This window comes from Ruegeria sp. HKCCD8929, assembly GCF_013031405.1.
GTDB lineage: Bacteria > Pseudomonadota > Alphaproteobacteria > Rhodobacterales > Rhodobacteraceae > Ruegeria.
In genome coordinates this window covers 56,659-113,822 of record NZ_WPZY01000002.1, presented here as the reverse complement: position 1 = coordinate 113,822, position 57,164 = coordinate 56,659, and the positions used below count along the sequence as shown (strand labels likewise).

Here is a 57,164-nt window from a genome sequence, read left to right as displayed (position 1 = left end):
TGACACTTGCCACAATGATGCTGACGGTGCCGCCGCTGCTGCTCATTCTCGTTGGGCCTTCGGCAAAGGGCATCATGGATCTGGGCAACATGAGTAACTGACATATGTCCAAGCCGGGTAAGAGCAGACCCGCACGATTGAAAAAGATCGCCCAGGCCATCGCTGTTGTTGCAGCGGTGGCCTCTTGCACAACTGGACAGTTGCCCGACAACCCGGATGCGCCCGGCGTCAATCTTCGCGGCAAGGGCGTGGACCCGGCCGAGGTGGGTCACCGCCTTGTGGCCGCTGGCGAATATGAAGTCGCGCTCGACGCATTTACCCGCGCCGCTTTGGATCAGGGGATGACCGCGGAAATCATGACCGGGATCGGCACCGCCAACCTGGGTCTGGGGCGTCTGGGGCAGGCCGAGGAGATGCTGCGCCGCGCTGTCGAAGCGGACCCGGAATGGCCAGAAGCCTGGAACAATCTGGGCGTTCTGCTGGTCGAGCAAAACGAGATCTCCGAGGCGGCGCAGGTGTTCCGCAGGGCCTATGCGCTGGACAATGGCGAAAGTGACGCAATTCGCGACAATTTACGGTTTGCACTCGCAAAAATGGAAAATCCTGCTAATAATACTGTTCAAGAAGAAGACTATAAGTTGGTGCAACGCGGACAAGGCGAATACGTCATCCGCAAGACACCATGATCGAGGCAGAGCAGTAAAGGACGCACAAAATGCGCCATCCTATCCTGATTCCGGCTATGCTTACAGGCGGGCTGATCTTGTCGGCTTGTGGACAGAACGGGGACGAAACCGTCGAACGCGCGTTCCAGGATGTGAACGTCATCGACGAAACCAACCTCAACGACGTGATGCTGACCGTGGCCGACCCGAACGAAGGGGTGGCCTATTTCCAGCGCACCGCAGCCCAGCACCCCGAACGGGCCGATTTGCAACGTGGCCTTGCCATCTCGCTGACCCGCGCCAAACGCAATACCGAGGCCGTGGCAGCCTGGTCGAAACTGACCAAAATGAAGGACGCCACCACCGAGGATCGGGTTGATCTGGCCAGCGCCCTGATCCGCAACAATGAATGGGATCGCGCCGAAGAGGTGCTGGACAGTATTCCCCCGACGCATGAGACGTTCAAACGTTATCGGCTAGAAGCGATGGTGGCGGATTCCAACAAACAGTGGAAACGCGCCGACTCGTTTTACGAAACGGCCGTGGGCCTGACCACGCGGCCGGCCAGCGTGATGAACAACTGGGGTTATTCCAAGCTGACTCGCGGCAACTATTCCGAAGCCGAGCGGCTGTTCACCGAGGCCATCCGGCAGGACAAATCCTTGTTCACCGCCAAGAACAATCTGGTGCTGGCCCGCAGCGCGCAGAACAACTACGCCCTCCCGGTGATCCCGATGAGTCAGGCCGAGCGGGCGCAATTGTTGCACACGATGGCGTTGTCGGCGATCAAGCAAGGGGACGTCTCTACCGGCAAGACGCTGCTGCGCGAGGCGATCGCGACCCATCCGCAGCATTTCGAAGAAGCATCCCGCTCGCTTCAGGCGCTGGAGAACGCGTAACCCATGGCAATACCTGCGGCGGCAGCACAGTGGTTCCTGCCATTCGTGCTGCCCATTTGCTTTTACGTGGCGTTCACCGACCTGCGTGAAATGAAGATCAAGAACCAGGCGGTCGTCGCGCTGGCCGTTGTTTATGTTGTTATAGGTCTTGTCGTGTTCCCTCCGTGGAGCGGGGACTGGCCCTCAGGGATGATTGGCCCGTTCCCTGTCGCTCTGCCGGTCTATGTCTGGCAACTGATGCACCTGTTTGTTGTCCTGCTCATTGGCATCATCCTGAACGCGGCGGGTGCGGTCGGCGCCGGTGACGCCAAGTTCTCGGCAGCGGCCGCGCCGTTCATCTGGACCGCCGATTTTCGTCTGCTTCTGGCCGTTCTGATGGCCACCCTGCTGGCGGCATTTGCAGCGCACCGGATCGCCAAGTTTACCCCGCTTCGGCGCATCGCGCCCGATTGGAAAAGCTGGGATGCGGGCAAGGCCTTTCCCATGGGCCTCACGCTGGGTGGATGCCTGGCTATATATTTGATTCTTGGCGCATTTTTCGGATCGTAGCCCGACCACCTCCTGCCCAGTCTCTGCCTTTCTGCTGCCACATTGCTGGGCCATGTTCTGCCCATGCGGGTGAAACCGCAGATCAGTGACGCGCAACACGAACCAACGAGCACCGCTCATGAACATGCAGACCAGCACCGTAATGGCCCCACCTGCCCCGAAAGGGCTGGCGGAAATGCAGCTTCCTCTGGTGATGATGCGGGACATCCTGCTCAAGACCGTATTCCGCAAGACCGTGGACACGGTCACCGAGATTGCCGAGGCGGTCTGCCTGCCCTCGTCCGTTACGCAAGAACTAGTCGATATTGCCCGGGACCAAAAGTTGATCGAGGCGACGGGCACTCTGAACGCCAACAGCGGCAACGAAATGGGATATCAGCTCACCGATGCGGGCAAGGCCCGGGCGCTGGATGCGCTCAGCCAGTCGGAATATTTCGGCGCCATGCCGGTTCCGCTGGATGTCTATCGCGAACAGGTCAAGCGCCAGTCGATCCGCAACATTCAGGTCACCCGCGACCAGTTGGTCAACGCGATGGGGCATCTGGTGCTGCCGGACGAACTGCTCGACCATCTCGGCCCCGCTGTCAGTGCCGGGCGTTCGATCCTCATGTATGGCCCTCCGGGCAACGGTAAATCCTCGATCTCGAACGGTATCCGCGATGCGCTCGGCGACAAGGTCTATGTGCCGCGGGCAATCGAATATGCCGGTCAGGTCATCACCGTCTACGACCCGATTGTGCACAACGCCATCGAACTGGAACCGGATGACCCGACCCAACTGCGCCGCCGCAAGCGGTTCGACACCCGTTATGTGATGTGCGAGCGGCCCACGGTGATCACCGGTGGTGAATTGTCGCTCTCGATGCTCGATCTGGTCTACAACCCCACCGCGCGGACCTATCAGGCGCCGCTGCAGCTGAAATCCACCGGCGGCATCTTCATCGTCGACGACCTTGGCCGTCAGGCAGAGCCGCCGCAGGCGCTGATCAACCGCTGGATCGTGCCGCTGGAAGAAAGCAAGGACATCCTCGGCCTGCAATCGGGCGAGAAATTCGAGGTGCCGTTCGACACGCTCGTGATCTTCTCGACCAACTTCCACCCGAACGAGATCTTCGACCAGGCCGCGCTGCGCCGGATTTTCTTCAAGATCAAGATCGACGGCCCCAATCAAGAGAACTTCCTGAAGATCTTCGCGCTTGTGGCCCGCAAAAAGGGCATACCGCTGGACGAAAGCGCGCTGGTGCACCTGCTCAAGGTAAAATACCCAACGATCAACAACATATACGCCAACTATCAGCCGATCTTCCTGATCGAGCAGATGATCGCGATCTGTGAGTTTGAGGGCATCCCCTATCAGATGACCCCGGACCTGATCGACCGGGCCTGGGCGAACATGTTCGTGAAGGACGAAAAGATCGTCAAGTGATCGGTGTTGCGGGCTGTGGCCGGATGGGCGCGCCGATGCTGGCCGCCCTGCGCCGCGCCGGGTTTAACGCCAGGGGGTTCGACATCCGCCCGCCGCAGGAGTTCGGTGCACTTTCCAAGCATATGACAGACGATGCGGCGACCTTTGCCGCGGGTCTGGAAACCCTGCTGACCGTTGTGCGCGATGTCCCGCAGACCGAGGATGTGCTGTTCGGCGCACAGGGCTTTGCCCACGCCGCCTCATTGCGCCGCATCATTCTCTGCTCGACCCTGTCGCCGCGCTACGTGCTGGCACTGCGCGCGCGGGTGCCGGAACAGATCACCCTGATCGACGCGCCCATGTCCGGCGCCCAGATCGCCGCCGAAGAGGCGCGCCTGTCCTTCATGCTGGGTGGCGAGGACGCGGATCTCGACGCCGCCCAGCCGCTGTTCGCGGCGATGGGATCGCATTTTCATCGCATGGGCGGCTTCGGCACCGGGATGCAGGCCAAGGTGCTCAACAACCTGCTTGCCGCCTCGCACACCGCGATGACACGGCTGGTTCTGGACTGGGCGGAACAGGCGGGGCTGGATCAGCGCAAGCTGCTGGACCTGATCCACACCAGCTCGGGCCAGAACTGGTTCGCTTCCGGTTTCAATCAGATCGAATTCGCCCGTGACGGGATGGACGAGGACAACACCATCGGCATCCTGGTGAAGGATGTGGAAAGCGCGCTCGACGCCGTCCCGGAGGACACCGACACCGCCCTGCCCCGCACGGTGCAGGCCCTCCTCAGAACTCTCAGGCCCTATCCTTCCTCTTCTTGAGACTATCCTTGCGGCGTCGCGGCCCCGCCCCTCGGCCACTGCACGCAACGGCATTTGTTGATGCCGCTTGTCTGAGCAGCGCAAAACCGGTTCCCACTTTTGCGCGACATGCACTAGGCTCGCGCCATGCCGGCCATTCCAGCGCAGATCACAAACTGGTTTTCTTCCAAGGGCTGGTCCGTCCACCCGCATCAGCAAGCCATGTTCGACCGGGCGGGCGATCCGGCAACGCTGCTCATCGCCCCAACCGGCGGCGGCAAGACCATGGCCGGGTTCCTGCCGACGCTGGCGGATCTGGCGGACGGTGCGCATGAGGGGTTGCACACGCTCTATGTCTCGCCGCTCAAGGCGCTGGCGGCGGATATCAAGCGCAACCTGCGCACCCCAGTGGATGAGATCGGTCTGCCCATCCGTATCGAGGATCGCACCGACGACACCTCGGCCACGCAAAAGAAACGCCAGCGCGCAGACCCGCCCCATATCCTGCTGACCACACCGGAGAGCCTGGCCCTGCTCACCTCCTACGAGGACGCGCCACGCATGTTCGCCGGGCTGCGGCGGGTGGTGGTCGACGAGATTCACGCGCTTGCCGAAAGCAAGCGGGGGGATCAACTGATGCTGGCGCTCGCCCGGTTGCAGACCTTTTGCCCCGACCTGCGTCGCGTCGGCCTCTCGGCCACGGTCGAGGACCCGCAGGCCATCGCCCGGCTTCTGGCCAGACATCCCGACCCCTGCGACATCCTGCTGGCCGATCCCGGCCCCGATCCCTATATCGCGATGCTGGAAACCGAGGAGATGCCGCCCTGGTCCGGCGGCGGTGCGGTCTATTCCATCCCAGCGGTGCTGGACCAGGTTCGGCAACACAAGACCACGCTGATCTTCCACAACACGCGCGCGCAGGCCGAGATCTTTTTCCACAACCTGTGGCTCGCCAACGACGAGGGGCTGCCCATCGGTATCCATCACGGCTCGCTCGACCGGGGTCAGCGCGAGCGGGTCGAGGCGGCGATGGTGCGCGGCGATCTGCGGGCGATTGTCTGCACCGGCAGCCTCGATCTGGGGATCGACTGGGGCGATGTAGATCTGGTGATCCAGATCGGCGCACCCAAAAACGTCAAGCGGCTGGTGCAGCGGATCGGGCGCGCCAATCACCGCTACAACGCACCGTCCAAGGCGCTGCTGGTGCCTGCCAACCGGTTCGAAGTGGTGGAGTGCGTCGCGGCACTTGAGGCAGTGAAGGCGCATGATCTGGACGGCGATCCGCGCGGGCGCGGGCCACAGGACGTGCTGTGCCAGCACATCCTGATCGCTGCTGCAGCCGGGGCGTTTCATGCCGACGCGCTCTACACCGAGATGACCTCGGCCGGGCCCTTCGCCGATCTGAACCGCGACGAATTCGACGCCTGTCTCGATTTCTGCGCCACCGGCGGCTATGCCCTGCGCGCCTATGACCGGTGGCAGCGCCTGCAACAGCGCCCCGACGGCAAATGGCAGTTGCGCGACCCACGCGCGGCGCAGCGGATACGGATGAATCTGGGCACCATTCAGGACACCGACACGCTCAAGGTGCGACTGAAACGCAACCGGGGCGGCAAGCCGCTGGGCGAGGTCGAGGAAGGCTTTGCCGCCTCGCTCACCCCCGGCGACACGTTCCTGATTGGCGGGCAGATCGTGCGCTACGAGGGGCTGCGCGAGATGGTGGTCGAGGTCACTCGCCGTGCCGACAAGAAGCCCAAGATCGCCACTTTCATGGGCACGAAATTCGCCACCTCGACCCAGCTCAGCGCCCGCATCCTGGACATGTTCGCGCAAAAGGACTGGCCGCAACTGCCCCGCCACACCGCCGACTGGCTGGCGCTGCAGCGCGACGTCTCACGCCTGCCCGAACGGGGCCGGCTGCTGATCGAGAGCTTTCCGCATGACGGGCGCGAACATGTCTGCGTCTACGGCTTTGCCGGGCGCAACGCGCAGCAGACGCTGGGCCTGTTGCTGACCAAGCGGATGGAGGAGACGGGGCTCGCTCCACTGGGCTTTGTCTCGACCGACTATGCGACGCTGATCTGGGGGCTCGATGCGTTGACCGATCCGCGCCCGCTGTTCCAGATCGACGCGCTGCGGCACGGGCTGGACAGCTGGCTGGCGGGCAACGCGGTGATGAAGCGCACCTTTCGGGCCAGCGCCACCATCGCCGGGCTGATCGAGCGCAACCCCGGTGGGCAGCGCAAAAGCGGGCGGCAGGCGACGTTTTCTTCGGACATCCTCTATGACACCTTGCTGAAATACGATCCCGACCACCTGCTGATGCAGATCACCCGGGCCGAGGCGATGCGCGGGCTGGTAGATTTCGGCCGGATCGAAGAGATGATCACCCGAGTTGGCGACCGGATCGACCTTATGCGGCTGGACCGGGTCTCGCCCCTGGCCGCGCCGCTGTTCCTGGAGGTGGGCAAGGTGCCGGTGAAAGGGGCCGCCGAAGAGCGGCTGCTGGCCGAGGAAAGCGACCGGTTGCTGCGCGAGGCGGGGCTGAGCCCGGTATGATCCGCAAAAACGCGGCTTGCATCGCGCGCGTGTCTGGGCGAATGAACATATCATGAACGGATATGCCTTTTCCTTTTCCGGCCAGCGCCTGTGCGCGATGGGCTCGGGCGCGCTTTGGTGGCCGAATCAGGCGCTGCTCTGCGTCTCGGACCTGCATCTGGGAAAATCCGAGCGCATGGCCCGCCGCGGCGGATCGGCCCTGCCCCCTTACGAAACCCGCGATACGCTGAACCGGCTGGCGGCGGATCTGGATCGCACGCAGCCGCAGACCGTGATCTGCCTGGGCGACAGTTTCGATGATCTCGGCGCGGCGCTGAGCCTGCCGGAGCGGGACAGGTTGCAGATCGCGGCGCTTCAGGCGGGGCGGAACTGGATCTGGATCGAGGGTAATCACGATCCCGGCCCGGTCGAACTGGGTGGCACTCATCTGGCGGACGTCACCCGGTCGGACCTGACCTTTCGCCACATCGCGCAGCCGGGCGCGCAGCGGGAAATCTCGGGTCACTATCACCCGAAGGCGAGGGTGCAGACACGCGGCCGCACAATCTCGCGCCCTGCCTTTCTGGTGGACGAGCGACGTATCATCCTGCCTGCCTACGGGACCTATACCGGCGGGCTGCGCAGCAGCGACGCGGCTTTGTCAGAGTTGATGGCACCGGGCGCGCTGGCCATTCTGACCGGGCCGGACCCAAGGCCCGTGCCCATGCCACGCTGACGATCCGGAGCCATTCCGATGGCCAATCTGGGGTCCTCAGATAACGCCCGCTTCTTCCAGAACCGGCCTGTATTTACGGCTGACGGGCACCAGATCGCCATTGATCAGGCGAATGTGGATTTTTCCAGCCTCACGCTCGACGCTTTCGATCGCGTCTTCGGTCACCCAATGGGACCGGTGGGTGCAGTGCCCTTTCACGGGATCCATCTCGTCTATCGCGTCGCCAAACCGGGACCGGATGGTAATTGTGCCTTCGGTTGTCACCACGTCCACGTTGTGATCGCGGACCGTCAGGCGCAGAATCTGGCCGTCGAACGTATTTGGCAAACGCCGGCATAGCCTCGGGCGAGCCGGCGCGTCCTGGGTAACCGCCGGTTGCGGTTCGACTTCGGGAAAGGCGCGCCGGAGCACCAGAAGCCCCATGGCGAAAAGCGCGCCGAATTGGGACACTGTCAGAACGCCCGGCGCCTCAACCCCGTGATGCGCATGGAGAATCCAGGTCAGCAGCCACACAGATGGTGTGAACAGCGCGGCAATCAGGACGATGACAACCACGTCCAGAAGGGCCTGCTGAACCTGTGTGCAGCGGCTATGAACGAAATTGCCCGCCCAATGCGCGATCCCGCATGCCAACAGAATGACGAGTGACCAAAACAGAAACCTTTTGAGGAAAGACAGTTCGATACCGCCAAAAGGGTCGATCAAATGGGCGAGTAACGCGGCGAACAGGGTCCCCGGACCAATCAGTTTTGGATAATGCGAACCTGTGAACTCTCTAAACTCTGCTCTCATGCACCAATACTTGTACTCACCTGCCACACGGGCAGCTTGCCACAGCACGCCGCCCGCGCTCAATATCCAGACCACAATTGAAGAAAAAGTGATTTAGATTCAATTAATCAGATGGTGGACCGCCGCAAAAAAACCGCGTGAGCGTCGGGTGACGCACTGATTGATATCAGATTGATATTTGTGGACAGCCAAATGGCGCAAGCCGCACCCGGAGGCGCGGCCTGGCAAGGATTGTCAGGCGGTCAGGCCCTCGGGCTCGGGCAGACCATTTGCACGGCAGCAGGCCGTCAGCGTGTTGGCGAGCAGGCAGGCGATGGTCATGGGGCCGACACCGCCCGGTACCGGCGTGATTGCACCGGCAACGGCAGCGGCGCTTTCGTAATGCACGTCACCCACCAACCGGGTCTTGCCCTCGCCCTTTTCCGGCGCGTCGATGCGGTTGATGCCCACGTCGATCACGGTGGCGCCTTCCTTGATCCAGTCGCCCGGCACCATCTCGGGGCGGCCCACGGCGGCAACCACGATGTCGGCGCGGCGCACCACGTCGGGAAGATCCTTGGTGCGCGAATGCGCGATGGTCACGGTGCAGCTGTCACCCAGCAGCAGCTGCGCCATCGGCTTGCCCACGATGTTCGAGCGCCCGATTACCACGGCGTCGAGCCCCGACAGCGAGCCATGATGGTTGCGCAGCATCATCAGACAGCCCAGCGGCGTGCAGGGCACCATCGACTTCTGGCCGGTGCCCAGCAGGCCCACATTCGAGATATGGAACCCGTCCACATCCTTGGCCGGATCGATGGAGTTGATCACCAGATCCTCGTTCAGATGCTTGGGCAGAGGCAGTTGCACCAGGATGCCGTGGACGGCGGGATCGTTGTTCAGCGTGTCGATCAGCGCCAGCAGGTCCGACTCAGAGGTGTCGGCATCCAGCTTGTGCTCGAACGAGTTCATGCCAACCTCGACGGTCATCTTGCCCTTGGAGCGCACATAGACCTGAGATGCCGGATCTTCGCCCACCAGCACCACGGCCAGACCCGGAGTGATGCCGTTCTCTTCCTTCAGCCGGGCGACATGATCCGTCACCTGACCCCGCACAGTGGCCGCAAAGGCCTTACCGTCGATAACTTGCGCTACCATCCTTGGTCCTTTCCCTCAAACCTCATAAGGCCCGGGCGCTGCTGCCGGGCCGGTCAATCCGGGTCGAGCACCCGCTCTTCGCGGGCGATCGACCAGTCGATCAGAATGCGCCAAAGCCGTTCGGCCAGATCGGGGTCCATCCCCGTGGCATCCGCCTTGGCGCGGACGTTTCCAACCACCTCTTCCACCCGGGCCGGAATACGCGCGGGCAGGTCCTCGCCCGGTTTCAACTCGGCGGCGCGGTCGATATAGCCCGCGCGCGTTACCAGCATTTCGATCAGCTGCCGGTCAAGCCTGTCGATCTGGACCCGCAATTCCTGCATCGAGGCACAGTCTTGCGGCGGTGTCAGAGGGGGCATGAGAATCTCCTGCGGCCCGGGGTTCCTCCCGGGCCACGGGATGTCGTATTTGGCGGCTTAGAACAAGCCCTCGATCTCACCTGCGTCGTTGAGGCAGATGCTTTCGGCAGCCGGCTTGCGGGGCAGACCGGGCATTGTCATGATCTCGCCGCAGACCACCACGATGAAACCGGCACCCGCGCTCAGGCGCACCTCACGCACCGGAACCGAGTGGCCCGAGGGCGCACCGCGCAGCGACGGATCGGTCGAGAACGAGTACTGGGTCTTGGCCATGCAGACCGGCAGGTTGCCGTAACCGGCAGCTTCCCAGTCCTTCAGTTGGTTGCGGATCTTGGCGTCGGCCAGAACCTCGTCAGCGCGGTAGATGCGCTTGGCGATGGTTTCGATCTTTTCGAACAGCGGCATCTCGTCGGGGTAGATCGGCGCGAAGTTCGCGGTGCCGGCATCGGCGATTTCCACGACTTTCTTGGCCAGGTTTTCCGAACCTTCCGAGCCCAGTTCCCAGTGACGCGACAGAACCGCCTCGACCCCGTGATCCCCACAGTAGTCCTTGACCGCCTGCACTTCGGCATCGGTGTCGGTGACAAAGTGGTTGATGGCGACGACAACCGGCACGCCAAACGACTTCACGTTCTCGATGTGACGGCCCAGGTTTGCGCAGCCCGACTTCACGGCGTCGACGTTCTCGGCACCCAAGTCGGCCTTGGCCACACCGCCGTTCATCTTCATCGCGCGCACGGTGGCGACCAGCACCACGGCCGACGGGGCGATGCCCGCCTTGCGGCACTTGATGTTCATGAACTTCTCGGCACCCAGGTCGGCACCGAAGCCGGCCTCGGTCACGACGTAGTCGGCTACTTTCAGCGCGGTCTTGGTTGCGATGACCGAGTTACAGCCATGCGCGATGTTGGCAAACGGGCCGCCGTGCACGAAGGCCGGGTTGTTTTCCAGCGTCTGCACCAGGTTCGGCTGCATGGCGTCTTTCAGCAGAACGGTCATGGCGCCTTCGGCCTTGATGTCGCGGCAGTAGACCGGCGTACGGTCGCGGCGATAGGCCACGATGATGTCGCCCAGACGCTTTTCCAGATCCTTCAGGTCGGTGGCCAGGCAGAGGATCGCCATGACTTCCGACGCCACGGTGATGTCATAGCCTGCTTCGCGCGGGAAACCGTTCGACACACCGCCAAGCGAGCAGGTGATCTGACGCAGGGCGCGGTCGTTCATGTCGACCACACGGCGCCAGACGACGCGGCGCATGTCGATCTTCTGCTCGTTGCCCCAGTAGATGTGGTTGTCGATCATTGCCGACAGCAGCGAGTGGGCGCTGGTGATGGCGTGGAAGTCGCCGGTGAAGTGCAGGTTCATCTCTTCCATCGGAACGACCTGCGCGTAACCGCCACCCGCGGCACCGCCCTTCATGCCGAAGTTCGGGCCCAGCGAGGCCTCGCGGATACAGATCATCGCGTTCTTGCCGATGCGGTTCAGACCGTCGCCCAGACCCACGGTGGTGGTGGTCTTGCCCTCGCCCGCGGGGGTCGGGTTGATCGCGGTCACCAGGATCAGCTTGCCGTCCTCGCGGCCCTGCACCGAGTTGATGAAGTCCTGGCTGACCTTTGCCTTGTCATGGCCATAGGGCAGCAGGTCGTCGCTGGAGATTCCCAGCTTGGCGCCGATCTCCTGAATCGGCTTCTTGTTGGCCTCGCGGGCGATTTCGATGTCGGATTTGTAGCTCATTGGGCAGGGTCCCTGATAGAATTCCGTGCATACCGATGCACACGAGCATCGACGCTGTGACTTCATTAACGTCGCAAACCGATCGGAAGGCTATAGATTCCGACATAATCAAGCCGCGAAACGGCGTATGCCGAGAACAGACGTTTCAGATCGGAGACTGCACGCAGTTTATACGCAAATCACGGTGCCCATGGGCGCTGATCGGGTACAAAAAGCTCCATCCGGTCGCCGATGGCGAGCCCGCCGGGCCGTTCCACCCAGGCGGTGACCCCGCGCCGGTCGGTGGCAGAGGGCTTGAAGGCAGCACCATGGCCGGGCGATTCCTCCTCGACCTCGCGCCCCGGCAGAACGCAGGGGCGGTTCTCCATGTCGATGGTCAGCGTCACACCGGACGGCCCCCGCAGGCGCGAGGCGGGCGGGACGTGGGTGAAATCGGGAATGCCCCTGACCACCACATTCGCCCCCACCAGCGCCGGGTCCAACTCCTCCAGCTCCATCCCGGCGGCGATTTCGGTCAGTTCCTCATGCGACAGGATCGACAACTGCCGGACGTTCCGGATCTCGGTGCCCTCGGGATAGAGGTTGCGCACCCGCACGCATGAGGCGCGATTGGTCCCCTCATGCCGTTCGCCCGGCGCCCCGGCGAACCCCAGGCTCAGACGCTCGACCGGCGTGGCCCGCAGCGAGCCTCCGGCGGCGACGTGGCCTAGCCAGACAACCTCGCCCGCATATCCGCTTTCCCTCAGCACCGGCATCCCGTCCCTCCTGTCCGCTGCGGGGCGTTCCCCTTTGTTGCCGACAGAAGACCCCGAACGCGGTTTCTTGACAAGGCTCTACTGGCGGGCGCCGTTCTTGGGCGTCAGGGTTTTCGCAAAGTGAAGAACAGTCTGCGGAAGGGAAACAGCACCGATCCGTCGGACCGCAGGGGATAGGCCTGGCGCATCCGCTCTTCGTAAGCCGCCGTCAGGTGCAGGCGTTCAACCTCGTCCAGCACCTCAAGATACGGGCGGGCAAAGGTGCTTTCGGTAAAGAGCCGCACCGGATGCCCATGCTCTGCCGCGGGCAGGTGCTGGTGATACTCAGTTTCCCACAGGCGCGCCTCTCCCAACGGGGAGAGAAGCTCGAAATACTCCTCCGGAGCCATGACTTCGGATCGCCTGGCAAGGGGCCGGTCCTTGAAAAGCCCCGCGAATGCGTCCCGCCAGCCGGTGCTCGACGGGGCCGCCTGCTGATAGGGAACCTGAACTGCCAGAACGCCGCCCGGGGCCAGCCCGGCCAGCAGGCGCGGGATCAGGCGGGGATGATCAGGCAGCCATTGCAGGACAGCGTTCGAAAACATCAGCGCAGGCCGCCGGTCCGGCTGCCATGTGGCGATGTCCGCTTTTTCGAGAACCGCATAAGCCCCTGTTTCCTTGGCCTTTTCCAACATGGCAGGAGAGCTGTCGACCCCGATCAACCTGCGGCTCGGATAGCGCGCGCTCAGCGCTTCGCCCATGACGCCGGCGCCGCAGCCCAGATCGACAATCCCACCCTCCGGCAGCGACCCCACCGCATTCATCAGGTCAATGGCGGGCTGCAGGCGCACCCCGGCAAACTGTGCGTATTGATCCGGGTTCCAGTCCTCTCGGGTCATCACATCCCCCCTCTCAACTTGCGCAGAATGACGATCACGCAAGAAAAAGGCCGGGCAAATCCCGGCCTTTCCTTATGGGTCCCACAGCCTTCACGCGGTTGGTTCCGGCTCCATCCCGCCTTCGGGCGGCGACTTTTTGGGCTTGGTCTTGGGGATCGCGGTGACGCTGGGGGCGCTGCCCTCATCCGAGCTCTGATCCTCGTCATCGCCCGCACTCGGCGGCTCGCCATTCATCACCCGCTTGATCTCGTCCCCGGTCAGGGTCTCGTATTCCAGCAGGCCCTGGGCCAGACGCTCCCACTCCTCGCTCTTCTCGACAAGGATCTCATGGGCGCGCTCATAGCCAGCCTGAATGAAACCTTTGACCTCTTCCTCGATCATCTCCTTGGTATGCGCCGACACCGAGAACCCGGCGGTGTTGCCCTGATAGCCCTCATGCGCCTCGGCATAGTCGATATTGCCGACCTTGTCCGACATGCCCCAACGCATCACCATGGCGCGCGCCAGTTGGCTGGCCTGCATGATGTCGCCGGCGGGACCGTTCGAGACATGGTCCTCGCCATACTTGATCACCTCGGCGGCCTTGCCCGCCATCGTCATGGCCAGCTTCTGCTCGCATTCGTCGCGGTGATAGTTCAACTGGTCCATTTCGGGCAAGCTGACCACCATACCCAAGGCACCACCACGCGGGATGATCGTGGCCTTGTAGACCGGATCGCACAAGGGTAGCGTCATGCCGACCACGGCGTGACCGGCCTCGTGATAGGCGGTCTTTTCCTTCTGGTCCTGCGTCAGCACCATCGATCGGCGCTCGGCGCCCATCATCACCTTGTCCTTGGCGTTCTCGAAATCTTCCATCGTGACAAAGCGGCGGCCCACACGGGCGGCCATCAGCGCCGCCTCGTTCACGAGGTTCGCCAGATCGGCACCCGAGAAGCCCGGCGTACCACGCGCGATGATGCGCAGGTCCACATCGGGGCCCAGAGGCGTCTTGCGGGCATGCACGCCCAGAATTTTCTCGCGGCCCTTGATGTCGGGGTTGCCGACGGTGACCTGACGGTCGAACCGGCCCGGGCGCAACAGTGCGGGGTCCAGCACGTCCTTGCGGTTCGTGGCCGCCAGAATGATGACGCCCTCGTTGGCTTCGAACCCGTCCATCTCGACCAGCAACTGGTTGAGCGTCTGTTCGCGTTCGTCATTGCCGCCGCCGTAACCGGCACCACGATGGCGACCCACGGCGTCGATCTCGTCGATGAAGACGATACAGGGCGCGTTCTTCTTGGCCTGTTCGAACATGTCGCGGACACGGGACGCACCGACACCCACGAACATTTCCACGAAGTCGGACCCCGAGATGGTGAAGAACGGCACACCCGCCTCACCCGCAATCGCACGGGCCAGCAGCGTCTTACCGGTGCCCGGAGGACCGACCAGCAGCGCGCCCTTGGGGATCTTGCCGCCCAAGCGCGAGAATTTCTGCGGATTGCGCAGGAACTCCACGATCTCTTCCAGCTCTTCCTTGGCCTCGTCGATGCCCGCAACGTCGTCAAAGGTCACGCGGCCATGCTTTTCGGTCAGCATCTTGGCCTTGGACTTGCCAAAGCCCATCGCTCCGCCTTTGCCGCCGCCCTGCATCCGGTTCATGAAATAGACCCAGACACCGATCAGCAGCAGGAAGGGCAACAGCGTGATCAGGAAGGATTGGAACCCGGACTGCGTCTGTTTCTCGGCGCGGACGGGGATGTTCTTGTCGATCAGCAGCCGGGTCACCTCGGCATCGCCGGGCTTGATCGTCACATAGTCGCGGTTGTCGCTGGTCCGGTACCGGATCTGTTCGCCATCTAGCGTCACGTTCTTGACTTCACCCGCGTCTACGGCGCTGACGAATTCGGAATAGGTCTTCTCATGGCTCTGCAAAGTGCCGCCCGGTCCGCTGAACAGGTTGAACAGAGCGAGAATCAGCAGAAACAAGACGACCCAAAAGGCGATGTTGCGTGCGTTGCCCAAGGAAATACTCCCAAATCTTTCGGCATCGGAGGAAGTTGCCGGCTAGACAACTAAAATAGAGATGATTGAGGCAGGTTCAATGCGATAAAAGGGTTGCAAGGAACTCTTCCCATTCAACCAGCAGTCCCGTCTGCCAGCCGTTTGCATATCCGGCGATGGGCGCGGCCAGCAAGTCACCGTCTTTCCAGACCGCGGGCGAGGCGATCAGCGCGGCCTGAGGACGGTCCGTCGCGCGCCAGTCGGGCACTTGCGACAAGCCCTCTTCGCCCAGCGCGCGGACGGTTGCACCCTGGATCGTAGGGCCAGTCAGGCTCCAACGGTTGTCCCAGGGCTGGTCACCCGGCCCGGCGATGTCGCGGATGGCGTTGTATTCACGGCAGAACCGCGCCTCGTCGCCCGTCCGCAGGATCAGACAGCCACCCAGCGCGCCGGCCCGCCCCGCATGCAGGGCGGTCAGAGCTTCCTGCACGGCGGCACGGCGCGGCGGATAGGTATGCCCGGCGATCCAGCCGGTGATTACCAACAGAAGGCGGCGGGCGGTTTCCTCGGGCAGGGTGGAGAACCCACGCAGGTTCAAAAGAATGTCACCTTCGTCCGGCCGGGCCAGGTTCTGCGCGGATTTCAGCGTGTAGTGATCCAGCGCGTCCCGGGCCTGCGCCAGATTCTGCGCCACCGAGGCCAGCGACTCGGTCGTGATCCCCAGCGGACCGAGCTGAGCCAGGGCCTCGCGTGCCTTGATTCGATCAAAGCGGGTATCCTGATTCGACGGGTCCTCGATCCAGTTCAGACCGCGCGCACGCAGATGATCGCGCAGTCGGGCCCGGGTGATCCCCAGCATCGGGCGCCAGAGTGTCACCCCGTCCTGCACCCGCCGCGCGGGCATGGCCGACAACCCGGTGACACCGGCTGCGCGCCCAAGCCGCATCAGCACCGTTTCCGCCTGATCGTCCGCCGTGTGCCCGAGCGCCAGCAGGGTGATCCCGTTGCGCCTGGCCCATCCGGTCAGCAGGTGATACCGCGCCTGCCGCGCCTGATCCTGAAGGTTGCCGGACCCGTCCCAGCCCTCCCAACGCAGGGTCTCATGTGTGATACCCAGCCGCACAGCTAGGGCAGCCACCTGTGCCGCCTCCTTCGTCGCTTCGGGGCGCAGGCCATGATCCACGGTTGCGGCAGAGATGGCGACACCCTCGCCGTCCAATACATCAATCAGCAGATCGAGCAGCGCGACCGAATCTCCACCGCCCGAGACGGCCACACCCAGCCGGCGCGGCAGCTCAGACGGCAACTGCGCGCACAGATCGGCGCGCAGCCTGTCGGTCTCTTGCGTCAAGAACAGCCCAGCGCCGCCATTTCCCGGCTCGCCTCGGCGACCGCGGCAGATGCAGGAAAGCGCACGCCAACCTCGCCCAGCGTGATGCAGGCCTGGTCGGTCTGGCCCAGACGGCCCAACGCGGCGCCTAGTTCATAGAGCGCTTCCGGCGCCACGGGACCCTCGGAATCGCCGGTGAAACTAGCCAGAAAGGCCCGCGCCGCTTCGCGCGTATCGCCCAGCCCTTTCAGCGCGCGGCCGCGCTTTAGCTGAGCCTCGGGCGCCAGCGGGCTGCCGGGATACGAGCTGTCGAACTGGCCGAACATCTCGGCGGCCCGGCCAAAATCGCCCTCGTCGAGCGCCTTTGAGGCCGCATCGAACTCGGCGCGTTCGCCGACGGCAAGCTCGCTGTCATCCACGGTCGGGGTCGCGGGCTCAATCGCCGGGGCCGTCGTTTGGGTGCCGGTATCGCCGCCCAGCGTCGTGGTTTCTCCCAAGGTGCTGATGTCGCCGCCTTCCAGTTCGACCAAGCGGAACTCCAGATCGCCAATGCGGTTGGTGCCGTCGGCCACGATCCGCTCGATCCGCTGGTTGAGCTGTTCGGTCTGGCTGGTCAAGCGCTGCAACTCGGCCTCGATGGCATCCACACGCTCAAGCACCGAACTGCCGGACAGGTTCGGAGAGGGCGATCCGGTGGTCGAAAACTCACGCTTGAGCCGCTGTATCTCTACATGCAGGACGGTCAACTCCTGCCGGATATCCGCCAGTGTCTGCTGATCCTGCGCCCGGGCCATACCGGCCGTTGCCACGGCCGCCGCCAGAACCAAAGCCGCAATGCGCATCATCTTACCCCGTGGTTGCACCCGTCAGAACCGTCACGGCGCGGCGGTTCTTGGCATAACATGCCTCTTCGCTGCAGATCTCGATGGGGCGCTCCTTGCCGTAGGTCACGGTCTTGAGCCGGTTGCCCGCAACCCCGCGCGAAATCAGGAACTCGCGGGCGGCATTGGCCCGGCGCGCGCCCAGCGCAAGGTTGTATTCCCGCGTGCCCTGCTCATCCGCGTGACCTTCGATGGTGGCGGTGAAATCGACATTCCGCAGCAGCCAGTCGGCCTGCCCCTGCAGGATCGTCTGCGCCTCGGCGGTCAGGGTGGACTGGTCGACCGAGAACAGCACCCGGTCACCGATGGCCTGCTGGAAATAGGCCGGAGAGGTCGGGTCGCTGGCCACGCCAGCCCCGGCGCCGCCCGCGCCCGCTCCGCCAGCGCCTCCGCTGCCCCAGGCCGACGGGTCGGTGTTGGAACAGGCCGCCAGCGCCACCAGGGCGATGGGGGCCGCGATCTTGCCCAGTAGGTTCATCTCGATGCCTCACTCGTTCTTTTGTGTTCTGCGCCTGTCCTTACCACAAGCACCGTCTCATGTGAACGCAGCCGTTGGGCTGTGCCGATCACTTCTGCCCCGTTCCCTACTGCAACGGAGACCATGCCGGGTCACTGCCACCGTCCGGTGTACGGACCGGGCGCAGGTTGCGGCCCGAGATGTCCACCGAATAGAGCGCCGAGCGTCCGCTGGCGCCCTGGGTTTCACGGGTGAACATGATCACCCGGCCATTGGGCGCCCATGTCGGCCCCTCGTCCAGGAACGAGGCGGTCAGCAGCCGTTCCTCGCTGCCATCTGTGCGCATCACGCCGATATGGAACCGGCCCTTGTTCTGTTTGGTAAAGGCAATGTAATCGCCGCGCGGTGACCAGACAGGCGTACCATAGCGGCCCTTGCCGAAGCTGATCCGCCGCGCTTCGCCACCCCGCGCGGGCATGATGTAAAGCTGCGGCGTGCCCGACCGGTCGCTTTCGAACACGATCTGGCTGCCGTCCGGAGAATAGCTGGGCGCCGTCTCGATCGAGGGCGCGTTGGTCAGGCGCGCGCTCTGGCCCGAGCCGATATTCATCGACCACAGATCGGTATTGCCGCCCTGGGCCAGCGAATAGAGCACCGTCTGCCCGTCCGGCGAGAAGCGCGGCGCAAAGCTCATGGTGCCTTCCTGGCTTTGCAGGACGCGGCGCTGCACCCGGCCCACATCCAGCACGTAGATGCGCGGCGTGCCGCTCTCGTAGCTGGTATAGAGCACCCGATCCCCGGTCGGCGAAAACCGCGGCGCCAGCACGATGGCCGAGCTGTCGGTCAGGTACTGCACATTGGCGCCGTCGTAATCCATGATCGCCAGCCGCTTGCGCCGTTGGTTCTTGGGTCCGCTCTCGGACACGAAGGCCACCCGGCTGTCGAAGTAGCCAGTCTCGCCGGTGATCCGGCTATAGACCTGATCGGCCACCTTGTGTGCCATGCGCCGCCAGCCGTCGGTGGTGCCCGCGAATTGCAGCCCGTTGCCCAGTTCCGCGCCCGAGAACACGTCCCAGATCCGGAACCGCACCGTCAGCTGGTTGCCCGAGACGTTCACCGCCCCGGTCACCAGCGCCTGTGCATTGATCGCCTTCCAGTCGGCAAACTGCACCGGCGCCTCGAAACTGCTGACCTGACTGATATAGGCGTCCGAGCCGATCTCGCGAAACAGCCCCGTGCCGCTGAGGTCGGCAGCCACGACGCGGGCCAGTTGCGCCGAATACTCGGCAGCTGCCGGAGTGTCGGGCACGAAATTCGGAGCCGCAAACGGCAGGGGTTCGATCACGCCCTCGGTAATTTCGATCCGCAGCGGCTGGTTCTGCGCTTGAGCCGGGGCCACCAGCAGCGCCGTGCCCAGAAAGAGGCTGGTCAGAAATTTCATCATTTGATCCGCATCCTCTCGGGATTGAAGGTCATCTCAATATTCTGCCACTGACCGTATTTCTCGGTCGGCAGGTCGTATCCTTTGGCACCACAGCGAACGATGGCGCGGCGCGCGGCCTCAAAGGCCTGCTGCGCGGCTGCGGACGAGCCGCCCGAGCTGTCCAGCAGCCGCACGCTGTTGCTGATCGGTCTGCCGTCGGGTTGCATGGCGACGGACACCACAACGGTAGTGTTCAGCGCGTCCGTGGACAATGAGCCGACATTCCAACAGTTCGAAACCGCGATCCGCAGTGCGTCCTTTTCGCCACCGGTCAGGGGCGGGCCGCTGGGGGCCGGGGCCGCCTGCGCGCCGCCCAGGGCCTCGGCCAGCGCGTCTTCAACCGCATCCTGCGTGTTGGGGCTGGTGTCGGGTGGGTCTTCCTGTTCAGCCGTCTGCACCGGCTCGGGCTTGGGCCGTGACGGGCGCGATTTTGGACGGGGCGAGCTCTGGGCCGCCGGATCGGGGCTTTCCTCTGCCTCGGTCACGATCTGGTCGGTCGCCTCTTTCTGCGCCGTCTCTTCCTGCTCGGGTTGCTGCTCTTCGGCGCCCTCCTCGGCCGAGACCGGAGGCGTGTCCACATCGTCGGGTTTCACATCAGGGGGCGGCGGTGCAACCGGCTGCGGCGCGACCCGGTCGGCGGGCCGGGGCTGAGGGCGCGGGCCCGGAGGCAGCAGCGCCACCTCCTCGGGGTCGGGCTGCTCCAGGGTGGGCGTCTCCTCGACCACCTCGGGATCGGGGGGCTCGGCAACCACGTCGGGCTGCGGTTCCGGCTCAGGTTCCGGCTGGGCCACGGGTTCGGGAGGCGCCTGTTCCGGCTCGGGCTCGGCGGGCGCAGGTACCGCGACCTGATCGTCCGGCTGCTCGGGCTGTTGCAGGTCCGAGGGCGCATCTACAACCTCGGGCGCCTGTTTCGGCGCGGTTAGTGCTGCATATTCCTCAGCCGAGATCACCGACACATCCTGCACCTCGAACGGCAACGGCTCGGACCGGAAGGTACCGCCGAACAACGCCCACCCGACCAAGGTCACATGGAGGACGCCTGAGATCTTGGTGCCGGTCTGCAAACCGCTGCCTCACTCTCCGCCTTCGTCCAGCGTCGGCCCGCCGGTATCCGTCACAAGGCCTACATTCGAAAACCCGCCCGCGTTGAGCGCGCCCATGACCTGCATGACCTGCGCATAGGGAATGCCGCCATCGGCGCGCAGAAACACCCGGTCACTGCTCCGTTCTGCCGCAATCGCGCGCAGTTTTCCGATCAATTCCGCGCGAGCGACATCCGTCGTCTGGATCTGCACCCGGCCATCACCGGTCAAAGTGACGGTCAGCGGCTCTTCACTGTCCGAGGGCAGCGCGTTTGCGGCGGTCTTGGGCAGGTCCACCGGCACACCCACGGTCAGCAGGGGTGCGGCCACCATGAAGATGATCAAGAGCACCAGCATGACGTCGACAAAGGGCGTGACGTTGATCTCGGCCATCGGCTGCGCCCGGCCCCGCCGCCGCCCGCGCCTGCGGCCGCTGTCCGCGCTCTGCTGTACCGCCGCGCCCATGACTCAGCTGTCCAATTGCCGCGACAAGATGGTGGCGAACTCGTCGGCAAAGGCCTCATACCCGCCCACGATCCGGTCACTGTCCGCGCTCAGCTTGTTGTAGAAGATCACCGCCGGGATAGCCGCCAGCAAGCCCAGACCGGTGGCCAGCAGCGCCTCGGCAATCCCCGGCGCAACCACGGCCAGATTGGTGTTCTGCTGCTCGGCAATCTCGATAAAGGCGTTCATGATGCCCCAGACGGTGCCGAAAAGGCCCACAAACGGCGCGGTCGAGCCCACCGTGGCCAGCACCGGCAGCCCCTTTTGCAACCCTTCGGCCTCTTTCGCGATGGCCACATCCATCGACCGGTCGATCCGCGCCTGCGCGCCCGCGATCAGCCCGCCATCGGTCCGGTGCGAGCGTCGCCATTCGATCATGCCGGCGGCAAAGATCTTCTCCGAACTGCCGTTTGGCTGCGGCCCGATCCGTTCGAACAGCTCATCCAGCGGATTGCCCGACCAGAAGGATTCATCGAACACCTGCGCCTCGCCGCGCGCAGACCGATAGGTGATGAGTTTCTGAATGATGATCGACCACGCCCAGAACGAGGCGGCCAGCAGCATCAGCATCACCAGTTTCACGACAAGGGTTGCACGGGCAAACAGCCCCCACATGGAGAAATCGATCTCCTGCGCCAGCGCCAGCGTTTCAGCTTCCATGACCTGCTCTTTGTTGCCTGACAGCCCATTGGTTCGGGCTTGTTTTGCGAAACGCTAACGTAGATCGGGGTGAAATGCCAACAGAACCACCCCTGCCTGCAAAATTGTTACAGCAATGCGCGAATCTCTGCCGGAAGCCGCACCGGCTTGCCCTCGGCATTTATGCAGACGGCAGTGACGGTCGCCCGGAAGACCTCCGTGTCCCCCCGCCGCACAAGCTGCGCCATGGTCAGACGCGCGCCCGAGATCGCCGCCATCTCCGTCTCGATCACCAGCTCATCGTCGAACTTCGCGGTTGCAAGGTATTCCGCCTCGATCTTGCGCACGACCCAGACGATGCCCGCATCCCGCATCGCATTCTGGTCATTGCCCAGTTGCCGCACCCAGTCCGAACGCGCCCGTTCGATATAGCGCAGGTAATTGGCATGATAGACGATGCCCCCCATGTCGGTGTCTTCGTAATAGACCCGGACCGGGAAGACATGCTTCATGACGACTGCTCCAGACGGGCAAACAACCTGAGCGCATGAGAGCTGTCCCGCGCAGCCCCCGGCAGCACCGGATCATAGGCAGCCCGGATCAGCCCGGCAATGTCGGGCCGCAGGATCGTCGCCTCGCCCGCCAAGGCCAGCGGAGACTGGGTGCGGAACGCGGTGTCGGACCACAGCAGGACGGTCTGCACGACCTGGCTCAGCGCCAGTGTCTCGGCGGGCAACTTCGACATCTGCTCATCCATGCGCAGGAACACAAACGCCGCCTTGATGGCGCCATCCTCTTCGAACCGGAAGATGCGGTACTGGTTGGCATCACCCGCGATCAGACGCTCTACCAACGGGTTCAGATCCGGGATCAGCCGGTCGAGATCGGGGACCTCGGGCAACTCGGCCCAATCGCGAAAGAAAAACACCATGCAATTGGCGCCCAGTTCCGGATCGGTCTCGGCCATCTTGTGACCGGCCAGCGTCACCACCGCCTCGAACGCGCCCTTGACCACCGACAGGGTCTGATCCTCGACCCCGAACACGATGGGCACGATGGGCCGCCCCCAGCGGGCAAACACGAACTCACCGCTTTCGCGGGCAAACAGGGCTTCGATCTCTTCAGGTGTCACGCGCAGATCTTCATCTTTTTCCAAATACTCCCGCCGGAGGCATAAAATCTCCGGCGCGCGGCTTCAACCAAACAGATCGCTCTGCCGCTTCGGCATCGGCAGCCCCAGATGCGCCCAGGCCTTCTGTGCCAGCATCCGCCCGCGCGGTGTCCGCTGGATCAGCCCCTGCTGCAGCAAATAAGGCTCGATCACTTCCTCAAGCGAATCCCGGCTTTCCGACAGCGCCGCCGATAGCGTCTCGATCCCCACCGGGCCACCCGCATAATTCTCGGCAATCAGTTTCAGATACCGCCGGTCCGCTCCATCGAGCCCCAGATTGTCCACCCCCAGCCGCGTCAGCGCCCCATCCGCCAGACCGCGGGTGATGCGCCCGTCGCCTTCGACGACGGCAAAATCCACAACCCGGCGCAGCAGCCGCCCGGCAATCCGGGGCGTCCCGCGCGAGCGCCGCGCAATCTCGCGAGCACCTTCGTCGTCGGCGGGCGCCCCCAGCTTGCGGGCATTGCGGGTGACGATCTCGTGCAATTCCTCGACCGTATAAAACTGCAACCGGGTCGGGATGCCGAACCGGTCGCGCAGGGGTGTGGTCAGCAGGCCCATCCGGGTGGTCGCACCAACCAGCGTAAAGGGCTGCAACTCGATCCGCACGGTGCGCGCGGCAGGTCCCTCGCCGATCACCAGATCCAGCTCGAAATCCTCCATCGCGGGATATAGCACCTCTTCCACCGCCGGGTTCAGCCGATGAATCTCGTCGATGAACAGCACGTCGCGGGATTCCAAATTGGTCAGGATCGCCGCCAGATCCCCCGCCTTGGCCAGCACCGGGCCGGACGTCATGCGGAAGTTCACCCCCAGCTCGCGCGCCATGATCTGCGCCAGCGTGGTCTTGCCCAGCCCCGGGGGGCCATGAAACAGCGTATGATCCATCGCCTCGCCGCGCTGGCGGGCGGACTGGATGAAGATACGCAGATTGGCCCGAGCCTCAGCCTGACCGATGAACTCATCGAGCCCCTGCGGACGCAACGCGCGGTCATGATCCTCGGGCAGCGGCTCGGGCCGGATGGTGGGATCGGCGTCGATCATTTCTCACTCAGCCTTTCGGAGCCAGCAGTTTCAGCGCGGCGCGGATCAGGTCCGCTTCACCTGCGTCGGGGAAAGTAGCGGCCGCCTCGGCCACGGCAGCGGCGGCCTCGGACGGACCATAGCCCAGATTGGAGAGCGCCGACAGGGCGCCTGCCGACGCGGCAGCCGCCCCGGAGGACGCCTTTGCTTTCGGTTTGCGGACGGGCGCGGGCGCGGCCTCAAGCGGTTCGACCACCTCCAGCGCCGGGCCATCCATCGCCTCTGCCACGGTGCCGCCCATTGCCATCACGCCGGGCGCCTTGTCCTTGAGGTCCAGCACGATCCGCTGCGCCGTCTTGGGGCCGACCCCCTTGGCCGCCTTGACCGAGGCCCAGTCCCCTAGCGCAATCGCCCGGCTTACGCCATCGGGGCCCAGCGCGCCAAGAATGGCCAGCGAAACCTTGGCCCCCACGCCCTGCACCGAGCAGAGCAGCCGGTGCCATTCTTTCTCGACCAGCGACAGAAAGCCGTAAAGCTGCATCAGATCCTCGCGCACGACCATCTCGGTGTAAAGCGCGACCGCCTCGCCCACACCGGGCAGCGCGGCCATAGTCCGGTCCGAGCAATAGACGATGTAGCCGACGCCGCGTACGTCGATCAGGATGTGGTCCGCCGCGCGGTAGTCCAGCCGCCCCGTCAGTTTGCCGATCATGCCCGCACCTCTCTCACCCGCATCGGCGCCGCCCCACCGTAATAGGAATGGCAGATGGCAATCGCCAACGCATCCGCGGCGTCGGCCCCTTTCGGCTGACAGCCGGGCAGTTGCAGTTTGACCATGTGCAGAACCTGTTCTTTCTCGGCATGCCCTACCCCCACTACCGTCTTCTTCACCCGGTTGGGTGCATATTCCCCCACCGGCAGCCCGGCCTGCGCCAGCGTCAGCAGCGCCACGCCACGCGCTTGGCCCAGCTTGAGGGTGCCGGCGCCGTCCTTGTTCACGAAGGTCTGTTCGATGGCCGCCTGATCCGGCGCATGGGTCGCGATCACCTCGACGATCTGGTTGTGCAGCGACAGCAGCCGCTCCCCCAGATCATCACCATCGGAAACGCAATGCCCGTTGGCCACGTGACTCAATCGGCTGCCATGCGATTCGATGACGCCCCATCCCAGGGTTCTCAGCCCCGGATCAATGCCCAGAATCCGCATATATCGCCTCGGCCTGCTCGGGTTTTGTTGCCTTTTATCCGAACTAGCACGAAGCATGAACATTTTCCAAGCGCTTTGACCTCACGCCCGAAAGCGACACGGCTGTTCAACCCGCGACACCAAAGGCGAAAAACGACCCCAAACGGCCTGGAAGCGACCGTTTCGAGAGGCCGATAATCACCAACATTTCAAAGGGGTTACAGTGTTTTCGAGCATTGCAGAAACTGCATAGGACACATGCAATTTTCGTTCTTGCGCGGGCAATCGGGCGTTACTAGATGGCCGTCAGATCGAGAGATCATACTGAAAACGCAAACCAGAAGGACACAGGATATGGCTGCACTGGACACCACCCGCCCCACCATTGGCTCGTTCGGCCTCTTTGGCCGTATCGGCGCAACTTTCGCATCGGTCGTGAACGCCGTTGTTGATTGGAACGACGCCCGCGCCACCCGCAACGCGCTGTCGGATCTGTCGGATCGCGAACTGGAAGATATCGGCCTGTGCCGTGGCGACATCGACGCCGTGGCCGAGGGCAAGCGCTGAGCAAAGCCACTCACTCTCCCTGCCCCACTCCTCCCTAAGGGGCAAACAGAAACGCCGCGTGTCTCTGAAACACACGGCGTTTTCTTTTGTCCGGTAGGAGGTCGGGTTAGGGCAGGAACGGCCCAATCTGCTCGGCGATAAGCGCCGACAGGGGATCGGCTTGCATCACCCAGGCACCGGCTTTCTCGACCGACGTTCCCTCGTTCAGACGTTCAACACGCTGATCGTAGGATGTCGCACCCAGGGTCGCCAGCAAGAAGCCCTTGAACAGGAAGAAGGCGACAAGGGACAGCACCATCACCCTCAGCGGGGCAGCCGACCGGACCCGGCGGGGTTTCATCACCACCAGTCCGTCTGCACGCATCTGCGCGCGATACCCGCGTGTCATGGCACGATGCTTTTTGGTCAGACGCTGAATGCGCTGCTCAAAAGGCATCTGCCTGTTGGCCATGGTAGCCTCCATAACCGGTCCCTCCATAAAAACCTGACTGAGGCTACGTATGAAAAGCGCCAAAACCAAGGCAAAAGATCGTTGATGTTGGCAAATTGGCCTAAATTGCGCCTTCTTTGTGCAAAACAAGCGTCGTCCATTCACCAATCATATTCCTTGCGTGCAGATTGGTTCCATTCTGGACATAAACGGACAATACATCATCGGCTTGTTCGTTGAGAATCCCCGACAAAATCGCATATCCGCCCGGCCGCAGATTCTCTGTCAGATCCGGCGCCAGGGCGACCAGCGGGCCTTTCAGGATATTGGCAAAGATCAAATCGTAAGGCGCATGGGCCTTCAGATCGGGGTGATCGAAGCCGGCGGCCTCAAGGCACCGGATCGCGCCGTCCATCCCGTTGGCGCGCAGGTTCGCCTCGGCCACGTCGACGGCAACCTCGTCGATATCGCTGGCGAGAATGTCGCCCTGCCAGACCCGTGCCGCCGCCATGGCCAGCACCGCCGTGCCACATCCGATATCGGCCACTGTCCTGGCTTCGAACCCTTCCTCGATCAGCCGGTCCAGCGCCCGCAGGCAGCCCAGCGTGGTACCGTGATGGCCGGTGCCGAATGCCATCGCGGCCTCGATCAGCAGCGGGATCGACCCTTCGGGCACCTTGTCGGCATCGTGGCTGCCATAGACGAAGAACCGCCCGGCCTCGACCGGCGCCAGTTCGCGCCGCACATGGGCGACCCAGTCGGTTTCCGGCAGTTCCGAGACCACGAAAGGCTTGGCATCAAAGGCCGCAGCCAGCACTGCCAGCGCCGTGTCGTCCGGGGTTGCAGTGAAATAACCGCCCACCTCCCACAGGCCCGAACCGTCCTCGACCTCGAACACTCCGACGCCGGTCGGTTCGGGCGTCAGGCGTTCCATCGCCTCGCCAAGTCCTTCGGCGGCGGTCTTGCCGGTCAGTGTGGTCAGAGCGGTATAGGTGGGCATCAGCGTCTCCTGAATCTGTCCGCATGCGCGTAGGACCGGGAGGGCGCGAGGTCAAGCACCGGCAGGGCCTGCCGGCTCAGCGCGACCACATAGTGCCAGCCCCAGAGAACGGCAGCGAGCCCGACCAGAACGCTGCACAGCGCCTGCGCGTAGATTACGCCCGGCGCGCCAAAGGCGGCTGCCGTCCACAATGCGACCGGCAGGGTCAGCGCCCCGTCGCGGAACCAGTTGGTCAGCGTCGCGCGGCGCGGGCGGCCCAGCGCGTTGAACGCGGCGTTCGAGACAAAGAGCAAGGCGGCAAAGACGAAACCGCCCGCCCCCACCCGGGTAAAGGCCACCAGCACCTCGGCAGAGGGCCCCTCCAGGGCAAACCCCCGCGCGATGCCCGGCCCCGCCGCCGCCAGGACGGCCCACATCGCAAGCGTATACCCCAGTCCGAACAGAACCGCGTCGCGATAGGTGCACCGCACCCGCGCATAGTCCCGCGCGCCGTAGTTCTGGCCGAAGATGCCGCCAATGGCGCCGGCCAGCGAGAAGATGCCTCCGAACGCCACCACCGTCAGCCGCCCGACGACGGCCCAGCCCGCCATCGCCTGATCCCCGAACTGCGCCATGACCGAGGTCAGGACATAGTTGCCGACCGGCGCAGCCAGCTGCGTCAGGATCGCGGGCACGGCGATGAGCAGGTAGGGCCTGAGGCTGCCCAGGCAATCCCGTCGCCGTGGCCGCGCCAGCAGGTCGTGCGGCACCGTGGCGAAATAGATCGCCATGCCGAGCATCACGAAACGAAACAGCACCACGCCCAACGCCGCCCCGTCGAGGCCAAGACCCAGTCCGTAGATCAGGATCGGGTCGATCACCAGCGCCACACCGCCCGAGGTCAGCGTAACCGACATCGAGCGTACACCGTCCCCCTCGGCCCTCAGCGCTCCATTGGCGATCATCGCGGCCGCCATCACGCCCAGCGAGGGCACCGTCATCGCCAGATACCGCGCCGCCAGCATCGCCGTCTCGCCGGTGGCCCCCGACAAGGCCAGGATCTGGTGTCGAAAGATCAGGATCAGCAGGCCAACAGCGCTCTGGATCAGAAAGGCCAGCACCAGCGCCGAGGTCGCCTGCCGCCGGGCCAGCCTCCGCCGCCCCTGCCCGATCCCCTTCGAGATCAGGGCGGTGGCAGCGATCATCAGCCCGATCCCGGCGCTCACCGAAAGAAACTGGATGGCAAAGGCAAAGCCGATCGCGGCCATCAGCCGGGGCTGCTCCAGCTTCGATATCCAGAACAGGTTCGCCGCATCGACAAGAAAGACAAAGGTGATCCCCGTCGCCCCGGTCAGGGTCATGCGCACCACATGCCCCATGGTCGAGCCGGTCAGGAACCTTCCTTTTTCACTCATGCGCCCTCATTCCGCCGGGGCCGGAGCATATTTCGACAGAATGGTCTCATTGCCCGGCTCGGGATGGCGCGGTACCAGCAGCGACAGGCCCAGCGAGATCAGCGCCATGGCAGCGGCCAGACCAAAGACGGCGCCGGGTGAGATCACCCAGAGCAGTCCCAGAAGCGCGGGCAGGAACACCGCCGCGATATGGTTGATGGTGAACGCCACGGCCGCCGTGGGCGCGATATCCGCCGGGTCGGCGATCTTCTGGAAATACGTCTTCAGCGCCAGCGCCAGCGCAAACAGGATATGGTCGATCACGTAAAGCACCGCGGCCAGCAGCACGCCCCAGCCGAACCAGTAGATCCCGCCATAGGCCGCAAAGACCAGCGCCAGCCCGGCATATTCAAAGATCAGCGTCCGCCGCTCGCCGAACCGGGCCACAGCCTTGCCCAGCAGCGGCGCCACGGTCATGTTGATCATCAGGTTGATCATGTAGAGCCCGGTCAGCTCATGCACGTCGAACCCGAATTTTTCGACCATCATAAAGCCCGCAAAGACCACAAAGATTTGTCGCCGTGCACCCGCCATGAATTGCAGCAGGTAATAGAGCCAATAGCGGCGGCGCAGGATCAGCTTCTTGGTCTGCGGCGTGGGCGCGTCGAATTGCGGATAGGCCACCAGACAGAAAACCGCCAAAAACAGGGTCAGCCCCCCTGCGGCCATGAAGACGGTGTTATAGGCCAGATCGAACCGCTCCCATGTCAGCACGATCAGCCCGTAGACCACCAGCGTCGCGGCCGAGCCCATGGCCACCAGCCAGCCAAGGGTCTGCGGCGCCCGGTCCTTGGGCAGCCATTGCAGCTGCAGCGACTGGTTTACCGTCTCGTAGTAGTGAAAGCCGATCGAGCTGAAGAGCGTGACGAAGAGCAACCCGCCAAGGCTCGGGAACCATGCGGTCACAGCGGTAGCGACACCCAGCAGGGCCAGCGAGATCAGCCCCAGCACCTGCTCGCGCACAAAGATGATCACGGCGATCACGCCGACGGCCAGAAAGCCCGGGATCTCGCGCACCGTATGCAGCAGGCCGATATCCGCCCCGTCGAAATTCGCTACCTCGATGACGAAGTTGTTCAGCAGCGCACTCCACGCATTGAACGCAATCGGCATGGTCATCGCCATGACGAAAAGCAGCACGATGGGGCGCCGCCATAGGGGCAGGTTCTCTGCCTCGGACAGAGGGATCGGTTTCAACATGAGAGTCCTCTACGCCCATTGCGCCCGCTTGGCGAGGGGAAAGGTGCCCTTGCACATCTGATCTGCATCAATGCGCAGGGCGGATCGCAAAGATATATAGCAATTCGTGAATAGATGTGGAGCAGCACATGGACCTGATCAGCCTCGTCGAACGGATCGGAGAAGCCCCGACCGCCGCCCTGTTCGGTCTGGCGACTGGCATCACCTTCGGCGTGGCGGCACAGCGCTCGCGCTTTTGTCTCAGGGCCGCCACGGTGGAGTTTGCCCGGGGCCGGATGGAAGACAAGGTGGCGGTCTGGCTGCTGACCTTCTCGACGGCGTTGGTCTGGGTGCAGGCCGCACAGATGCTGGGACTTATGGATGCGGCGGACGCGCGGATGATGGCGGTGCCGGGTAGCTGGTCGGGGGCGATCATCGGCGGGCTGATGTTCGGCACCGGCATGGTGCTCGCGCGCGGCTGCTCGGGGCGGCTGCTGGTGCTGGCGGCCACGGGCAACCTGCGCTCGGTGGTGTCCGGGCTGATCTTTGCGGTGGTGGCGCAGATGAGCCTCTCGGGCCTGCTGTCTCCGGCCCGCGACCGGATCGCCGCGCTCTGGATCACCGAGGGCGGGCGCAACATGGACCTGCTCGCCGCAACCGGTCTGCCGCCTTATGCCGGGCTTGTCCTCGGCGCGCTGATCGCGGTGCTGGCCCTGGTGCTCGCCCGGCGCCACCGCATCGGCGCGGCACGGCTGGTCTTTGCCTCTGGTGTGGGGTTTGCCGTGGCTCTGGGCTGGGTGCTGACCTACGCGCTGCCGCAGGTCGCCTTTGACCCGGTCCAGATCGAAAGCGCCACCTTCACTGGCCCCTCGGCCCATACGCTGATGTTCTTCCTCGACCGGGACGCGGTGCTGGAGTTCGACATCGGGCTGGTGCCCGGCGTCTTCATCGGCGCCATGCTCGCCGCCTGGTTTGCCGGAGAAATGAGGCTGCAGGCCTTCGACGGTCCGGCCACCATGCGCAAGGCAATGATCGGGGCCGCACTGATGGGGTTTGGCGGCATGCTCGCCGGCGGCTGCGCCATCGGCGCTGGCGTGACCGGCGGCTCGATCTTCGTCGGTACCGCCTGGACTGCTCTGTTCTTCATGTGGGTGGGCGCGATGGCGACCGATTACCTGATCGACCAACGTTCCGAAGCTGTGACCGCCTGATGCTTCTTCTTGCTGAAAATACGCAGATACCCAACCGTTTCCACTCTTGGCGTCGGTCAGGCTATTCGCCTCCGGCGGGAGTATTTGGGAAAAGATGAAGAGCGCGATCAGTAAAAGCTTTGCGGGTCGATATCGACGCTCAGCCGCAGATCGCCCTTGAGCCTGAGCGGCGCGATCCAGCGGGCGATCGCCTCTTGCAGCGGCACACCCTTGGGCGCCTTCACCAACAGGCGCACTCGGTGGCGGCCCCTGATCCGGGCGATGGGGGCGGGGGCGGGGCCGAAGACCTGCGCGCCGATCTGGCGCAGTGGGGCGTCGTTGCGGGCCATGGCGTTGCCGAGGTCGAAGACCGGCCCGACCTCGGGGCCCGACAGGATGATCCCAGCCATACGGCCATAAGGCGGCACGCCCGCGACCTGCCGCTCGGCGGCTTCGGCCTTCCAGAACCCGATCTCGTCGCCGGATAGAATCGCGCGGATCACCGGGTGTTCGGGCTGAAAGGTCTGGAGCAGCGCCTGCCCCGGCCTCTCCGCCCGGCCCGCGCGCCCGGCCACCTGCCGCATCAATTGAAAGGTCCGCTCGGCCGCACGCAGGTCCGAGCCTTGCAGCCCCAGATCGGCATCGATCACTCCAACCAGCGTCAGCTTGGGAAAGTTGTGGCCCTTGGCCACCAGCTGCGTGCCGATGATGATATCCGCCTCACCTTCGGCAATCTCCTCGATCTTGGCCTTGAGCGCGCGGGCCGAGCCGAACATATCCGAACTCAGTACAGCGATGTTTGCATCTGGGAAGGCAGCCTCTGCCTCTTCCGCCAGCCTCTCAATCCCCGGTCCGACCGGGGCCAGCTTGCCCTCGACCTCGCAATGCGGACAGGTCTCAAGCACCGGTTTGGTTTCGCCGCATTGATGGCACATCAGGCGCTTGAGAAAGCGGTGTTCAACCATGCGCGCATCGCAATGATCGCAGCCGATCTGCTGCCCGCAGGCGCGGCAGAGCGTGACCGGGGCATAGCCGCGGCGGTTGATGAACAAGAGCGCCTGCTCGCCCTTCGCCATCCGGTCCAGCACGGCGCGGCGCAGGGTCGGCGATATCCAGGTGCCCGCCTGCATCTGCTCGGCGCGCATGTCGATGGCGTTCATCTCGGGCAACACTGCCGCACCGAACCGGGCCGTCAACTCCAGCCGGTCGTACTTACCCGCCTCGGCATTGGCCCAGCTTTCAAGTGATGGCGTGGCGCTCGCCAGTATTACCTGCGACCCGCAGATCGCCGCCCGCAGCACCGCCATGTCGCGGGCATTGTAGAGCACGCCGTCCTCCTGCTTGTAGGAGGTGTCGTGTTCCTCATCCACGATGATCAGGCCCAGATGGCGGAACGGCAGGAACAGGGCCGAACGAGCGCCGACCACCAGTTGCGCCTCACCCTGTCCCACCATCCGCCAGACCCGGCGCCGTTCGGTCATGGTGGCGCCCGAGTGCCATTCGGCGGGCCGCGCGCCAAAGCGGGCCTCGACCCGGGTCAGGAACTCGGCGGTCAGCGCGATCTCGGGCAACAGCACCAGCGCCTGTTTACCCAGCCGCAGCACCTCGGCCACCGCCTCCAGATAGACCTCGGTCTTGCCGGAGCCGGTCACACCCTTGAGCAGGGTGGTCCCGTACGTGTCCGAGCGCATCGCCGCGCGCAGGGTGGCGGCGGCGGCGGCCTGATCGTCGGTCAGATCCTTGCCGGACAGGTCCGGGTCAAGCCGCGGGAAAGGCAGATCACGGGGACTGTCCTCCTCCCGCACGGCGCCCTGTTTCACCAGCCCCTTGATGACCGAGGAGGTTACCCCGGCCATTTCGGCCAGCTCTTTCAGCGTGAATGCCAGCCCGCCATAGTCGCGCAGCACCTCCAAAACCCGGGTGCGGGCATCGGTCATCCGGTCTGGCGCCCGGTCGCCCAGCCGGTAGATCTTGCGCATCGACGGCGGATCGCCCAGCCCCGGCGCGCGGGTTGCCAGCCGCAGCATCGCGGGCATCGGTGTCAGAGTGTAATCGGCGGCGCGCCCGAGAAAGCTGCGCATCTCCTCCCGCATCGGCGCCACATCCAGCACCCGGATCACCGACCGGATCTTGGCGCGGTCAAAATCGCCCCTCCCCGGTCCCCAGACCACGCCCAGCACCTTGCGCGGCCCCAGCGGCACCTCGACAAAGGCGCCGGGGAAACAGCCGCCCTCGGACGCCTTGTAGTCCAGCAACCGGTCCAGCGGCTGCGTCGTCAGCACCGCCACCAGTTCGCCGTGATCGAAAAATTCCGGATCGCTCACCTGTCACCTTTCATCGCCGGGGGTTTCGGCAGAGGTTCCTTTGAGGTAAAGGCAAGCGCGACAGAGGCCAACCCATCAAAGGACTGCCCCATGAAATTCTTCGTAGACACCGCCGAGATCGACGCGATTGCCGAGCTTAACGATCTGGGCATGGTGGACGGCGTGACCACCAACCCCTCGCTGATTCTGAAATCGGGCCGCGATATTCTGGAAGTGACCAAGGAGATCTGCGATCTGGTCGACGGGCCGGTCTCGGCCGAGGTCGTGGCCACCGAAGCCGAGGACATGATTGCCGAGGGTCGCAAGCTGGCAAAGATCGCCCCGAATATCGCGGTCAAGGTACCGCTGACATGGGCTGGGCTGAAAGCCTGCAAGACGCTCACGGACGAAGGCCAGATGGTGAATGTGACGCTCTGCTTCTCGGTCAATCAGGCGCTGCTGGCGGCCAAGGCGGGCGCGACCTTCATCTCGCCTTTCATCGGGCGGCTGGACGACATCAACCTCGACGGCATGGACCTGATCGCCGATATCCGCCAGGTCTATGACAATTACGGGTTCGAAACCGAGATCCTGGCCGCCTCGATCCGCAGCGTGAACCACGTGGCCGACAGTGCCCGCATCGGTGCCGATGTGATCACCGCACCGCCGAGCGTGATCAAGAAGCTGGCCGACCATCCGCTGACGGACAAGGGCCTGGACGCCTTCCTGTCGGATTGGGCCAAAACCGGTCAGAAGATCCTGTAACTGCCCCGGGACCAAAGGGCGCAGGGCTCCCGCGTCCGAGACCGCCCGGCTTCGCCGGACGTATAGGGACTTGGGCCCGGCAGCGCGCCAAGGGCGCGCTGCGGTACCGCTTTAACGGATAGCGCACATCCCGCTGCGCCGGCAGGCGCAGCGCCCGGCCCAACTGCTGATGCCTGATCTTTGATCAGGCGGCCGCAGGCGGGAGCGCCACCGGCCTCTCAAACGCCACAAACCCGTGGCCGGTTTTCGCCATCTGTCGCTTTTCACGAGTCAAACCCGTCAGGCCATGCTATAACTTTCGCAAAACCAATAATGGAACCGAGATGAGCAGCAGCCCCAAACTGGAAGACAGCCTGCGCGCGGCGATTCTGGCCAAACCCGATGCCGTGCTGGAAGACAAGGACCTGATGCAAGCGTTGGTGGCCGCCAATGAGCGGGCAATGGGCGCAAACATCATCGACCTGCGCGGTATCGCCATGGAACGGCTCGAGGCGCGGTTCGACCGGCTCGAGGACACCCACCGCTCGGTCATCGCCGCGGCCTATGAGAACCTCGCCGGAACCAATCAGATCCACCGCGCGATCCTGAGCCTGCTGGAACCGACCGAGTTCGAACCATTCCTGCGTCTGCTGGGCGGAGAGATTGCGGATATCCTGCGGGTGGACGTGATCACGCTGGTTCTGGAATCCGCACAGCACGATCCCGATCCCGCGGTGCAGCGCCTGCAAGGTGTGCTGACCGTAGCAGAGCCCGGCTTTATCGCGGCGTACCTCTCGGACCGCAACCCGGCGCGTCCGGTCACGCTGCGCCAGCTGCAACAGGCCGAGGCCCGCATCTATAGCGATCGTGCCCCCCGCATCCGGTCCGAGGCCTGTCTGACGCTGGATCTGGGCCCGGGCCGCTTGCCCGGCATGCTGGTCATGGGCGCCGAAGACCCGCGCCATTTCTCACCGCAACTCGGCACCGACCTTCTGTCCTTTTTTGCCGGCGTGTTCGAACGCTCGATGCGCCACTGGCTGTCGTGAGCCTGATTTCTCCAGCCTGCCGGGACGCGCTCCAGCACTGGCTGGAGAGCCAGAAGGCCCTGTCTGGCCGCACCAAAAACACCCTTGTCGCCTATCGCGGCGATGTCACCGATTTCCTGTCGTTCATGACGCTGCATCACGGAGCACTCCACGGGCTGGCGGCGCTGGAACGGATCTCGGTCTCGGACATGCGCGCCTGGATGGCCCAGCAGCGCGGCGACGGTGTGGGCGCCCGGTCGCTTGCGCGCAAGCTGTCGGCGGTCAAGACCTTCTACCGCTGGCTGGCCGAGCGCGAGGGGTTCGAGCCCACTGCGGTCCTGTCAACCCGCGCGCCCAAGTTCCGCAAGAAACTCCCCCGCCCGCTGGCCGAGGACGCCGCCCGCGCCATGATCGACACGGTCGAGCTGCAATCCACCACCGACTGGGTCGCCGCGCGCGATGTCGCTGTGGTGACCCTGCTCTATGGCTGCGGCCTGCGGATCTCTGAAGCGCTGTCGCTGACCGGCGCCGACGCGCCGCTGCCCGCATCGCTGCGCATCATCGGCAAGGGCGGCAAGGAACGGGTGGTTCCCGTCATCCCCGCCGCGCAACAGGCGGTAGAGGGCTATCTGCGGCTCTGCCCGCACCCGCAGGAGGCCCAATCGCCGCTCTTTCGCGGCGTGCGTGGCGGCGCGCTCAGCCCGCGCGCGATCCAGGGGGCCATGGCCAAGGCGCGGATGCAGCTTGGCCTGCCATCGTCGGCCACGCCGCACGCGATGCGGCACAGTTTTGCAACCCATCTGCTGGCCGCCGGGGGCGATCTGCGCGCGATCCAGGAACTGCTGGGCCATGCGTCGCTGTCGACCACGCAGGCCTATACGGCGGTGGATACCGCCCATCTGATGGATGTCTACAACCGCGCCCACCCCAAGGCCTGAGGCACCCGGCATTCCGCGCCACAAATGGGTGCAGCAACAGTTTGCAGTTCGCGCGCTTTTCCGTCATGACAGGGCCATGACACCCCGGATCCAAGCGCTCTCCGTCCATCTGCTCACCGCTACCGGCGCCGTTTTCGCAATGCTGGCCATGCTGGCCGCCGTCGAATCCAAGTGGAGCCTGATGTTCCTGTGGCTGGTCGTGGCCTTCATGGTCGATGGCGTCGACGGCCCTCTGGCACGACACTATCACGTCAAGAAGAACGCGCCCGAGTTCGACGGCGTACTGCTGGACCTGATCATCGACTACCTGACTTATGTCTTCATCCCCGCCTTCGCCCTGTTCAAATCGGGGCTGATGGATGGCTGGACCGGCTGGTTCGCGATCATCGTCATCACCTTTGCCAGCGCGATGTACTTTGCCGACACGCGGATGAAGACCAAGGACAACTCGTTTTCCGGCTTTCCCGGCTGCTGGAACATGCTGGTGCTGGTGATCTTCGCGTTGGAACCCAATTTCTGGATCAGCCTGGTGCTGGTCACCCTGCTGGCCATCGCCATGTTCCTGCCGCTGAAATTCATCCATCCCGTGCGGACCGAGCGCTGGCGGATGCTGTCACTGCCGATGGCCTTTGCCTGGACCTTCTTTGCCGGCTGGGCGGCCTGGGTCGATTTCCACCCCGAAAGCTGGGCGCACTGGGGTCTGGTGATCACCAGCCTCTACCTGACCGGTGCGGGCATCGCCCAGCAACTGATCCCGGAACGCACGCGCAGCAAACGCGTCGAAAAGGTCTGAACGCTCCGGTCAGAGGACGTCCTCGACCTCATGCTCCGTGCCGTTGTGGGTAAAGCTGTCGCCGGCCTGCAGCCCCGCCATCGCCTTGTAGATCGGGCTTTGGGTCGAGATACCCATGTAAGTCTCGCCATCCACGTCAAAGCGCGAGGTCGAGACGCACACGACTAACCTGCGATCGTCAAAGATGACAACGGCCCCGGGGCCCACGGTATCGGTCAGGCTGAAATCGGTGTTCTCGATGACGTCGATCTTGGCGTGATGCGCCTGCACCGGCGTGTCGAAGGCCGCCGCCAGATCGGCATTCTCGCGTGAGGCGGCGATGTCATCCTTGTCATGGCCTTCCCGGTCATCCAGCCGCGAGTCCTTCATGAAGGCTTCGTAATGGGCCTTGGCCGTGGCCAGCTCCTCGGCTTCAAGCGACATCAGGCCGTCATGGATGGCCTTTTTGCGGGCGGCGCGGTCTTGTTCGGAACTCATTCAATGGCGTCCTCAAATTCGATCTTCAGCATAGGTTGGGACGCAAAAGGCATAAATGCAATGGTTTTCGCGGCTCAGATGAGCAGACCGGCAGCGCCTTCGTGACGCAGCAGCGCCACCTTGGTCTCGATCCCGCCGTCACCCGAAAAGCCGCCCAGGCTGGTGGCGCCCAGCACCCGGTGGCAGGGGATGATGACCGGGATCGGGTTGCCGCCGCAGGCCTGACCCACCGATTGCGCGGAATACCCAAGCTCACTGGCAATGTCGCCATAGGTCAGGGTGTCGCCGAAAGGGATCGCAAACATCGCATCGCAGACCCGGCGCTGCATCTCGGATCCGTTCACCCGCAGCGGCAAATCGAACTGACGCAACTGTCCCGCATCATAAGCCCTGAGCTGCGCCGCCGCCTCTTGCAACAGCGGCGTGTCCGGTTCGTCATCCTCGCCCTCCCAGACCAGCCGGGTGATGGCCCCGTCCTCTTCCAACAGGCCAAGGCGGCCAAACTGCGTATCGACTGCGATCATCGGCATGATCCCACGCTCGCAGACCATCGCGCGGCGCGCAAGCGTGCGTTTGCCGTCACCTCGATACATTCATATCAATTGTTGCCGCATTTGATCTTTGCACTTACCGTTGGCGCCGGAAACGCGACATCCGTGACTTTAGCAACAGAGATTTGGGATCATGCAGCCATATTCTTATCGCGTTTGCGGGGGGCTTTTGGTGCTTTCAGCAAGCGTGGCGTTCGCCGAAATTCCGCAGCCGGTCGACCAGATGGAGCTTATGCGCCGTCTCGATGAGGACCGGCTGGGCTGTTTCAACCACGCCTTCGAGGCCGGGGACGAGATAACCGAGGCAACCTATACGATGGCGCGCGGCGTCGGTGCGCGGGTGGCCGAGGGGCAATACTTCACCCGCCTGCCCCGCGCCGATCTGGCCGATACGGGCGACTGGGCCCAACACGAGCCACAGCGCGAGGGCGGTCCGCAGGCGCATTCCTGCATCTCCTGCCACTCGTCCCCGCTGGCCAACGGCGCCGGGCCGCTGGCGATGAACGTGGCCATCGACCCGCTGCATTCGGGTGAGCCGGGCCAGTTTCTGGAGCGCAACACGCTGCACCTGTTCGGCCTTGGCGCAGTGCAGCGGATTGCCGAGGAAATGACGCAGGAACTCAAGGCGCAAGAGGCGCTGGTGGCGGAACAGGCCTGCGCCAAACAGGAACCTGTCACTCTGGCGCTGACCGCCAAGGGCATTTCCTTTGGCGATCTTACGGCGACGCCAGATGCGCAGGGAGAAAGCTGCACGGGCCAGATCGACTATGAACAGCTCTACGGCGTTGCCGATGATCTGATCATCCGCGCTTTTGGCTGGAAAGGCACCCACATCACCTTGCGCAGTTTCGCCCGGGGTGCAGCCCATAACGAGATGGGCATGCAGGCTGTGGAACTGGTCGGCGACGCCGATGGCGATCATGATGGGGTGACCGGTGAACTCAGCATTGGCGATCTGACCGCCGTGACCCTCTACATGGCCGCCTTGGAACGCCCGACCTCGAAACTGGAACTGGCCGATCTGGGCCTGACCGAACTCACCGACGACGAACGCGCGCGGATCGAGCGCGGCGAGGCGCGGCTGGCCGAGGCCGCCTGTACCTCATGCCATGTTCCGTCTCTTGAGCTTGAAAAGGCGGTCTTTTCCGAACCCAGCGCCGTGCCCGGCTTTGCCGAAGAGGAATTGCCCAGCGGCGCCGACGCGCGGGCCCTGGGGCTCGACCCCGACCGCCCGCTCTGGTTTGACCTGACCAAGGATCAACCGAACAACCGCATCACGCTGGCCAGCGGCGAAGAGGTTCTGCTCGGTGCCTTTGCCCCATCCGGTGAACAGGGCGCCACGGTCACCTGGTATTCCGATTTCCGCCGTCACGACATGGGTCCGGCGCTGGCCGATCCGGTCGACGCCTATGGCATGGGTGCCTCGGTCTGGCCCACCCGCTCGCTGGCGGGTGTGGGCTCCACCGGCCCGTGGCTGCACCACGGCCACGCCACGACCCTGCGCGAGGCGATCCTGGCCCATGGCGGCGAGGCCGAGGCCAGCAAGGCCGTGTTTGCAGCCATGCCGGAGGAGCAGCAGGCGGAACTGATTGCCTTCCTCGAAAACCTCGTGATCGAGAATTTCGATCCCGAGGAAGAGGATCACTGACCGCATCAGTTCCGATCCCGCGCCCACGCACGGGATCGGAACATGTTTAGCCAAGCGCCTCATCGCAGCGCCCGCAGGCGCCGGGATGCGCGTGCCGTCCGACATCGGGCAGGATCTTCCAGCAGCGCTGGCATTTCTCGCCCTCGGCCTTCTCGAATACGACACCCACGCCTTCGACCTCGGGCAGGCGGAATGCCTCGGCCGGGGCCGGATCGCCGGTCAGTATCAGGCCAGAGGTGATGCACAGATCGTCCATGTCGATCTGACCCAACAGCGCGCGCACGTCGGCATCCTCGACATGCACCACCGGCGCGGCCTCAAGGCTCGACCCGATCACCTTGTCCCGGCGCTGGATTTCCAGCGCCGCCGTCACCACCCGGCGCACGCGGCGCACCTTGGCCACGTTTTCCTCGTTCTGCGGGTTGCGCCAGCTGGCGGGCGTTTCCGGGATATCGACCAGATGCACCGAACTCTCGTCACCCGGGAACCGCTCCAGCCACACCTCCTCCATGGTAAAGACCAGGATCGGCGCCAGCCAGGTGGTCAGCCGGTGGAACAGGATATCCAGAACCGAGCGCGCGGCGCGGCGGCGCGGACTGTCGCCGTCGCAGTACAGAACGTCCTTGCGGATGTCGAAATAGAAGGCCGACAGATCCACGGTGGCAAAGTTGAACACCGCGCTGAACACGCCTTGGAAGTCGAAATTGGCATAGCCCTTGCGCACCTGCTCATCCAGATCGACCAGCCGGCTCAGCACCCAGCGTTCAAGCGGGGGCATGTCGGCGGGGTCCTCGATCCGGTCGGCCTCGGTGAAATCGGCCAGCGAGCCCAGCATGAACCGCATGGTGTTGCGCAGGCGGCGATAGCTGTCGGCGACCCCTTTCAGGATCTCCGGCCCGATCCGCTGGTCGGCGGTATAGTCGGTCTGCGCCACCCAGAGCCGCAGGATATCGGCGCCGTACTGCTTGACCACCTCTTCCGGCACGATGGTGTTGCCGAGCGATTTGGACATCTTCATGCCCTTCTCGTCCAGCGTGAAGCCATGCGTCACCACGTTGCGATAGGGCGCACGCCCCTTAGTGCCGCAGGCCTGCAGCAGCGACGAGTGGAACCAGCCACGGTGCTGATCGGTGCCTTCCAGATAGACGTCGGCGATACCGTCGGGCGCACCGTCCTCACGGTCGCGCAGCACGAAGGCGTGGGTCGAACCGCTGTCAAACCACACATCCAGCACGTCAAAGACCTGCTCCCACTCATCCGCGTTGTAGTCGTTGCCAAGGAACCGTTCCTTGGCCCCGTCCTCGTACCAGCAATCGGCGCCTTCCTGTTCAAAGGCCGCCTTGACACGCGCGTTCACCGCCGGATCACGCAGCAGGAAATCGGGATCGGTGGGCAGCGCCCCCTTCCTCGTGAAACAGGTGAGTGGTACGCCCCAGGCCCGCTGACGCGACAGCACCCAGTCGGGCCGCGCCTCGATCATCGAGTGCAGGCGGTTGCGCCCGGTCCTGGGCGTCCACTTCACCAGTTCGTCGATCGAGCGCAGGGCGCGTTCGCGGATGGTATCTCCCATCCCGCCCATGCCGTCGTCCAGTTTGCGGTCGACGCTTGCAAACCATTGCGGCGTGTTGCGGTAGATGATCGGCGCCTTCGACCGCCAGCTATGCGGGTAGGAATGCTTGATCTTGCCGCGTGCCAGCAGCCCGCCAACCTCGGCCAGCTTGTCGATCACCGCCTTGTTGGCGTCACCCTCGCCGCCCTTGCGGGACAGGATGTAGGTGCCGCCAAAGAACGGCAGATCGGCGCGGAAAGAGCCATCGTCCATCACGTTATAGGTGATGACCTGTTCCAGCATGCCCAGATCGCGGTAGAGCTCGAATTCCTCCATCCCGTGGGACGGCGCGCAATGCACGAACCCGGTACCCTCGGTGTCGGTCACGAACTCGGCGGCGCGGAAGTCGCGGATGTCGTCCCATTCGCCATTGCCGCCCTCGGCCCCAGCCAGAGGGTGTTGCAGTTTGACCTTCGCCAGGTCGTCCAGCGTCACATCGCACAAACGGCGGTACATGTCCGGCTGCAGCCGCGCACGCTTCATCACGTCATCGGCCAGATTGTCTGCCAGCAGATACCGCTCACCGATCCGGGCCCAGCATTCCTCGGGCCGCCCGATCACTTCATATAGACCGTATGAGACACCCTCGCCATAGACCACCGCCTTGTTCGACGGGATGGTCCAGGGGGTGGTGGTCCAGATCACCACATGCGCGTTGTCCAGCGTCACGTCGCCGGTATCCACAACGCGGAACTTCACCCAGATGGTGAAGCTTTCCTTGTCGTGATACTCGACCTCGGCCTCGGCCAGCGCGGTCTTCTCGATGGGCGACCACATCACCGGTTTCGAGCCCTGATAGAGCGTGCCGTTCATCAGGAACTTCATGAACTCATCCGCGATCACCGCCTCGGCGTGATAGTCCATGGTGATGTAAGGATCGGCCCAGTTGCCGGTGATGCCCAGACGCTTGAACTCGTCGCGTTGGATGTCGATCCAGCCCTCGGCGAACTTGCGGCATTCCTGACGGAAATCGACCACGTTCACCTCGTCCTTGTTGCGGCCCTTCTTGCGGTACTGTTCCTCGATCTTCCACTCGATGGGCAGGCCGTGGCAGTCCCAGCCGGGCACATAGCGCGAGTCGTACCCCATCATCTGGTGCGAGCGCACAACCATGTCCTTGATCGTCTTGTTCAGCGCGTGGCCGATATGCAGGTGACCGTTGGCGTAAGGCGGGCCGTCATGCAGGATGAACGGCGTGCGCTCTTCTTTCTCGCGCAGGCGGTCATAGACCCCGATCTTCTCCCACCGCTCCAGCCAGGCAGGCTCGCGCTTGGGCAGACCCGCGCGCATGGGAAAATCGGTCTTCGGCAGGTTCAGCGTGTCTTTGTAGTCAGGTGTTTCGGCGCACATGTCAGGCGTCCCTTGGATGATCTGGTCTTGATTGGATCGAAGCGGTCGGTGCGAAGTATCCAACACCTTTGCCCGGCGTCTCGGTTATTTCAGAGCGCCGGGGATATAATTCGAATAATGATGGCCAGCCGGTCAAACATAGCTGGCTTATAGGGTGCCTGTTTCTATTGGTCCAGAGCTTCCGATGGCTGCGGCGATTGGCGCATGAGCGCCCAGCGGTTCAGCCAGGCCAGACCGGCCAGCGCCAGGCCCAGCGCCAACAGCGAAAACACCCGGATCAGCCCGCCCAGACCGGAGATGTCGATCAGGAACACCTTGGCCACGGCCAGCCCGATCACCGCCAGCCCGGCCTTGCGCATCATGTCGGATTGACGCGCCAGAGACTGGTAGAACAGCAGCGCGCCGATCGCCAGCAACGTCATCGTATAGGTATAAAGCTCGGGCTGGGTGACGCCGTTGTCGACATACATGCCCGCCGCACCCTGCCAGAAATGACGAATGGTCATGCCCAGCCAGAAGGCGGACAGGGCCAATACGGCAACCTGACAAGCCTGCTTTACCATCGGCTGCATGGAGCGAATGCGCCAGAGGGCGAAACCGATGACCAGAGCCGGAAGCAAATAGGCCACCGTCAGCGTGTTGAAAACCGCCGGGCCAAGCACCGGGGCGGCCCCGAACTGAACCAACGGGTTGGCATCGGACAGGCCCGCCACCAATGCCAGCACCCCGATGAAGCCGAACGCCGCAGCAAGGAACACACGGACCGTCTTCATCGCGCCGCCCAGCTCAAGCCGCAGCACCTGCGCGAAAGCCAGACCCAGCCAGATCACTGACGCCAGCCCCAGCCCCCAATGACTGTCCTCTGCACCAACTTCTCCGATGCTCTCCAGCCAACGCAGGAGCAACAGCGACAGCAGAATACCGGCGGTCGACCACGCGGCGCTTTCCAGCATCAGCCGCGCCATCGGCCGGTCCATCGGACGCAGGAACCACAGCGACAGGACAAAGCCCGCCAGCGTCCCGCAATAGGCCAGCAGCATTTCCGGCAACGGCGCCCAGCTGGCCCAGTCCAGCCCCGGGTCCACCACCAGACGGAACCCCAGTGTCGCAATGCCCACCGCGATGAACCAGCTCATCGGCGGTAGTGAGAACTTGCGGTCCAGCGCAGCCGCAGCCACCACGGTCACGGCCAGCGCCACTGTCAGGGCGGCGGAGCTCAGCACGATGATGCAGGCAAAGGCGAGGCAGGACAGCGCCGATAACGTCACCAGCGCCACCCGCATTCGGTCCACGCCATCCACCCGCGCGAAACGCTCCGCCAGAACCACCATCAGCGCACCCAGCGCCAGCGCGTGCAGCGCCCAGGGGTATGCCCCGATCACCTCGGCGGGTCGCCAGCTGACCTCAAGCACGATCGCCATTGCCGGGGCCAGCACGGCTGCGGCGCCGGCCCAGACCGCCGCATAGTCTCCACCACGGAACGACCGCCACGCGGCCAGAACCGAAAGCAACGCACCCAGCGCCACCAGAACCGTGACGGCCATCGGATAATCCGCTTCGTTCGTCTCAGCGTAGGTCGCCGCAAATCTGAGGTAGAGGACACCGTCAAAGCCCTGATGGAACACCAGATACAGCAACCCCGCCGCCGGAAAGAGCGTGGCATCCTGCAACGCCCGCGCGTTGCTGGCCCATGTCATCAATGCAATTGCCAGCCCTGCCAGCAACAGCGATATCAGCCAGAACATGGCCTCGGTGTCTATCCAATGCACGCTGGCGAAAACGGCACTGACCAGAACCGCGCCGAAGGCCATCCGGGTGGGAAATTCGGGCCACGGATCGCCTTTCTTGCGGTGGATCACCTCGGTGATCATCTGGCCCGCATGGTCCGGGATCAGGCGGCGACCCGGTATCACGATCGCAGCCACGGCAATCGCCATCAGGTAGGTCACGAAACCGGCACCGCTTGCGGGCCCGGCCCCAATCAACCCGGCCGCACTGTAAGCTCCGATCAATGTCAGCACCGAAATCCAGGCCCTCCGGCGCACGGTGTCGATCCCGAGCCCGAGCACCGCAACGATCAGGAAATACCCATAAAGCCACGAGGGATCCTCCGAGGACCCGCCCACCAGAAACGGCGCGGCAAACGCGCCCATCAGTCCGACGGCGGCCAGCAGTGGCCCATGATACCAGCCCAGAACCAAACCGAGCATAGCAATGGTAACCATCGCGCCCAGCGCCGTTTCCGGGCCGATCAGGTCGTACATCTGCCGCGCTGCGAGGATGCCGCCAAACAGGGTGACCAGCCCGGCGCCCGAAAACACCGATGGCAGATAGGCTGTGGCCGAGGTCTCATCGTCCCCGAACCGGCGGCGCACGACCTCGCCCGCGACGATCAGTACAGCGCCAAACGCCAAGGCGGCAGCAACCCGCGCCGCAGGGGGCAACAGCCCGTTCTCAACCCCGTACTGCACCAGAAAGATACCCGCCAGCGCCAGGGACAGGGCGGAAACCGCGTAAAACCAGTTCTCGCGGAACCACTTGCCCAGCGCCTGCATCCGGTCCTGACGGAACACGACGGCCCGTGGCGGAGATGGCGGAGCATCGCTCTCGCCTGCGGGTTCCAGGGCGACGTCCTCGGTCGAAGCATCCGACGGTTTTGCCGCGCGCGCCCACGGGGCGGGTTTGCGAACCGTTTCGTCCGCCTCGGGCTCTTGTCTGGCTGGCGCCGAACGCCTTGTTTTCTCTGGCTGATCCGCCGTTTCATCCGGCGCCCGGGCGTCCAGATCCACGCCCGCCAGCCGTTTCTCCAGATCGTCCACCCGCCGCCGCAGGCGGGACTGGCCCACCAGCAAAACGACAATCGTGACCGGAATTGCCAGTACAATCAGACCAATCAGAACAAGCACCGGTTCCACGGGTAACCTCCAGATGACTCGCCGGCGATGCTACCTTCTGATGCAACCGGCAAATAGTCCGGTATTCCGGACAGCACATTGAGGCATCAACCAGATCGTCGGCAGGTGCGCAACAAGCGCACCGCGTTAGAAACCTGCAAACGGGACCGAAATATCCGGTCGTGCCAGCATCAGCCAGATAATCCCCAGCACCGCGAGAAAAGCCGGGAACCCACAGGCAAACCACACGCGAAACAGAGCGAAATACCTCGGTGGCAGGCCCGTGCCCTCAGCCACAGCCACCCGCGCCAGATCCCGCATCCGCAGTTGGATCCACACCACCGGCAACCAAAACGCGCCGGTGAAAATGTAAAGCACGAGCGACCAGAGCAACCAGCCCTCAGTCAGGCTCCACCCCAGCCGCCAGGCCAGCAACGTGCCGGTGATCGGCTGAACGATCACGGCGGTGGTGGTAAAAAGCAGATCGGCCAGAACCACGATCCCGGCGGTATGGGCGACGATCTGCGCGCTCCGGCTGCGATGCGCCATCAGCATGAAAAAGGCGATGCCCGCACCGGTGCCCAGCAGCACGCAGGCGCCGATCACATGAAGCCAGCGCAGGATCAGGTCGGGATCGGTCATCGGCTTTCCAGCATCTGATGAGCGACAAGCGACAGCATGAGCGCAGGCAGGATCTTGATCAGCGGCCCCAGCGGGTCGGCCCACAGCGCGGGCACCGCCCAAGTCGCGGCGGTCAGATAGAGGAGCGCGACCGCGATCTGCGCCAGACAGGCCCGCGCCGCCCATGGCCGCCACAGCACCGCAGCGCCCAGCACGATATCCACCAGCGACCAGAAGATCACGCTCGCCACGGCCATTACCGCCGGCCAGCCCACCGCGGTCAAAAGCGCAGCGGCCTGCGGCAACCGGATCAACCCGACAAGCCCCGAAAGCAGCCAGAACAGGCTGAGCATGGCGATCACCAGCGGCATCAGCAGCGACATCCGCGCCGCCAGCCGGTGTTCGCGCGCCGCAACCAGCTCCGCATAAACCTGCGGCAGCGGCGCCACCCCTTGCCCGCTCGCCTGCCGGTAGGGCTCCGGGTCGCCCAGCACTCCGTCCTGCATCACGGTCAGCGCGGTGCTGCGCAGCGGCGAGCGCCAGCCCAGCGCGCCAAGCCCATCGGCGCAGCGACCGATCAGCCACGTTGCCCATCGCGGCACCGCTACCGTTACCCGCGCCGGGGCGAATCCCAGCCAGCGTCGCGTCTCGGCCACCACCTCGGCCAGTGATTGCGGCTGATCTTCGACAAGGTCATAGGTCCCCTCGGGCAGTTCCCCGCTCACCGCCGAGGCAACCGCCCGGCACAGATCGTCCATACCCACACATTGCACCGGGGTGCGCGGCAGGGCCAGCGGCTGCAGCACCGGCACCGCCGCCAGCATCCGGATGAGCCCGGTGCCGCCATAAGCCGTCTGCCCGATCACCAGCCCCGGCTTGAGCACCCACAGCCGCGCGCCAGACCCGCACAAGGCCGCATCGCCCTCGGCCTTGGTGCGCATGAAGGCGGTGTTGGCCGAAGGTTCCGCCCCGATGGCCGAGATCTGAACGACAGCCACACCGCGTTGCGCACAGGCCTGCCCCAAGGCGGCGATGGCGTGATGATGGACCGCCGCAAGATCGTCCTGCCGGCCATCCTGCAGCGCGCCGGCGCAATTCACCACGACGTCGACCGTGTCGAGATAGGCCCGCCACGCCCCGGTCCCGGTCATCTGGCGCAAATCGCCGTCAATGACATCGATACCGGGCAGCACGCGGCCCGCCATCGGCACATCGCGCGCAAGCCCCGTAACCCGATGCCCCCCGGCCACCAAGGCCCGCGCAACCGAAGCGCCGATAAACCCGTAAGCGCCCAGAACCAACACATGTTTCGCTGCTGTCATGCCTTGCCCGTATCCCGTACCAAGTGCTGCCACTCTACGCGCAACCGGGCCGCTGACCAGACCGGACGGGAATTCTGCGACAATCCTCGCCGCTCACGGATGAAACAGTGTCCCGACCGCATAGGCGATGGCCGCGGCCGCTCCACCGATCGCCAGCGTCTCGCCGCCGGACCGCCACCAAGGCGCCAGCGACCAGCGGCTTTTCAGCGCGCCGATGGCAAAGAACACGCTCGCCGTCATCCAGGCCGAGACCGCAAAGGCCCCGTCGAGCCCCGCCAGAAACGGAAGCAAGGGGATCATGCCCGCGATCAGAAAGGCCAGAAAAGTCGCCGTCGCAGCTTTCATCGGATGCGGATCGACACTGCCCAGCCCATATTCGCCCTCAAGCATCAAACCGATCCAGTTCTCACGATTGGCGGTGATCGCATCGGTCGCTTCCTCCAGAACCGGGCCCGAGAGCCCCTTCTGCGCCAAGATCTCGCGCACCTCGCGCCGCTCGCCCTCGGGATAGAGCGCGATGTGGCGTTCCTCGATGGCACGGATGCGGCGGATATTGTCCAGCTCGGCCTTGGTGCCCGAATAGTTCCCCGCCGCCATGGAAAACCCGTCGGCCAGCACATTGGCCAGCCCCAGCGCCACGATGACAAAGGGCGACAGCCCCGCGCCCGCTACGCCCGCGACAATGGCAAAGGTTGTGACCGAGCCGTCGATGCCGCCATAGACCACGTCGCGCAGCACTCCGCGCCCGGGCGGGGCGTTGATCCTGCGGGCGACCTCCTGCTGGCTGTGGCCGTGATCGGTCATGGCTGGACCCTCCTGCATCCGATCCTGCGCGATGCGGCGGGCGGCGGCCTTGCGTCAGATCAACCCTTCGAGAACAGCCCGGCCAGCGCCCGTTTCACCATGCCCCGTGTCGACGGTTTGTGGCGTTTCGAGAATGGCAGCGGGCGGCACACTTCCATCGCCGCCACGCCGACCCGCGCGCTGAGCGCGCCGTTGACCAGCCCCTCGCCAAAGCGGCGGGACAGTTTGCTCAGGATCGAGCCGCCCAGAACCGGCTCCAGCAGGTCATCGCCAACCGCCACGGCGCCGGTCGCCACCAGATGCACGAACACCGCCCGGGTCAGGCGCCAGCTGCCCAAGACCCCGGCCCGCCCGCCATAGATTTCCGCCACCCGCCGGATCATCCGCAGCGAGGCCGTCAGCGCCGTCACCACATCCGCCAGCGCCAGCGGCACCAGTGCGGTGACGGTGGCCACCTGCCGTGCCGCCGCCTCGACCTCGCGGCTGGCGGCAGCGTCGAGCGGCGCCAGCAGTTCATCCTCGGCCAGCGCCAGAAGGGCGGCGGCATCGAATTGCTCGCCCGCCCGCTCGGCCAGCCGCTCACGGCCCCAGCGGGTCTCATCCCGGCCCTTGTAGAAGGCGGTCAACCGGTCGGTGACGGCACGCGCCTGCGCCAGATCCTCAGCGGCCAGCGCCTCATCCGCCGCCCGCCGCAACCCGTCCACGCGCGACAGGCGGGCCACGGCGGCAATCTCGCGCAGGGCGATGATCAGAGCGACCAGCACCAAGGCACCGATCAGGCCGGTGACGGTCCACCCCAGGATTGGCGATCGCGCAACCAGCGCTGTGGCGAAGTCCCACGCCGCGACCGAGACCGCCGCCCCGACCACTGCCAGCGCCAGCCCCCAGAACCACTTGGCCAACGCCGATGGCCGGTGCGTGACAACCCGCGCCGCGGCCTGCATCGCCTGTCCCTGCGGCTGCGCCACATCGGGCACCGGCGGCGCCTCGGCCACGCTTTCGGCTGGCAGGTCATCGTCTTCGAGGTCGATCAGAACCGGGCCCTTGGCCATCCTCAGTCCTCCTTGCGCCAGACATAGGCAATGTCGGGCAGATTTTCTTCGTTACTCGTCCCGTCACCCCGGGCAACCTCCCGGAACCCTTCGCGCAGATAGAAGCGCCGCGCGCCGGTATTGGCGGCAAAGGTATGCAGGCGGAGGAGGTCACGCCCGGCCTTGGCCTCGTCCAACAGGCGTTTGCCGATCCCGCGCCCCTGCGCCGGGCCGGCCAGATACAGCGCGCAGACATGTTCGCCGTCGCGCGCCAGAAACCCGGCGACACCCGTGCCATTCTCGGCCACTGTCACCCATCCCCGGTCGATCATCGTGCCGCAAAAGGCGATGGTCTCGGCCCGCGAATAGAGCTTGGGCATCCAGTCGTTGTCGCGAGTGAAGGCGTACAGGATCTCCCCGGTGGCACCGGCATCCAGACTGCGGGCGGGGCGCAACAAGACGTTCACAGCCGGTCTCCGATCAGAAACTGGGTGGCCCGGTCCAGCCGGATATGCGGCGGGCCATCGCCGGGGGCGAGAGTCAGGGACGCAGGCGCAAAGGCCATGAAACCGTAATCTGCATCCAGCCACCCCTCCGCCCCGTTCCGCGCAGGCCCGAGCAGCTGCGACGGGTCCTCGGGCAGGGTGCCGGGATAAAAAGCCGCCTGTTTGCCGCTCTCCAACAGGCTGCCCCGGACGCAGGGCAGGTCCTGCCCGTCATGGGCACGCATCTCTTCGGTCGTGGCGCGCAAAGCCGCCAGCGACAGCGCCGCCGTTTCCGCCCCGGCAAAACGGGCCCGGTCGCGGGCCTCACGGGTCAACGCCTCCATGATCGCGGTCAGGCGGGGGTGCTGCAGGTGGTGCAGATGATCGGCCTTGGTAGCGGCAAACAGGATCTTCTCGACCCGCTTGCCCAGCAACAACTGGCTCAGCCAGGCATTCCGCCCCGGTCGGAACGCCGCGAGAATATCGGCCATCGCCCGGCGCATATCCTCGACCGCCTTCGGCCCCTTGTGGATCGCGCCCAGCGCATCCACCAGCACCACCTGCCGGTCGATGCGCGAGAAGTGGTCACGGAAGAACGGCTTGACGACGCGCGACTTATAGGCCTCGAACCGCCGCTCCATCTCGCGATGCAGCGAGCGGCGGCGCGAGGGCGCCTCGACCGGGATCGGCGCAAAGGTCAGCGCGGGCGACCCGGCCAGATCGCCGGGCAGCAGGAACCGGCCCGGGGTGCAGTCGTAATAACCCTGCGCCCGCGCGGCTTTCAGGTAGGCGGCAAAACTCTTCGCCAGATCCTGCGCCTGCGCCTCGTCATGTGCGGATGTCGGGTCCACTTCACGAACCCGTCCCATGAACGCCTGCGCGGTCTCGCGCCCGGCGATCCGCCCAAGCACCTCTTTCGACCAGTCATCATAGCTCTTGTCGAGCAAGGCCAGATCCAGCAGCCACTCGCCCGGATAATCCACGATGTCCAGATGCACCGTGCGCGGCCCCTGTAACCCGCTCAGCAGGCCCGAGGGCCGCACCCTGAGCGACAGGCGCAACTCCGAGACCGCGCGGGTGCTGTCGGGCCAGTGTGGCGCGGTGCCGGTCAGCGCCCCCAGATGCGCCTCGTAATCGAAACGCGGCACGGTATCGTCGGGCTGGGGCTGCAGATAAGCGACCTCGATCCGCCCCTCCTGCGCCGCAACCAGTCCGGGCATCCGCCCGCGGTCGAGCAGATTGGCCACCAGCGAGGTTATGAACACCGTCTTGCCGGATCGCGCCAGACCGGTGACGCCAAGGCGGATCACGGGTTCAAAGAGTGCCCCGGAAATCGTGTCGCCCACGCTTTCGGCGCTGCGCACCAATGTGTCGGCGATGGAGGATATGACCAAACTGCTGCCCCTGATTGTTTGCAACAAGATAGGCAGCGGCCAAGGAACTTGCCAGCCTCCACGCACCTGATGCGCCAGCCCCGGCTTTTTGCGAGGCTCTGCCTCGCGCTCCGGGATATTTGTGAACAGAAGAAGCAAGGGGCGCCCTGCCCTTCTTCTTCTGTTTAATAAATATCCCGGGGGAGTCGCGGCTTGCCGCGGCGGGGGCAGCGCCCCCTTCCAGCGCTGGACTTGCAGGCAGCCACGCGATACCAGCGCCGCCATGCCACGTTATGCATTGAAAGTCGAATATCAGGGGGCGCCCTTTGCGGGCTGGCAGCGGCAGAAGGAACTGCCGTCGGTTCAGGGCGCCATCGAGGATGCGCTGGCGCGTCTCGAACCCGGGCCCCACACAATCGCGGCGGCCGGGCGGACCGATGCAGGCGTGCATGCGCTGGGTCAGGTGGCCCATTGCAATCTGGCCAGGGACTGGGACCCATTCCGCCTGTCCGAGGCGCTGAATTATCACCTGAAACCGCAGCCGGTGGCCATCGTCGCGGCAGCGCAGGTCGCCGAGGACTGGCACGCGCGGTTTTCGGCGGTCGAGCGTCAATACCTGTTCCGCATCCTGATGCGCAGGGCGCCCGCGACGCATGATCAGGGACAGGTCTGGCGGATCAGTCACCGGCTGGACGCGGCAGCGATGCAGGAGGCCGCCGACAGGCTGATCGGGCGGCATGATTTCACCACCTTCCGCTCGTCGATCTGTCAAGCCGCCAGCCCGGTCAAGACGCTGGACGAGTTGCGGGTGGAAGAGATGGCGGGCTTTTCCGGCCCCGAGATCCATTTCCACGTCCGCGCGCGGTCCTTCCTGCACAATCAGGTGCGCAGCTTTGTCGGCACGCTTGAACGGGTCGGCGCAGGCGCCTGGACGCCGGGCGACGTCCGGGACGCACTGGAAGCGGCGGATCGCGCCGCCTGCGGTCCTGTCTGCCCACCGCAAGGCCTCTATCTGGCACAGGTGGGGTATCCGGAGCCGGTTTTCGACTATAGCACTTCGCAAAATACCAGAATCACCTAACGCTGCCTGAAATCAAAGATTTCAACGCGTTAGGTGACGCTTAGTTCATCAAGTTTTTCGCGAAGTGCTTTAAAGCGCCCGCAGCAATAGCCCCGTTGCAATGACCGCAATCAACAGCCCGGCCACAAGCTCGATCGCCGGGGCCAGAATGACCGCATAGCGCGCCGCCGGGGCCGAGGCAAACAGCCCGCCCCGCAGCCCCAGAGACGTCCACCCCACCAGCGTGGTGACGGTTGCGGTGCCCAGCGCCATCGCAAAGGCGCCCGCGACCCCGATCAGGGCGATCCCCATCTGCCAGGTGAGGATCAACACGAACAGGGCCCCGGTACAGGGCCGCGCCGCGATGCTGGCGATCAGCACGACAGCCTCGCGCAACGAGCTTACCCGCGCAACATCCTCCGACGCCGGCCCATGGGCGTGCCCACAGCTTGAGCAGGCCTCGGCATGATCGGGGCTATCGGTCCGCGCTGCGAACCCACGCAGCGCCCGGACCATCAGCCAGATGCCGATGGCCGCGATTGCCCCATAGCTGACCGGCGCCATCACCTGCTCGGTTGTCTCCACCAGCCGGGCGCGGGACAGCTCAAAGATCAGAACACCCGCATAAACCAGCACCACCGCCGTTACCGCCTGGCCGAGGCTCGACAGCAGGCTGATCAGCGTCAGGCGCAGAAACGGCACCCGCCGCCCCAGCCCGTAACCACCGATCAGCACCTTGCCATGGCCCGGCCCGATGGCGTGAAAGAACCCATAGGCGAAACAGACCGACAGCAGCAGCGCCACCGCCTCGGGCTGCCCGGCCCGGACCGCACGCAGGGCGCGGGCGATCTGGTTCTGAAACTCCCGCTGCTCGCCTGCGGCCCAAACCGCCAGTTGATCGAACCCGCCGCTGGCCCACAGCCACAGCAGCAGAGTAAAAGCCAAAGCAACCGGAACGATCAGGAACCGGGACATGAAATGCGGATCTCGGTGGCGAATTCGGCGCCGATCAGGGGAATGTCGTTCTCTTCCAGATCGGCATTGGCGTCGATGGTCAGCAGAAACGCCTGCATCTCGGCCAGACGCGCGTCGATATCCGGCTCGATCCGTTCCAGCGCGCAGGATACCGGCCCCGACACGACGACCGGGCGGGCGACCTCATAGGCCGTGTAAAAGCTTGCGTCATAGGCCTTGACCGACAGGTCGCTGGCGATGACCGGCTCTGCCGTCACCTCCCGCAGATGCGTCGTCACGATCCGACCCTGTTCGACGGTGGCGGTCGGCTCCTGCGGGCCTGAAAGCGGCACGCGCAGACCCTCATTCGTGACCACCAGGTCGCCGTCATAACCCTCGATCCACTGTGCGTCAAACCCGGCGAGAGCATTTGCCTCTTCCCCGGTCAGAACCCCATCGCCGTCCTTGTCGAGCCCCATGTCTTCGAGGATCAGCAGAGAGTAAAACTCGTCATAGGCCCAGGTCACCCGAACATGGGTCAGCCGGGCCTCATCGTCGAAGATCAACTCGAACCCGGTGTCGATGAAGACATGCGGATGGGCCATGGCCGAGAGGGGCAGGCAGCAGGTCGCGAGGATGGGCAAGATGCGCATGGGGTGAAGATAAGCCGCGCGATCCGGATCGGCAATCGCAACCGGAGTATTGGCCGCAGAAACCCGCCGGTCACGGGGCGCTTGCGCCGGGCCCACCTAACGATTGAGCGGATGCAGAACCAGCGTCTGAAGCGCGGTGGCCACCGGCCCTTGGGTGTCATGCAGGATCGATTGCGACATCCCCACCCCGGTGCCGTGCCAATGCGACAGCGATTCCGACGCCAGCCAGTCGCTTTCCGGCTCACGATGCACCTGCAGCGTCAGGTCGGTGTTCATGAAGCCCAGCCGCGTGGGCGGCTCGTTCCACGAGATCCCGTTGCCGCAATCGGCCAGCGCGCACATCGACTGGATCGGCGACGGCACCTCATCGGCCAGCAGGGGCGGCACCCGCATCCAGATGGTCTTGGGGCCCGGTTTCAGCTCCTGCCCCTTGGGATATGCCATCTCGATGAAACTCCCGAAGGCCGGTTTGTCATGCAGGCTGCCGATCAGCAGCGGATCGCCCGGCTCGGCATCCTCGAACCGCAGAGGCGTCACCGGCGCGGTCGGCACATCACCCAGCTCCTTGCGGGTCAGATGCATCGAGGTTGCGGCGATGCATAAGGTCCCGTCGAGGTCATGCACCTCAACCTTCGTGGTGGCCAGCGTCCGGGTGTTGCGGACGGTTTCGGAGCTGACCCGAAGCCCGGCCAGGGGCAGCGGGCGCAGCACATCCAGCGTCAGCCGGGTCAGCATCTTGTCCGGGCCGACGGCGGCCTCAGCCGCGCGTGCAACAAGGCCGGTCACCGGCCCGGCATGGCAATGATCCACAGACCACGGGCCGCGCGCCGGATCGTTGCCCAGAAACAGCCCGTCCCGGGTTTCGGTGAAATAGGCCAGCCCGGTCATGCGCCTCAGACCTTCTCCTGTGTGTGTTTCTTCAACTCGACCCGGGCCACCTGCCGGCGGTGCACCGCATCGGGCCCATCGGCCAGCCGCAACGTGCGCACATGGGTCCAGGCGATGGCCAGCGGCGTGTCCTGACTGACGCCCTGCCCACCGAACATCTGCACCGCCTCGTCGATGACCTTCAGCGCCACCCGCGGCGCCACCACCTTGATCTGGCTGATCCAGGGTGCTGCTGCCCGCGCATCGCCCTGATCCATGTACCACGCCGCCTTGAGGCACAGCAGGCGGGCCATCTCGATCTCCATCCGGCACTCGGCGATGATGTCGTAATTGGCGCCCAGCTGCGCCAGCTTCTTGCCGAACGCCTCGCGCTGCATCGCGCGTTTGCACATCCGCTCCAGCGCGATCTCGGCCTGACCGATGGCGCGCATGCAGTGGTGGATACGCCCCGGCCCCAGACGGCCCTGCGCGATCTCGAACCCGCGCCCCTCGCCCAGCAGGATGTATTCGGCGGGCACGCGCACGTCCGTAAACCGGATATGCATGTGCCCGTGCGGGGCGTCGTCGTGGCCGTAAACCTCCATCGGGCGCAGCACCTCGATACCGGGCGTATCGGCAGGCACCACGATCATCGACTGCCGCTTGTGCTTGGGCAGCTCCTCGCCGCCCGTCTTGACCATCACGATATAGACCTTGCAGCGCGGATCGCCCGCGCCCGAGGACCACCATTTCTCGCCATTCAGAACATACTCATCCCCGTCCCGCACGCAGGACATCGAGATATTGGTGGCGTCCGAGCTGGCCACATCCGGTTCGGTCATCAGATAGGCTGAGCGGATCTCACCCTCCAACAGCGGCTTCAGCCACTCGTCCTTCATCTTCTCCGAGCCATAACGCTCGAACACCTCCATGTTGCCGGTATCGGGCGCCGAGCAGTTGAACACCTCGGCCCCCAGCGGCGTCTTGCCCATCTCTTCGGCGAAATAGGCGTATTCGACCGTCGTCAGACCGAACCCCTTGTCGCTATCGGTCAGCCAGAAATTCCACAGCCCCTGTGACTTGGCCTTGGCCTTCAGCCCCTCCAATATCTCCGCCTGCCGCTCGGTATACTGCCAGCGGTCGCCCTTGCCGATCTCGGCCTGATATTCCTCCTCCAGCGGCATGACCTCATCCCGCACCATCGCGGCCACCCGGTCGAGCAGTTTGCGGTTCTCGTCCCGCATTCCGAAAGTCAAGTTCATGAAAACGCCTCCCTTGCCCGCCGAACAGGGCTTTACCTTGGGCAAAAGGATGACTTAGCTGCGCCGGTAAAGTCCAGTTGCGTGACGGAACGTAACGCAGGGAATATGAGGGAGGGTTCAATGGCATTGCTGATCGATGGCGGGCTGTCGGGATGGATGACCGACGCAGAGATTGCCGATCAGGTGCGGGCACAACTGCCCGGGGCGGATGTGCGCACGCCGGATACGCTTGGCAACGCGGATGAGATCACCATGGTCGCGGTGGTCACGCTGCGCGACGGCCAGCCTGCGAAGCTGCCGAACCTGCAACTGGTGCAAAAGCTGGGGGCAGGCGTCGAGACCATCGTGAAGCATCCGGCCCTGCCCGACCATGTCCGGGTCGCGCGGCTGAAACCCGATGCCCCGGCGCGCGAGATTGCCGAGTGGTTCCTCGCCTACATCCTGCGCGCCCACCGCAACATGCCGGTTCACGAGACCGAACAGGCGAAATCAACCTGGACCCCGGTCGAACCGCGCTATACCCCCGACACCGTGGTCGGCGTTCTGGGGCTGGGCCATATCGGCGGCCGTACTGCGCGGATGCTGCGGGATATCGGGTTGCAGGTAAAGGGGTGGAGCCGCACGCCAAAGGAGATCGACGGCGTCGACTGCCGCCACGGTTACGACAGCCTGCCGGACCTGCTGGGCGAATGCGATCATGTCTGCGCGATCCTGCCGTCCACCCCGGAAACCGTGGGCCTGTTCAACGCGGACCTGCTCTCGTCCATGAAACCGGGCAGCCAGTTGCTGAACGCGGGCCGCGGCGACCTGATCGACGAAACGGCACTGATGCAGGCGCTCGATGCCGGGACACCGGGCCATGCGGTGCTCGACGTGGTCAGCCAGGAGCCGCTGCCCGCCGACAACCCGCTCTGGTCGCACCCGCGTGTCACCATCACCCCGCATGTTTCGGGCTGGCATCTGGGCGACGCGCTTAATGACGTGGCCGAGAACTACCGCCGGCTGACCGCAGGCGAGCCGCTGCTGCACGAGGTCGACCGCGCACGCGGGTACTGATCCCTCAGCTCAGGTGACGGCCAAAGAAGTCCATCGTCCGGGCCCAGGCGAGTTCCGCCGCCGCCGCGTCATAGCGGGGCGTGGTGTCGTTGTGGAACCCGTGGTTCACCTCGGGATAGAAATGCACCGAGAACGCTTTCCGGTTTGCCTTCAGCGCCTCGGAATAGGCGGGCCAGCCCGCATTGATGCGGTCGTCCAGCCCGGCATAGTGGATCATCAGCGGCGCCTCGATTGACGGCACATCCTCGGCCACCGGCTGCCGGCCATAGAACGGTACCGAACCCGCGAGATCGGGATAGGCGACCGCCAGTGCGTTGCAGACCCCGCCGCCATAGCAGAACCCGACCGCACCGACCTTGCCCGTCGACCCGTCATGGTCGCGCAGGAATTCGAAAGCGGCAAAGAAATCCTCCATCAGCTTGCCGCCATCCAGCGTTTTCTGCATCGCGCGGCCTTCATCGTCGGTGCCGGGATACCCGCCCAGCGGCGTCAGCCCGTCCGGCCCAAGGGCCAGATACCCGGCCTTGGCGCAGCGGCGGACAACGTCCTCG

General features: G+C 64.6%; 56 protein-coding genes (2 of these 56 only partly in view). 17 read left to right on the top strand and 39 right to left on the bottom strand.

The genetic code is table 11. The features are described 5' to 3' along the window. From GOX53_RS03150 to pdeM, 8 genes are all read left to right on the top strand, one after another. Positions 1-101, top strand: partial view of a type II secretion system F family protein gene (locus tag GOX53_RS03150; RefSeq protein ID WP_171173555.1) — the 3' portion only. The gene continues 880 nt to the left of window position 1, outside the view; 101 of the gene's 981 nt are visible here — the last part of the coding sequence; its start codon lies beyond the left edge, outside the window; the stop codon is at positions 99-101. Positions 102-137: 36 nt separating this feature from the next. Next, positions 138-686, top strand: a complete 549-nt coding sequence (locus tag GOX53_RS03145; RefSeq protein WP_371810244.1) for a tetratricopeptide repeat protein — start codon at positions 138-140, stop codon at positions 684-686. Positions 687-715: 29 nt separating this feature from the next. Continuing rightward, positions 716-1,564: a lipopolysaccharide assembly protein LapB gene (locus GOX53_RS03140; protein WP_171173553.1), complete on the top strand. Its 849-nt coding sequence runs from the start codon at positions 716-718 to the stop codon at positions 1,562-1,564. Positions 1,565-1,567: 3 nt separating this feature from the next. Continuing rightward, a complete protein-coding gene (locus tag GOX53_RS03135; protein ID WP_171173552.1) occupies positions 1,568-2,113 on the top strand; it encodes a prepilin peptidase in 546 nt (181 codons plus the stop codon). Positions 2,114-2,231: 118 nt separating this feature from the next. Then, complete coding sequence (locus GOX53_RS03130) at positions 2,232-3,539, top strand: ATPase (protein WP_171173551.1); 1,308 nt, start codon at positions 2,232-2,234, stop codon at positions 3,537-3,539. Next, complete coding sequence (locus GOX53_RS03125) at positions 3,536-4,345, top strand: NAD(P)-binding domain-containing protein (protein ID WP_171173550.1); 810 nt, start codon at positions 3,536-3,538, stop codon at positions 4,343-4,345. The genes GOX53_RS03130 and GOX53_RS03125 overlap by 4 nt, the downstream gene beginning before the upstream one ends. A 126-nt stretch (positions 4,346-4,471) precedes the next feature. Then, a complete protein-coding gene (locus GOX53_RS03120) occupies positions 4,472-6,883 on the top strand; it encodes a ligase-associated DNA damage response DEXH box helicase (RefSeq protein ID WP_171173549.1) in 2,412 nt (803 codons plus the stop codon). A 52-nt stretch (positions 6,884-6,935) separates the two neighbouring features. Next, on the top strand, positions 6,936-7,598 hold the full coding sequence (gene pdeM, locus GOX53_RS03115) for a ligase-associated DNA damage response endonuclease PdeM (protein ID WP_171173548.1): 663 nt from the start codon (positions 6,936-6,938) through the stop codon (positions 7,596-7,598). A 36-nt stretch (positions 7,599-7,634) separates the two neighbouring features. Here pdeM and GOX53_RS03110 read toward each other — a convergent pair whose 3' ends face one another. From GOX53_RS03110 to ruvC, 19 genes are all read right to left on the bottom strand, one after another. After that, positions 7,635-8,390, bottom strand: a complete 756-nt coding sequence (locus tag GOX53_RS03110) for a LytTR family DNA-binding domain-containing protein (RefSeq protein WP_171173547.1) — start codon at positions 8,388-8,390, stop codon at positions 7,635-7,637. A gap of 234 nt (positions 8,391-8,624) precedes the next feature. After that, positions 8,625-9,527, bottom strand: a complete 903-nt coding sequence (gene folD / locus GOX53_RS03105) for a bifunctional methylenetetrahydrofolate dehydrogenase/methenyltetrahydrofolate cyclohydrolase FolD (protein WP_171173546.1) — start codon at positions 9,525-9,527, stop codon at positions 8,625-8,627. Positions 9,528-9,580: 53 nt separating this feature from the next. Then, positions 9,581-9,886, bottom strand: coding sequence for a chorismate mutase (locus GOX53_RS03100; RefSeq protein ID WP_171173545.1), 306 nt, complete (start codon positions 9,884-9,886; stop codon positions 9,581-9,583). Positions 9,887-9,943: 57 nt separating this feature from the next. Continuing rightward, positions 9,944-11,620 carry a formate--tetrahydrofolate ligase gene (locus GOX53_RS03095; RefSeq protein WP_171173544.1) on the bottom strand — a complete coding sequence of 559 codons (1,677 nt, stop codon included), beginning with the start codon at positions 11,618-11,620 and terminating at the stop codon, positions 9,944-9,946. 179 nt (positions 11,621-11,799) lie between these two features. Continuing rightward, the gene (locus GOX53_RS03090) at positions 11,800-12,375 is read right to left on the bottom strand and encodes an MOSC domain-containing protein (protein WP_171173543.1); all 576 of its coding nucleotides are present in this window, start codon (positions 12,373-12,375) and stop codon (positions 11,800-11,802) included. 104 nt (positions 12,376-12,479) lie between these two features. Then, positions 12,480-13,253 carry a methyltransferase domain-containing protein gene (locus tag GOX53_RS03085; RefSeq protein ID WP_171173542.1) on the bottom strand — a complete coding sequence of 258 codons (774 nt, stop codon included), beginning with the start codon at positions 13,251-13,253 and terminating at the stop codon, positions 12,480-12,482. A 90-nt stretch (positions 13,254-13,343) separates the two neighbouring features. After that, on the bottom strand, positions 13,344-15,260 hold the full coding sequence (gene ftsH / locus GOX53_RS03080) for an ATP-dependent zinc metalloprotease FtsH (RefSeq protein WP_171173541.1): 1,917 nt from the start codon (positions 15,258-15,260) through the stop codon (positions 13,344-13,346). Positions 15,261-15,336: 76 nt separating this feature from the next. Further along, positions 15,337-16,590: a tRNA lysidine(34) synthetase TilS gene (tilS, locus tag GOX53_RS03075; protein ID WP_171173540.1), complete on the bottom strand. Its 1,254-nt coding sequence runs from the start codon at positions 16,588-16,590 to the stop codon at positions 15,337-15,339. Continuing rightward, positions 16,587-17,411 (bottom strand): tol-pal system protein YbgF, encoded by an 825-nt coding sequence (gene ybgF / locus GOX53_RS03070; protein ID WP_171173984.1) that lies wholly within the window; start codon positions 17,409-17,411, stop codon positions 16,587-16,589. Before ybgF ends, tilS begins: the two co-directional genes overlap by 4 nt. 4 nt (positions 17,412-17,415) lie before the next feature. Further along, positions 17,416-17,928, bottom strand: a complete 513-nt coding sequence (gene pal / locus GOX53_RS03065) for a peptidoglycan-associated lipoprotein Pal (protein WP_171173539.1) — start codon at positions 17,926-17,928, stop codon at positions 17,416-17,418. 106 nt (positions 17,929-18,034) lie between these two features. Beyond that, positions 18,035-19,351, bottom strand: a complete 1,317-nt coding sequence (gene tolB / locus GOX53_RS03060; RefSeq protein ID WP_171173538.1) for a Tol-Pal system beta propeller repeat protein TolB — start codon at positions 19,349-19,351, stop codon at positions 18,035-18,037. Further along, the gene (locus GOX53_RS03055; protein ID WP_171173537.1) at positions 19,348-20,454 is read right to left on the bottom strand and encodes an energy transducer TonB; all 1,107 of its coding nucleotides are present in this window, start codon (positions 20,452-20,454) and stop codon (positions 19,348-19,350) included. Before GOX53_RS03055 ends, tolB begins: the two co-directional genes overlap by 4 nt. A gap of 9 nt (positions 20,455-20,463) precedes the next feature. Further along, on the bottom strand, positions 20,464-20,937 hold the full coding sequence (gene tolR, locus GOX53_RS03050) for a protein TolR (protein ID WP_171173536.1): 474 nt from the start codon (positions 20,935-20,937) through the stop codon (positions 20,464-20,466). Between the two features lie 3 nt (positions 20,938-20,940). Then, positions 20,941-21,636 carry a protein TolQ gene (tolQ, locus tag GOX53_RS03045; RefSeq protein WP_171173535.1) on the bottom strand — a complete coding sequence of 232 codons (696 nt, stop codon included), beginning with the start codon at positions 21,634-21,636 and terminating at the stop codon, positions 20,941-20,943. Positions 21,637-21,743: 107 nt separating this feature from the next. Next, positions 21,744-22,127 (bottom strand): tol-pal system-associated acyl-CoA thioesterase, encoded by a 384-nt coding sequence (gene ybgC, locus GOX53_RS03040; protein ID WP_171173534.1) that lies wholly within the window; start codon positions 22,125-22,127, stop codon positions 21,744-21,746. Next, a complete protein-coding gene (locus GOX53_RS03035; RefSeq protein WP_171173982.1) occupies positions 22,124-22,747 on the bottom strand; it encodes a hypothetical protein in 624 nt (207 codons plus the stop codon). Before GOX53_RS03035 ends, ybgC begins: the two co-directional genes overlap by 4 nt. A 63-nt stretch (positions 22,748-22,810) precedes the next feature. After that, a complete protein-coding gene (ruvB, locus tag GOX53_RS03030; protein WP_171173533.1) occupies positions 22,811-23,830 on the bottom strand; it encodes a Holliday junction branch migration DNA helicase RuvB in 1,020 nt (339 codons plus the stop codon). A gap of 7 nt (positions 23,831-23,837) precedes the next feature. After that, on the bottom strand, positions 23,838-24,521 hold the full coding sequence (ruvA, locus tag GOX53_RS03025; RefSeq protein WP_171173532.1) for a Holliday junction branch migration protein RuvA: 684 nt from the start codon (positions 24,519-24,521) through the stop codon (positions 23,838-23,840). Continuing rightward, positions 24,518-25,015, bottom strand: coding sequence for a crossover junction endodeoxyribonuclease RuvC (gene ruvC / locus GOX53_RS03020; RefSeq protein ID WP_171173531.1), 498 nt, complete (start codon positions 25,013-25,015; stop codon positions 24,518-24,520). The genes ruvA and ruvC overlap by 4 nt, the downstream gene beginning before the upstream one ends. A 333-nt stretch (positions 25,016-25,348) precedes the next feature. Here ruvC and GOX53_RS03015 point away from each other — a divergent pair, with 333 nt between their 5' ends. Continuing rightward, a complete protein-coding gene (locus GOX53_RS03015; protein ID WP_171173530.1) occupies positions 25,349-25,561 on the top strand; it encodes a DUF1127 domain-containing protein in 213 nt (70 codons plus the stop codon). A gap of 106 nt (positions 25,562-25,667) precedes the next feature. Here the strand turns inward: GOX53_RS03015 and GOX53_RS03010 are convergent, their stop codons facing one another. The 4 genes from GOX53_RS03010 to GOX53_RS02995 form a co-directional block, all read right to left on the bottom strand. Further along, positions 25,668-26,012 carry a hypothetical protein gene (locus GOX53_RS03010; RefSeq protein WP_171173529.1) on the bottom strand — a complete coding sequence of 115 codons (345 nt, stop codon included), beginning with the start codon at positions 26,010-26,012 and terminating at the stop codon, positions 25,668-25,670. A 100-nt stretch (positions 26,013-26,112) separates the two neighbouring features. After that, positions 26,113-26,991: a 50S ribosomal protein L11 methyltransferase gene (locus GOX53_RS03005; RefSeq protein WP_171173528.1), complete on the bottom strand. Its 879-nt coding sequence runs from the start codon at positions 26,989-26,991 to the stop codon at positions 26,113-26,115. Beyond that, entirely contained in the window at positions 26,991-28,385 is a 1,395-nt protein-coding gene (locus GOX53_RS03000) for an MATE family efflux transporter (RefSeq protein ID WP_171173527.1), read from the bottom strand. Before GOX53_RS03000 ends, GOX53_RS03005 begins: the two co-directional genes overlap by 1 nt. A gap of 6 nt (positions 28,386-28,391) precedes the next feature. Then, positions 28,392-29,624: an MFS transporter gene (locus GOX53_RS02995; protein WP_171173526.1), complete on the bottom strand. Its 1,233-nt coding sequence runs from the start codon at positions 29,622-29,624 to the stop codon at positions 28,392-28,394. A gap of 128 nt (positions 29,625-29,752) precedes the next feature. Here GOX53_RS02995 and GOX53_RS02990 point away from each other — a divergent pair, with 128 nt between their 5' ends. Beyond that, positions 29,753-30,814, top strand: a complete 1,062-nt coding sequence (locus GOX53_RS02990) for a YeeE/YedE family protein (RefSeq protein ID WP_171173525.1) — start codon at positions 29,753-29,755, stop codon at positions 30,812-30,814. 107 nt (positions 30,815-30,921) lie between these two features. Here the strand turns inward: GOX53_RS02990 and GOX53_RS02985 are convergent, their stop codons facing one another. After that, complete coding sequence (locus GOX53_RS02985) at positions 30,922-33,117, bottom strand: primosomal protein N' (protein ID WP_171173524.1); 2,196 nt, start codon at positions 33,115-33,117, stop codon at positions 30,922-30,924. Positions 33,118-33,207: 90 nt separating this feature from the next. On the opposite strand from GOX53_RS02985, the gene fsa reads away from it, so the two are divergent. From fsa to GOX53_RS02965, 4 genes are all read left to right on the top strand, one after another. Continuing rightward, on the top strand, positions 33,208-33,861 hold the full coding sequence (gene fsa, locus GOX53_RS02980) for a fructose-6-phosphate aldolase (protein ID WP_171173523.1): 654 nt from the start codon (positions 33,208-33,210) through the stop codon (positions 33,859-33,861). A 323-nt stretch (positions 33,862-34,184) separates the two neighbouring features. Then, entirely contained in the window at positions 34,185-34,886 is a 702-nt protein-coding gene (locus GOX53_RS02975; RefSeq protein WP_171173522.1) for a DUF484 family protein, read from the top strand. After that, positions 34,883-35,803 carry a tyrosine recombinase XerC gene (locus tag GOX53_RS02970; protein WP_171173521.1) on the top strand — a complete coding sequence of 307 codons (921 nt, stop codon included), beginning with the start codon at positions 34,883-34,885 and terminating at the stop codon, positions 35,801-35,803. Before GOX53_RS02975 ends, GOX53_RS02970 begins: the two co-directional genes overlap by 4 nt. Positions 35,804-35,879: 76 nt before the next feature. Beyond that, a complete protein-coding gene (locus GOX53_RS02965; RefSeq protein WP_171173520.1) occupies positions 35,880-36,596 on the top strand; it encodes a phosphatidylcholine/phosphatidylserine synthase in 717 nt (238 codons plus the stop codon). A gap of 9 nt (positions 36,597-36,605) precedes the next feature. Here the strand turns inward: GOX53_RS02965 and GOX53_RS02960 are convergent, their stop codons facing one another. After that, positions 36,606-37,073, bottom strand: coding sequence for a hypothetical protein (locus tag GOX53_RS02960; protein WP_171173519.1), 468 nt, complete (start codon positions 37,071-37,073; stop codon positions 36,606-36,608). Between the two features lie 74 nt (positions 37,074-37,147). After that, positions 37,148-37,603: a methylated-DNA--[protein]-cysteine S-methyltransferase gene (locus tag GOX53_RS02955; RefSeq protein ID WP_171173980.1), complete on the bottom strand. Its 456-nt coding sequence runs from the start codon at positions 37,601-37,603 to the stop codon at positions 37,148-37,150. Positions 37,604-37,796: 193 nt separating this feature from the next. Here GOX53_RS02955 and GOX53_RS30260 point away from each other — a divergent pair, with 193 nt between their 5' ends. Continuing rightward, complete coding sequence (locus tag GOX53_RS30260) at positions 37,797-39,272, top strand: di-heme oxidoredictase family protein (protein ID WP_171173518.1); 1,476 nt, start codon at positions 37,797-37,799, stop codon at positions 39,270-39,272. A 46-nt stretch (positions 39,273-39,318) separates the two neighbouring features. Here GOX53_RS30260 and ileS read toward each other — a convergent pair whose 3' ends face one another. The 8 genes from ileS to GOX53_RS02910 form a co-directional block, all read right to left on the bottom strand. Continuing rightward, positions 39,319-42,231, bottom strand: coding sequence for an isoleucine--tRNA ligase (gene ileS / locus GOX53_RS02945; protein ID WP_171173517.1), 2,913 nt, complete (start codon positions 42,229-42,231; stop codon positions 39,319-39,321). A gap of 164 nt (positions 42,232-42,395) precedes the next feature. Continuing rightward, positions 42,396-45,146: a DUF2339 domain-containing protein gene (locus GOX53_RS02940; protein WP_171173516.1), complete on the bottom strand. Its 2,751-nt coding sequence runs from the start codon at positions 45,144-45,146 to the stop codon at positions 42,396-42,398. A gap of 126 nt (positions 45,147-45,272) precedes the next feature. Beyond that, positions 45,273-45,767: a DUF2269 domain-containing protein gene (locus GOX53_RS02935; protein ID WP_171173515.1), complete on the bottom strand. Its 495-nt coding sequence runs from the start codon at positions 45,765-45,767 to the stop codon at positions 45,273-45,275. Next, positions 45,764-47,068 carry an SDR family oxidoreductase gene (locus GOX53_RS02930; protein WP_171173514.1) on the bottom strand — a complete coding sequence of 435 codons (1,305 nt, stop codon included), beginning with the start codon at positions 47,066-47,068 and terminating at the stop codon, positions 45,764-45,766. The genes GOX53_RS02935 and GOX53_RS02930 overlap by 4 nt, the downstream gene beginning before the upstream one ends. Before the next feature lie 93 nt (positions 47,069-47,161). Next, positions 47,162-47,872 carry a VIT1/CCC1 transporter family protein gene (locus GOX53_RS02925; RefSeq protein ID WP_171173513.1) on the bottom strand — a complete coding sequence of 237 codons (711 nt, stop codon included), beginning with the start codon at positions 47,870-47,872 and terminating at the stop codon, positions 47,162-47,164. 59 nt (positions 47,873-47,931) lie between these two features. Continuing rightward, on the bottom strand, positions 47,932-48,924 hold the full coding sequence (locus GOX53_RS02920; RefSeq protein ID WP_171173512.1) for a YcjF family protein: 993 nt from the start codon (positions 48,922-48,924) through the stop codon (positions 47,932-47,934). A 2-nt stretch (positions 48,925-48,926) separates the two neighbouring features. Continuing rightward, a complete protein-coding gene (locus GOX53_RS02915; RefSeq protein WP_171173511.1) occupies positions 48,927-49,370 on the bottom strand; it encodes a GNAT family N-acetyltransferase in 444 nt (147 codons plus the stop codon). Then, a complete protein-coding gene (locus tag GOX53_RS02910; protein WP_171173510.1) occupies positions 49,367-50,782 on the bottom strand; it encodes a YcjX family protein in 1,416 nt (471 codons plus the stop codon). The genes GOX53_RS02915 and GOX53_RS02910 overlap by 4 nt, the downstream gene beginning before the upstream one ends. Positions 50,783-51,044: 262 nt before the next feature. On the opposite strand from GOX53_RS02910, the gene truA reads away from it, so the two are divergent. Beyond that, the gene (gene truA / locus GOX53_RS02905) at positions 51,045-51,842 is read left to right on the top strand and encodes a tRNA pseudouridine(38-40) synthase TruA (RefSeq protein ID WP_171173509.1); all 798 of its coding nucleotides are present in this window, start codon (positions 51,045-51,047) and stop codon (positions 51,840-51,842) included. Between the two features lie 69 nt (positions 51,843-51,911). Here truA and GOX53_RS02900 read toward each other — a convergent pair whose 3' ends face one another. The 4 genes from GOX53_RS02900 to GOX53_RS02885 form a co-directional block, all read right to left on the bottom strand. Continuing rightward, positions 51,912-52,796: a nickel/cobalt transporter gene (locus GOX53_RS02900; RefSeq protein WP_171173508.1), complete on the bottom strand. Its 885-nt coding sequence runs from the start codon at positions 52,794-52,796 to the stop codon at positions 51,912-51,914. Next, positions 52,781-53,428, bottom strand: coding sequence for a DUF1007 family protein (locus GOX53_RS02895; protein WP_171173507.1), 648 nt, complete (start codon positions 53,426-53,428; stop codon positions 52,781-52,783). The genes GOX53_RS02900 and GOX53_RS02895 overlap by 16 nt, the downstream gene beginning before the upstream one ends. A 96-nt stretch (positions 53,429-53,524) precedes the next feature. Continuing rightward, complete coding sequence (locus GOX53_RS02890; protein WP_171173506.1) at positions 53,525-54,316, bottom strand: thioesterase family protein; 792 nt, start codon at positions 54,314-54,316, stop codon at positions 53,525-53,527. A 5-nt stretch (positions 54,317-54,321) separates the two neighbouring features. Then, complete coding sequence (locus GOX53_RS02885) at positions 54,322-55,557, bottom strand: acyl-CoA dehydrogenase family protein (protein ID WP_171173505.1); 1,236 nt, start codon at positions 55,555-55,557, stop codon at positions 54,322-54,324. A 120-nt stretch (positions 55,558-55,677) separates the two neighbouring features. Between GOX53_RS02885 and GOX53_RS02880 the strand changes: the two genes are divergently transcribed. Then, positions 55,678-56,613 (top strand): glyoxylate/hydroxypyruvate reductase A, encoded by a 936-nt coding sequence (locus GOX53_RS02880; protein WP_171173504.1) that lies wholly within the window; start codon positions 55,678-55,680, stop codon positions 56,611-56,613. A 4-nt stretch (positions 56,614-56,617) separates the two neighbouring features. Here GOX53_RS02880 and yghX read toward each other — a convergent pair whose 3' ends face one another. Next, a protein-coding gene (gene yghX, locus GOX53_RS02875; protein ID WP_171173503.1) for a YghX family hydrolase crosses the window boundary here: on the bottom strand, positions 56,618-57,164 show its 3' portion. It continues 362 nt past the right edge of the window; only the last 547 of its 909 coding nucleotides appear in the window; its start codon lies beyond the right edge, outside the window — the gene reads right to left on this strand; its stop codon occupies positions 56,618-56,620.

Excerpts from the sequence above, each read along its gene's own strand:
- GOX53_RS02895 (WP_171173507.1), bottom strand. The coding sequence starts at position 53,428 with ATGCGCATCTTGCCCATCCTCGCGACCTGCTGCCTGCCCCTCTCGGCC.
- ileS (WP_171173517.1), bottom strand. The coding sequence starts at position 42,231 with ATGTGCGCCGAAACACCTGACTACAAAGACACGCTGAACCTGCCGAAG.
- GOX53_RS02890 (WP_171173506.1), bottom strand. The coding sequence starts at position 54,316 with ATGACCGGGCTGGCCTATTTCACCGAAACCCGGGACGGGCTGTTTCTG.
- GOX53_RS02960 (WP_171173519.1), bottom strand. The coding sequence starts at position 37,073 with ATGAGTTCCGAACAAGACCGCGCCGCCCGCAAAAAGGCCATCCATGAC.
- GOX53_RS02920 (WP_171173512.1), bottom strand. The coding sequence starts at position 48,924 with ATGGCCAAGGGCCCGGTTCTGATCGACCTCGAAGACGATGACCTGCCA.
- GOX53_RS03140 (WP_171173553.1), top strand. The coding sequence starts at position 716 with ATGCGCCATCCTATCCTGATTCCGGCTATGCTTACAGGCGGGCTGATC.
- GOX53_RS03130 (WP_171173551.1), top strand. The coding sequence starts at position 2,232 with ATGAACATGCAGACCAGCACCGTAATGGCCCCACCTGCCCCGAAAGGG.
- ybgC (WP_171173534.1), bottom strand. The coding sequence starts at position 22,127 with ATGAAGCATGTCTTCCCGGTCCGGGTCTATTACGAAGACACCGACATG.
- GOX53_RS03000 (WP_171173527.1), bottom strand. The coding sequence starts at position 28,385 with ATGAGTGAAAAAGGAAGGTTCCTGACCGGCTCGACCATGGGGCATGTG.
- GOX53_RS03090 (WP_171173543.1), bottom strand. The coding sequence starts at position 12,375 with ATGCCGGTGCTGAGGGAAAGCGGATATGCGGGCGAGGTTGTCTGGCTA.
- GOX53_RS03120 (WP_171173549.1), top strand. The coding sequence starts at position 4,472 with ATGCCGGCCATTCCAGCGCAGATCACAAACTGGTTTTCTTCCAAGGGC.
- GOX53_RS03135 (WP_171173552.1), top strand. The coding sequence starts at position 1,568 with ATGGCAATACCTGCGGCGGCAGCACAGTGGTTCCTGCCATTCGTGCTG.
- GOX53_RS02995 (WP_171173526.1), bottom strand. The coding sequence starts at position 29,624 with ATGTTGAAACCGATCCCTCTGTCCGAGGCAGAGAACCTGCCCCTATGG.
- fsa (WP_171173523.1), top strand. The coding sequence starts at position 33,208 with ATGAAATTCTTCGTAGACACCGCCGAGATCGACGCGATTGCCGAGCTT.
- GOX53_RS02965 (WP_171173520.1), top strand. The coding sequence starts at position 35,880 with ATGACACCCCGGATCCAAGCGCTCTCCGTCCATCTGCTCACCGCTACC.
- tolQ (WP_171173535.1), bottom strand. The coding sequence starts at position 21,636 with ATGGAAGCTGAAACGCTGGCGCTGGCGCAGGAGATCGATTTCTCCATG.
- ruvA (WP_171173532.1), bottom strand. The coding sequence starts at position 24,521 with ATGATCGGCAAACTGACGGGGCGGCTGGACTACCGCGCGGCGGACCAC.
- GOX53_RS02925 (WP_171173513.1), bottom strand. The coding sequence starts at position 47,872 with ATGACCGATCACGGCCACAGCCAGCAGGAGGTCGCCCGCAGGATCAAC.
- GOX53_RS02880 (WP_171173504.1), top strand. The coding sequence starts at position 55,678 with ATGGCATTGCTGATCGATGGCGGGCTGTCGGGATGGATGACCGACGCA.
- GOX53_RS02935 (WP_171173515.1), bottom strand. The coding sequence starts at position 45,767 with ATGACCGATCCCGACCTGATCCTGCGCTGGCTTCATGTGATCGGCGCC.
- tolR (WP_171173536.1), bottom strand. The coding sequence starts at position 20,937 with ATGGGCGCGGCGGTACAGCAGAGCGCGGACAGCGGCCGCAGGCGCGGG.
- GOX53_RS03100 (WP_171173545.1), bottom strand. The coding sequence starts at position 9,886 with ATGCCCCCTCTGACACCGCCGCAAGACTGTGCCTCGATGCAGGAATTG.
- GOX53_RS03085 (WP_171173542.1), bottom strand. The coding sequence starts at position 13,253 with ATGACCCGAGAGGACTGGAACCCGGATCAATACGCACAGTTTGCCGGG.
- tolB (WP_171173538.1), bottom strand. The coding sequence starts at position 19,351 with ATGATGAAATTTCTGACCAGCCTCTTTCTGGGCACGGCGCTGCTGGTG.
- GOX53_RS02990 (WP_171173525.1), top strand. The coding sequence starts at position 29,753 with ATGGACCTGATCAGCCTCGTCGAACGGATCGGAGAAGCCCCGACCGCC.
- GOX53_RS02975 (WP_171173522.1), top strand. The coding sequence starts at position 34,185 with ATGAGCAGCAGCCCCAAACTGGAAGACAGCCTGCGCGCGGCGATTCTG.
- GOX53_RS03110 (WP_171173547.1), bottom strand. The coding sequence starts at position 8,390 with ATGAGAGCAGAGTTTAGAGAGTTCACAGGTTCGCATTATCCAAAACTG.
- GOX53_RS03095 (WP_171173544.1), bottom strand. The coding sequence starts at position 11,620 with ATGAGCTACAAATCCGACATCGAAATCGCCCGCGAGGCCAACAAGAAG.
- ruvC (WP_171173531.1), bottom strand. The coding sequence starts at position 25,015 with ATGCGGATTCTGGGCATTGATCCGGGGCTGAGAACCCTGGGATGGGGC.
- GOX53_RS02885 (WP_171173505.1), bottom strand. The coding sequence starts at position 55,557 with ATGAACTTGACTTTCGGAATGCGGGACGAGAACCGCAAACTGCTCGAC.
- GOX53_RS02930 (WP_171173514.1), bottom strand. The coding sequence starts at position 47,068 with ATGACAGCAGCGAAACATGTGTTGGTTCTGGGCGCTTACGGGTTTATC.
- ybgF (WP_171173984.1), bottom strand. The coding sequence starts at position 17,411 with ATGCGCATTGCGGCTTTGGTTCTGGCGGCGGCCGTGGCAACGGCCGGT.
- ruvB (WP_171173533.1), bottom strand. The coding sequence starts at position 23,830 with ATGATCGACGCCGATCCCACCATCCGGCCCGAGCCGCTGCCCGAGGAT.
- pdeM (WP_171173548.1), top strand. The coding sequence starts at position 6,936 with ATGAACGGATATGCCTTTTCCTTTTCCGGCCAGCGCCTGTGCGCGATG.
- folD (WP_171173546.1), bottom strand. The coding sequence starts at position 9,527 with ATGGTAGCGCAAGTTATCGACGGTAAGGCCTTTGCGGCCACTGTGCGG.
- GOX53_RS03015 (WP_171173530.1), top strand. The coding sequence starts at position 25,349 with ATGGCTGCACTGGACACCACCCGCCCCACCATTGGCTCGTTCGGCCTC.
- GOX53_RS03010 (WP_171173529.1), bottom strand. The coding sequence starts at position 26,012 with ATGGCCAACAGGCAGATGCCTTTTGAGCAGCGCATTCAGCGTCTGACC.
- truA (WP_171173509.1), top strand. The coding sequence starts at position 51,045 with ATGCCACGTTATGCATTGAAAGTCGAATATCAGGGGGCGCCCTTTGCG.
- GOX53_RS02955 (WP_171173980.1), bottom strand. The coding sequence starts at position 37,603 with ATGCCGATGATCGCAGTCGATACGCAGTTTGGCCGCCTTGGCCTGTTG.
- GOX53_RS02900 (WP_171173508.1), bottom strand. The coding sequence starts at position 52,796 with ATGTCCCGGTTCCTGATCGTTCCGGTTGCTTTGGCTTTTACTCTGCTG.
- GOX53_RS03005 (WP_171173528.1), bottom strand. The coding sequence starts at position 26,991 with ATGCCCACCTATACCGCTCTGACCACACTGACCGGCAAGACCGCCGCC.
- pal (WP_171173539.1), bottom strand. The coding sequence starts at position 17,928 with ATGAACCTACTGGGCAAGATCGCGGCCCCCATCGCCCTGGTGGCGCTG.